Annotated in this window: 54 protein-coding genes (1 of these 54 only partly in view); 27 read left to right on the forward strand and 27 right to left on the reverse strand. The window is 65.0% G+C overall.

The features are described 5' to 3' along the window. Positions 1-66 precede the first annotated feature (66 nt). A complete protein-coding gene (gene secA, locus CT676_RS21415; protein ID WP_135215326.1) occupies positions 67-2907 on the reverse strand; it encodes a preprotein translocase subunit SecA in 2841 nt (946 codons plus the stop codon). Between the two features lie 354 nt (positions 2908-3261). Here secA and CT676_RS21420 point away from each other — a divergent pair, with 354 nt between their 5' ends. The 3 genes from CT676_RS21420 (at position 3262) to CT676_RS21430 (ending at position 5946) form a co-directional block, all read left to right on the forward strand. After that, positions 3262-4182: a peptidylprolyl isomerase gene (locus CT676_RS21420; RefSeq protein ID WP_063980581.1), complete on the forward strand. Its 921-nt coding sequence runs from the start codon at positions 3262-3264 to the stop codon at positions 4180-4182. 100 nt (positions 4183-4282) lie between these two features. Continuing rightward, complete coding sequence (gene argJ, locus CT676_RS21425) at positions 4283-5524, forward strand: bifunctional glutamate N-acetyltransferase/amino-acid acetyltransferase ArgJ (RefSeq protein ID WP_135215327.1); 1242 nt, start codon at positions 4283-4285, stop codon at positions 5522-5524. Between the two features lie 11 nt (positions 5525-5535). After that, on the forward strand, positions 5536-5946 hold the full coding sequence (locus tag CT676_RS21430) for a (deoxy)nucleoside triphosphate pyrophosphohydrolase (protein ID WP_028159577.1): 411 nt from the start codon (positions 5536-5538) through the stop codon (positions 5944-5946). A gap of 139 nt (positions 5947-6085) precedes the next feature. On the opposite strand, the gene CT676_RS21435 is transcribed toward CT676_RS21430, so the two are convergent. Then, the gene (locus CT676_RS21435) at positions 6086-6952 is read right to left on the reverse strand and encodes a methyltransferase domain-containing protein (protein ID WP_135215328.1); all 867 of its coding nucleotides are present in this window, start codon (positions 6950-6952) and stop codon (positions 6086-6088) included. 226 nt (positions 6953-7178) lie between these two features. Between CT676_RS21435 and CT676_RS21440 the strand changes: the two genes are divergently transcribed. From CT676_RS21440 to CT676_RS21455, 4 genes are read left to right on the forward strand one after another with little or no spacing between them, the layout of a single operon-like run. Beyond that, on the forward strand, positions 7179-7988 hold the full coding sequence (locus CT676_RS21440) for a ComF family protein (protein WP_135215329.1): 810 nt from the start codon (positions 7179-7181) through the stop codon (positions 7986-7988). A gap of 35 nt (positions 7989-8023) precedes the next feature. Further along, positions 8024-8299, forward strand: a complete 276-nt coding sequence (grxC, locus tag CT676_RS21445; RefSeq protein ID WP_135215330.1) for a glutaredoxin 3 — start codon at positions 8024-8026, stop codon at positions 8297-8299. Further along, complete coding sequence (locus CT676_RS21450) at positions 8296-9174, forward strand: carbon-nitrogen hydrolase family protein (RefSeq protein WP_135215331.1); 879 nt, start codon at positions 8296-8298, stop codon at positions 9172-9174. The genes grxC and CT676_RS21450 overlap by 4 nt, the downstream gene beginning before the upstream one ends. Then, positions 9171-9653 (forward strand): DUF1178 family protein, encoded by a 483-nt coding sequence (locus tag CT676_RS21455; RefSeq protein WP_071908489.1) that lies wholly within the window; start codon positions 9171-9173, stop codon positions 9651-9653. The genes CT676_RS21450 and CT676_RS21455 overlap by 4 nt, the downstream gene beginning before the upstream one ends. A 13-nt stretch (positions 9654-9666) precedes the next feature. Here CT676_RS21455 and CT676_RS21460 read toward each other — a convergent pair whose 3' ends face one another. The 3 genes from CT676_RS21460 to CT676_RS21470 form a co-directional block, all read right to left on the reverse strand. Next, positions 9667-10566 (reverse strand): EamA family transporter, encoded by a 900-nt coding sequence (locus CT676_RS21460; RefSeq protein WP_135215332.1) that lies wholly within the window; start codon positions 10564-10566, stop codon positions 9667-9669. A 106-nt stretch (positions 10567-10672) separates the two neighbouring features. Beyond that, entirely contained in the window at positions 10673-11446 is a 774-nt protein-coding gene (ubiG, locus tag CT676_RS21465; protein ID WP_085403603.1) for a bifunctional 2-polyprenyl-6-hydroxyphenol methylase/3-demethylubiquinol 3-O-methyltransferase UbiG, read from the reverse strand. A gap of 14 nt (positions 11447-11460) precedes the next feature. After that, on the reverse strand, positions 11461-11928 hold the full coding sequence (locus CT676_RS21470; protein ID WP_135215333.1) for a PH domain-containing protein: 468 nt from the start codon (positions 11926-11928) through the stop codon (positions 11461-11463). 174 nt (positions 11929-12102) lie between these two features. Here CT676_RS21470 and CT676_RS21475 point away from each other — a divergent pair, with 174 nt between their 5' ends. From CT676_RS21475 to prfA, 3 genes are all read left to right on the forward strand, one after another. Then, a complete protein-coding gene (locus tag CT676_RS21475) occupies positions 12103-13359 on the forward strand; it encodes an aspartate kinase (protein ID WP_063980571.1) in 1257 nt (418 codons plus the stop codon). A 288-nt stretch (positions 13360-13647) separates the two neighbouring features. Then, positions 13648-15915: a phosphoenolpyruvate--protein phosphotransferase gene (ptsP, locus tag CT676_RS21480; protein WP_135215334.1), complete on the forward strand. Its 2268-nt coding sequence runs from the start codon at positions 13648-13650 to the stop codon at positions 15913-15915. 57 nt (positions 15916-15972) lie between these two features. Continuing rightward, entirely contained in the window at positions 15973-17058 is a 1086-nt protein-coding gene (prfA, locus tag CT676_RS21485; protein WP_135215335.1) for a peptide chain release factor 1, read from the forward strand. Between the two features lie 8 nt (positions 17059-17066). Here prfA and CT676_RS21490 read toward each other — a convergent pair whose 3' ends face one another. After that, positions 17067-17537, reverse strand: coding sequence for a helix-turn-helix domain-containing protein (locus CT676_RS21490; protein WP_135215336.1), 471 nt, complete (start codon positions 17535-17537; stop codon positions 17067-17069). A 112-nt stretch (positions 17538-17649) separates the two neighbouring features. After that, on the reverse strand, positions 17650-18279 hold the full coding sequence (locus CT676_RS21495; RefSeq protein WP_193560899.1) for a hypothetical protein: 630 nt from the start codon (positions 18277-18279) through the stop codon (positions 17650-17652). A gap of 250 nt (positions 18280-18529) precedes the next feature. On the opposite strand from CT676_RS21495, the gene CT676_RS21500 reads away from it, so the two are divergent. The 5 genes from CT676_RS21500 (at position 18530) to CT676_RS21520 (ending at position 24485) form a co-directional block, all read left to right on the forward strand. Beyond that, on the forward strand, positions 18530-19864 hold the full coding sequence (locus CT676_RS21500; RefSeq protein ID WP_135215337.1) for a substrate-binding protein: 1335 nt from the start codon (positions 18530-18532) through the stop codon (positions 19862-19864). Between the two features lie 98 nt (positions 19865-19962). Continuing rightward, complete coding sequence (locus CT676_RS21505) at positions 19963-20838, forward strand: branched-chain amino acid ABC transporter permease (protein ID WP_014490434.1); 876 nt, start codon at positions 19963-19965, stop codon at positions 20836-20838. Positions 20839-20849: 11 nt separating this feature from the next. After that, positions 20850-22694: a branched-chain amino acid ABC transporter ATP-binding protein/permease gene (locus tag CT676_RS21510; RefSeq protein ID WP_135215338.1), complete on the forward strand. Its 1845-nt coding sequence runs from the start codon at positions 20850-20852 to the stop codon at positions 22692-22694. After that, positions 22691-23389 carry an ABC transporter ATP-binding protein gene (locus CT676_RS21515; RefSeq protein WP_135215339.1) on the forward strand — a complete coding sequence of 233 codons (699 nt, stop codon included), beginning with the start codon at positions 22691-22693 and terminating at the stop codon, positions 23387-23389. The genes CT676_RS21510 and CT676_RS21515 overlap by 4 nt, the downstream gene beginning before the upstream one ends. 154 nt (positions 23390-23543) lie before the next feature. Further along, complete coding sequence (locus tag CT676_RS21520) at positions 23544-24485, forward strand: DUF5996 family protein (RefSeq protein ID WP_135215340.1); 942 nt, start codon at positions 23544-23546, stop codon at positions 24483-24485. A 135-nt stretch (positions 24486-24620) separates the two neighbouring features. Here CT676_RS21520 and CT676_RS21525 read toward each other — a convergent pair whose 3' ends face one another. Next, the gene (locus CT676_RS21525; RefSeq protein WP_135215341.1) at positions 24621-25046 is read right to left on the reverse strand and encodes an HIT family protein; all 426 of its coding nucleotides are present in this window, start codon (positions 25044-25046) and stop codon (positions 24621-24623) included. An 89-nt stretch (positions 25047-25135) separates the two neighbouring features. Between CT676_RS21525 and prmC the strand changes: the two genes are divergently transcribed. Both prmC and CT676_RS21535 read left to right on the forward strand, forming a co-directional pair. Continuing rightward, positions 25136-26032, forward strand: a complete 897-nt coding sequence (prmC, locus tag CT676_RS21530; protein WP_135215342.1) for a peptide chain release factor N(5)-glutamine methyltransferase — start codon at positions 25136-25138, stop codon at positions 26030-26032. Positions 26033-26496: 464 nt separating this feature from the next. Further along, positions 26497-27291: a DUF4167 domain-containing protein gene (locus CT676_RS21535; RefSeq protein WP_085403612.1), complete on the forward strand. Its 795-nt coding sequence runs from the start codon at positions 26497-26499 to the stop codon at positions 27289-27291. Between the two features lie 58 nt (positions 27292-27349). Here the strand turns inward: CT676_RS21535 and CT676_RS21540 are convergent, their stop codons facing one another. Next, entirely contained in the window at positions 27350-28090 is a 741-nt protein-coding gene (locus CT676_RS21540) for a methyltransferase domain-containing protein (RefSeq protein ID WP_014490441.1), read from the reverse strand. A gap of 107 nt (positions 28091-28197) precedes the next feature. Here CT676_RS21540 and gloB point away from each other — a divergent pair, with 107 nt between their 5' ends. After that, complete coding sequence (gene gloB / locus CT676_RS21545) at positions 28198-28965, forward strand: hydroxyacylglutathione hydrolase (RefSeq protein ID WP_085403613.1); 768 nt, start codon at positions 28198-28200, stop codon at positions 28963-28965. Positions 28966-28988: 23 nt separating this feature from the next. Beyond that, complete coding sequence (locus tag CT676_RS21550; protein ID WP_014490443.1) at positions 28989-29411, forward strand: cupin domain-containing protein; 423 nt, start codon at positions 28989-28991, stop codon at positions 29409-29411. Positions 29412-29462: 51 nt separating this feature from the next. Here the strand turns inward: CT676_RS21550 and CT676_RS21555 are convergent, their stop codons facing one another. The 3 genes from CT676_RS21555 to CT676_RS21565 form a co-directional block, all read right to left on the reverse strand. Next, positions 29463-30332: an EamA family transporter gene (locus CT676_RS21555; protein ID WP_085403701.1), complete on the reverse strand. Its 870-nt coding sequence runs from the start codon at positions 30330-30332 to the stop codon at positions 29463-29465. Positions 30333-30432: 100 nt separating this feature from the next. Beyond that, complete coding sequence (phbB, locus tag CT676_RS21560; RefSeq protein WP_085403614.1) at positions 30433-31158, reverse strand: acetoacetyl-CoA reductase; 726 nt, start codon at positions 31156-31158, stop codon at positions 30433-30435. A 246-nt stretch (positions 31159-31404) separates the two neighbouring features. Further along, the gene (locus CT676_RS21565) at positions 31405-32583 is read right to left on the reverse strand and encodes an acetyl-CoA C-acetyltransferase (protein ID WP_063986017.1); all 1179 of its coding nucleotides are present in this window, start codon (positions 32581-32583) and stop codon (positions 31405-31407) included. Positions 32584-32887: 304 nt separating this feature from the next. Between CT676_RS21565 and phaR the strand changes: the two genes are divergently transcribed. After that, positions 32888-33487: a polyhydroxyalkanoate synthesis repressor PhaR gene (phaR, locus tag CT676_RS21570; protein WP_071908507.1), complete on the forward strand. Its 600-nt coding sequence runs from the start codon at positions 32888-32890 to the stop codon at positions 33485-33487. Between the two features lie 103 nt (positions 33488-33590). Beyond that, positions 33591-34208 carry a class I SAM-dependent methyltransferase gene (locus CT676_RS21575; protein WP_085403615.1) on the forward strand — a complete coding sequence of 206 codons (618 nt, stop codon included), beginning with the start codon at positions 33591-33593 and terminating at the stop codon, positions 34206-34208. A gap of 21 nt (positions 34209-34229) precedes the next feature. On the opposite strand, the gene CT676_RS21580 is transcribed toward CT676_RS21575, so the two are convergent. After that, positions 34230-35117: a branched-chain amino acid aminotransferase gene (locus tag CT676_RS21580; protein WP_135215343.1), complete on the reverse strand. Its 888-nt coding sequence runs from the start codon at positions 35115-35117 to the stop codon at positions 34230-34232. Between the two features lie 104 nt (positions 35118-35221). On the opposite strand from CT676_RS21580, the gene CT676_RS21585 reads away from it, so the two are divergent. Next, positions 35222-36157, forward strand: a complete 936-nt coding sequence (locus CT676_RS21585; protein ID WP_135215344.1) for an alpha/beta hydrolase — start codon at positions 35222-35224, stop codon at positions 36155-36157. A 97-nt stretch (positions 36158-36254) separates the two neighbouring features. Here the strand turns inward: CT676_RS21585 and CT676_RS21590 are convergent, their stop codons facing one another. After that, positions 36255-36503: a hypothetical protein gene (locus CT676_RS21590; protein WP_071916977.1), complete on the reverse strand. Its 249-nt coding sequence runs from the start codon at positions 36501-36503 to the stop codon at positions 36255-36257. Between the two features lie 481 nt (positions 36504-36984). Between CT676_RS21590 and CT676_RS44140 the strand changes: the two genes are divergently transcribed. After that, the gene (locus CT676_RS44140) at positions 36985-37185 is read left to right on the forward strand and encodes a diguanylate cyclase (protein WP_094184333.1); all 201 of its coding nucleotides are present in this window, start codon (positions 36985-36987) and stop codon (positions 37183-37185) included. Positions 37186-37201: 16 nt separating this feature from the next. Here CT676_RS44140 and CT676_RS21605 read toward each other — a convergent pair whose 3' ends face one another. The 3 genes from CT676_RS21605 to CT676_RS21615 all read right to left on the reverse strand — a co-directional run bounded on the left by CT676_RS21605 (position 37202) and on the right by CT676_RS21615 (position 39607). Beyond that, on the reverse strand, positions 37202-37762 hold the full coding sequence (locus CT676_RS21605; RefSeq protein WP_028149518.1) for a carboxymuconolactone decarboxylase family protein: 561 nt from the start codon (positions 37760-37762) through the stop codon (positions 37202-37204). A 110-nt stretch (positions 37763-37872) separates the two neighbouring features. Further along, positions 37873-39036, reverse strand: coding sequence for a PLP-dependent cysteine synthase family protein (locus CT676_RS21610; protein ID WP_135215345.1), 1164 nt, complete (start codon positions 39034-39036; stop codon positions 37873-37875). A gap of 106 nt (positions 39037-39142) precedes the next feature. After that, positions 39143-39607 carry an Lrp/AsnC family transcriptional regulator gene (locus tag CT676_RS21615; protein WP_038943290.1) on the reverse strand — a complete coding sequence of 155 codons (465 nt, stop codon included), beginning with the start codon at positions 39605-39607 and terminating at the stop codon, positions 39143-39145. A gap of 163 nt (positions 39608-39770) precedes the next feature. Here CT676_RS21615 and CT676_RS21620 point away from each other — a divergent pair, with 163 nt between their 5' ends. Beyond that, positions 39771-40784, forward strand: coding sequence for a 1-aminocyclopropane-1-carboxylate deaminase (locus CT676_RS21620; RefSeq protein ID WP_028153143.1), 1014 nt, complete (start codon positions 39771-39773; stop codon positions 40782-40784). 188 nt (positions 40785-40972) lie between these two features. Here the strand turns inward: CT676_RS21620 and recQ are convergent, their stop codons facing one another. From recQ to CT676_RS21645, 5 genes are all read right to left on the reverse strand, one after another. Further along, positions 40973-42838, reverse strand: coding sequence for a DNA helicase RecQ (recQ, locus tag CT676_RS21625; RefSeq protein WP_085403620.1), 1866 nt, complete (start codon positions 42836-42838; stop codon positions 40973-40975). A gap of 302 nt (positions 42839-43140) precedes the next feature. Then, positions 43141-43884 (reverse strand): polysaccharide deacetylase family protein, encoded by a 744-nt coding sequence (locus CT676_RS21630; RefSeq protein ID WP_085403621.1) that lies wholly within the window; start codon positions 43882-43884, stop codon positions 43141-43143. Positions 43885-43990: 106 nt separating this feature from the next. Further along, positions 43991-44992: a homoserine O-succinyltransferase gene (locus CT676_RS21635; protein ID WP_085403622.1), complete on the reverse strand. Its 1002-nt coding sequence runs from the start codon at positions 44990-44992 to the stop codon at positions 43991-43993. A 12-nt stretch (positions 44993-45004) separates the two neighbouring features. Further along, positions 45005-46306 carry an O-acetylhomoserine aminocarboxypropyltransferase/cysteine synthase family protein gene (locus tag CT676_RS21640; RefSeq protein ID WP_085403623.1) on the reverse strand — a complete coding sequence of 434 codons (1302 nt, stop codon included), beginning with the start codon at positions 46304-46306 and terminating at the stop codon, positions 45005-45007. 423 nt (positions 46307-46729) lie between these two features. Then, entirely contained in the window at positions 46730-48304 is a 1575-nt protein-coding gene (locus CT676_RS21645) for an amidase family protein (RefSeq protein ID WP_085403624.1), read from the reverse strand. A gap of 264 nt (positions 48305-48568) precedes the next feature. Between CT676_RS21645 and CT676_RS21650 the strand changes: the two genes are divergently transcribed. Both CT676_RS21650 and CT676_RS21655 read left to right on the forward strand, forming a co-directional pair. Next, entirely contained in the window at positions 48569-49387 is an 819-nt protein-coding gene (locus CT676_RS21650; protein ID WP_085403625.1) for a uracil-DNA glycosylase, read from the forward strand. Beyond that, complete coding sequence (locus CT676_RS21655) at positions 49384-50994, forward strand: amidohydrolase family protein (protein WP_135215346.1); 1611 nt, start codon at positions 49384-49386, stop codon at positions 50992-50994. Before CT676_RS21650 ends, CT676_RS21655 begins: the two co-directional genes overlap by 4 nt. A gap of 7 nt (positions 50995-51001) precedes the next feature. On the opposite strand, the gene CT676_RS21660 is transcribed toward CT676_RS21655, so the two are convergent. Both CT676_RS21660 and CT676_RS21665 read right to left on the reverse strand, forming a co-directional pair. Next, positions 51002-52036: an aldo/keto reductase gene (locus CT676_RS21660; RefSeq protein ID WP_085403627.1), complete on the reverse strand. Its 1035-nt coding sequence runs from the start codon at positions 52034-52036 to the stop codon at positions 51002-51004. Positions 52037-52046: 10 nt separating this feature from the next. After that, a complete protein-coding gene (locus tag CT676_RS21665) occupies positions 52047-53228 on the reverse strand; it encodes an MFS transporter (protein WP_085403703.1) in 1182 nt (393 codons plus the stop codon). A 98-nt stretch (positions 53229-53326) separates the two neighbouring features. Here CT676_RS21665 and CT676_RS21670 point away from each other — a divergent pair, with 98 nt between their 5' ends. Further along, complete coding sequence (locus CT676_RS21670) at positions 53327-54277, forward strand: LysR family transcriptional regulator (RefSeq protein WP_135215347.1); 951 nt, start codon at positions 53327-53329, stop codon at positions 54275-54277. 47 nt (positions 54278-54324) lie between these two features. On the opposite strand, the gene CT676_RS21675 is transcribed toward CT676_RS21670, so the two are convergent. The 3 genes from CT676_RS21675 to CT676_RS21685 form a co-directional block, all read right to left on the reverse strand. Beyond that, entirely contained in the window at positions 54325-54759 is a 435-nt protein-coding gene (locus tag CT676_RS21675) for a cupin domain-containing protein (RefSeq protein ID WP_014490468.1), read from the reverse strand. Between the two features lie 186 nt (positions 54760-54945). Continuing rightward, positions 54946-55911, reverse strand: a complete 966-nt coding sequence (locus CT676_RS21680) for a LysR family transcriptional regulator (RefSeq protein WP_161495886.1) — start codon at positions 55909-55911, stop codon at positions 54946-54948. A gap of 226 nt (positions 55912-56137) precedes the next feature. After that, positions 56138-56511: the end of an amidase gene (locus tag CT676_RS21685; protein ID WP_085403630.1), read on the reverse strand. It continues 1036 nt past the right edge of the window; the window shows 374 of its 1410 coding nt (coding positions 1037-1410); its start codon lies off the right edge, out of view; the stop codon is at positions 56138-56140.

Genomic DNA, 56511 nt, shown 5'->3' on the forward strand with positions numbered 1-56511 from the left:
TCAAGAGTTAGACAAAAACGACCGAGTTTTGAACAGTCGAAAAGCCTAACTCATTGATCTCATTGGCTAGGCGTACCGCCCGTGGCAGTGCTTGTACTTCTTGCCTGAGCCGCACGGGCAATCCTCGTTGCGGCCGACCTTGCCCCAGCTTGCGGGGTTCTTCGGATCGCGAAGAGCTGCGTCGGAAGCCTGCGCACCGAGCGTGACGCTGGCGAGCGCCATTTCGTCCTCGCCGGTGTTCGGGTCGAACTTGTGCGCTTCCATCGGCGGCAGCACGGGGGCTTCCTGCTCCGGCGGGACGATCTCGACCCGCATCAGCTGCGCCGTGACGGCCTCGCGCAAGTGAGCGCTCATCTCCTGGAAGAGATTGAAGGCCTCGGTCTTGTACTCCTGCAACGGATCGCGCTGGCCGTAACCACGCAGGCCGATGACCTGGCGCAGATGGTCGAGCATGATCAGATGCTCGCGCCAGAGATGGTCGAGCGTCTGGAGCAGAATGGTCTTCTCGACGTAACGCATCACGTCGGGACCCCATTGCCCGACCTTGGCCGCCATGTGCTCGTCGGCTTTGGTCTCGATGCGCGAGAGCAACTCCTCGTCGGCGATGCCCTCTTCCTTGGCCCAGTCGTCGACCGGCAGGTCGAGATCGAGCACGCGCTTCAGCTCTTCCTTCAGGCCGGCGACGTCCCACTGCTCGGCATAGGCATGCTCGGGCACGTGCTTGGCGACGAGGTCGTCGATGAAGGCGTGGCGCATGTCGGTAACGGTCTCGGCGACGCTGTCGTCCTTCATCAGGTCGACGCGCTGGTCGAAGATCACCTTGCGCTGGTCGTTCTGGACGTTGTCGAACTTGAGCAGGTTCTTGCGGATGTCGAAGTTGCGCGCCTCGACCTTCTGCTGCGCCTTCTCGAGCGCCTTGTTGATCCAGGGATGGATGATCGCCTCGCCTTCCTTCAGGCCGAGACGCTGGAGCATGCTGTCGAGGCGATCCGAGCCGAAGATGCGCATCAGATCGTCTTCCAGCGACAGGAAGAACTTCGAGCGGCCGGGGTCGCCCTGACGGCCGGAACGGCCGCGCAGCTGGTTGTCGATGCGGCGGGATTCGTGACGCTCGGATCCCATGATGTAGAGGCCGCCGGGCTTCTTCACGGTCTTGGCGGGCTTCGAGCCCTTCGCCGGCTCGATCTCGACCTCTTCCTCGGCCTTCAGCACGATCTCGCGGAAGTGCTCGATGTCGGCCTTGATCTGCTCGATCTTCTTCGCCTTCTCCGCCTCGTCCTCGATGCCGGCAGTCTCCTGCTGGATCCGCATCTCGAGCGAGCCGCCGAGCTTGATGTCGGTACCGCGGCCGGCCATGTTGGTGGCGATCGTGATCGCGCCGGGCACGCCGGCTTCCGCGACGATATAGGCTTCCTGCTCGTGGAAGCGCGCGTTCAGCACCGCGAACAGTTTTGCCGGCTTGCCGGCGCGGGCCGCGGCGTACAGCTTCTGCATCGAATTCTCGTTGCCGAAATCGATCTGCCGGTAGCCGTGCTTCTTGAGGTATTCGGCGATCACTTCCGATTTTTCGATCGAGGCGGTGCCGACCAGCACCGGCTGCAGCCGCGCATTGGCGCGCTCGATCTCGGCCAGGATCGCGGCGTATTTCTCGTTCTGGGTACGATAGACCTCGTCGTCCTCGTCGAGGCGGCCGACCGGCACGTTGGTCGGGATCTCCACGACTTCGAGCTTGTAGATGTCGAAGAGTTCGTCGGCTTCGGTCAGCGCCGTGCCGGTCATGCCGGCGAGCTTCTCGTACATCCGGAAATAGTTCTGGAAGGTGATCGAGGCCAGCGTCTGGTTCTCCGGCTGGACCTGGACGTGCTCCTTGGCTTCCAGCGCCTGATGCAGGCCTTCCGAATACCGTCGGCCGGCCATCATGCGTCCCGTGAACTCGTCGATGATGACGACCTCGTCGTCGCGGACGATGTAGTCCTTGTCGCGCGTGAACAGCGTGTGGGCGCGCAGCGCCTGGTTGATGTGGTGCACGACGGAAACGTTCTCGACGTCGTAGAGCGACTCGCCCTTGAGCTGGCCGGCGTCGCGCAGCAACGTCTCGATCTTCTCCATGCCACCTTCGGTCAGCGTCACCGTACGCTGCTTCTCGTCGACCTCGTAATCGGTCTTGTCGAGCTGGGGCAGGAAGCCGTCGATGGTGTTGTAGAAATCGGAACGGTCGTCGAGCGGGCCGGAGATGATCAGCGGCGTGCGCGCTTCGTCGATCAGGATCGAGTCGACTTCGTCGACGATGGCGTAGAAGTGCGGGCGCTGGACCATGTCCTCGAGCCGGTACTTCATGTTGTCGCGCAGATAGTCGAAGCCGTATTCGTTGTTGGTGCCGTAGGTGATGTCGCAGGCATAGGCCGCCTTGCGTTCGGCATCGTCCAGGCCGTGCACGATCACGCCAGTGGTCAGGCCGAGGAAGCCGTAGATCTGGCCCATCCAGCCGGAGTCGCGGCGGGCGAGGTAGTCGTTGACGGTGACGACGTGAATGCCCTTGCCGGCGAGCGCGTTGAGATAGACCGCGAGCGTTGCGACCAGCGTCTTGCCTTCGCCGGTCTTCATCTCGGCGATGTCGCCCTCGTGCAGCACGATGCCGCCGATCAGCTGCACGTCGAAATGACGCTGGCCGAGCGTGCGCTTGGCGGCTTCGCGCACGGTGGCGAAGGCCGGCACCAGCAGATCGTCGAGCGTTTTGCCCTCGGCGAGCTGTTTCTTGAACTCGACGGTGCGGGCCTTCAGTGCCTCGTCGGAGAGTTTCGAAACCTCCGGCTCCAGCGCGTTGATCGCGTTGACGCGGGACTGGTATCCCTTCACCCGCCGGTCGTTGGCGGAGCCGAAAAACTTGCGGGCGAGCGCGCCGATCATGCCTAGTTCCTGTGTTCGCGATTCAACCGCGTTGCAGCCAAGAAGTTGTCACCCCCCTGCCTATCAACTCACCGTGACGCCTGATGGCGACAGAGCCCGGACTGCGGGGGGTCATCCGCCATATGGGTGGGAATTGGGCAAGTCTGGGTTCAACGGCCAAAAACGCAGCAAAATAAACGCCATCGCCATGGTCGCGACCGGGCAGAGATATGGCCCGGTCAGGGCCTTGTCAACGGCGGGCGCATTGCGGCTAATTCATCATTTTGACAGACTTTTCGCGTTGCCAAGCCCCCCTGAATTGGGCGAGTGTCCGCCCCGCTAGAGCAGCCCCCTGCTTCAACAAAAGGATTTTCCATGACCACCTCGTTCCCGGTAACCAAAACCGGCCTGCGCTTCGGCCTCGCCACCGCCCTCGTGGGCTGCCTTGCGTTGGCGCTGATCGCGGGTCCCGGCCGGGCTGCCGACGATCCGGTGCTGGCGAAGGTCAATGGCGCGGAAATCAAGAAGAGCGACGTTGCCATGGCCGAGGAGGAACTCGGGGCGAGCCTCGCCCAGATGGACCCGGCGACCAAGGACGAGAACGTGCTGTCCTTCCTGATCGACATGAAGATCGTCAGCAAGGCTGCCGAGGACAAGAAGGTCGCCGACGGCGACGAGTTCAAGAAGCGCCTGGCGTTCGCCCGGAACCGCCTGCTGATGGACAGCCTGCTCGCCAACGAGGGCAAGGCCGCCACCACCCCCGACGCCATGAAGAAGGTCTATGAGGAGGCCTCCAAGCAGATCACCGGCGAGCAGGAGGTCCGCGCCCGCCACATCCTGGTCGAGACCGAGGACGAGGCCAAGGCGGTGAAGGCCGAGCTCGACAAGGGCGCCGATTTCGCCGAACTCGCCAAGAAGAAGTCCAAGGATCCGGGCTCCGCCGATGGCGGCGACCTCGGCTTCTTCACCAAGGAGCAGATGGTGCCGGAGTTCTCGGCCGTGGCCTTCACGCTGGAGCCGGGCAAGATCTCCGATCCCGTGAAGTCGCAGTTCGGCTGGCACATCATCAAGGTCGAGGAAAAGCGCAACCGCAAGGCGCCTGATTTCGAGCAGGTCAAGGCCCAGATCGAGCAGTACGTCACCCGCAAGGCCCAGGCCGACTACGTCGCCAAGCTCCGCGCGGAAGCCAAGGTCGAGCGGACGGACCAGCCGGCAGCGGATGCCAAACCGGATGCCAAGCCGGCCGACCCTGCCAAGCCGTCCGACAGCAAGATGGCGCCCCCCGCGAAGAAGTAAGAATTCGCTGTCACTTCGCGGACGCCAATAGTATCTAACGTCGCAATGGCCGGGCAAATGCCCGGCCATCTGCATATCCAGACCTGACCAAGGCGCCCCGATGTCCTCCTCCGTCTCCCCGCTCGCCCCCAAAACTGTCCCCGACATGCCCGTGATCGCGGGCGTCCGCCTTGCGACGGCCGAAGCCGGCATCCGCTACAAGAACCGCACCGACGTGCTGCTGGCGGTAATGGACAAGGGCACCGCGGTCGCGGGCGTCTTCACCAAGTCGAAATGCCCCTCCGCGCCGGTGGAATGGTGCCGCGCCAAGCTGAAGGGCGGCAAGGCGCGCGCGCTGGTGGTGAATTCCGGCAACGCCAATGCCTTCACCGGCAAGACCGGACGCAGCTCCACCGCGCTGACCGCGAAGATCGCGGCCAAGGCGGTCGGATGCAGCGAGGGTGAGATCTTCCTGGCCTCGACCGGCGTGATCGGCGAGCCGCTGGACGCGACCAAGTTCGACGGTGTGCTCGGCCGGCTGGCCGAGACGGCCGAGCCCGGCGACTATCTCGCCGCGGCCAAGGCGATCATGACCACCGATACCTTCCCCAAGGTCGCGACCGCGACCGTCAAGCTCGGCAAGGCCAAGGTCACCATCAACGGCATGGCCAAGGGCGCCGGCATGATCGCCCCCGACATGGCGACGATGCTGTCCTTCATCTTCACCGACGCGCCGATCGCGCCCGGTGCACTGCAAGCCCTGCTCAAGAGCGGCGTCGAGGACACCTTCAACGCGGTGACGATCGACGGCGACACCTCGACCTCGGACACGCTGCTGGCCTTCGCCACCGGCGCCGCCGCCGAGCACGGCGCGCCGAAGATCAGCCGCGCGAGCGACCCCCGCCTGAAGGCCTTCGTGAAAGCCTTCAACCAGGTGCTCGCCAATCTCTCCGAGCAGGTCGCCCGCGACGGCGAGGGCGCGCGCAAGCTGGTCGAGATCACCGTGGAAGGCGCCAAGACCAAGGCGTCGGCTCGCAAGATCGCGATGTCGATTGCGAACTCGCCGCTGGTCAAGACCGCAATCGCCGGCGAGGACGCCAATTGGGGCCGCGTGGTGATGGCGGTCGGCAAGGCCGGCGAGCCGGCCGATCGCGACAAGCTCTCGATCTCCTTCAACGGCATCCGCGTCGCCAAGAGCGGCGCGCGCGATCCGTCCTATGACGAGGCGCAGGTGTCGGAAGCGATGAAGGCCCCGGAAATCGCCATCAAGGTCTCGCTCGGCCTCGGCAAGGGTCGCGACCGCGTGCTGACCTGCGACCTGACGAAGGAGTATGTCGCGATCAACGGGGATTACAGATCTTAAACCGAACGCCGATGGCCGATCTCAAACTGACATTGGTGGTGGCCTGCGCGCTCGTCGACGCCGACAAGCGCGTCCTGATCGCGCAGCGCCCGGAGGGCAAGACGCTTGCGGGCCTCTGGGAATTCCCCGGCGGCAAGTGTGAGCCCGGCGAGCGGCCGGAGCAGAGCCTGATCCGCGAGCTGCACGAAGAGCTCGGCATCACCGTCGCCGAACCGTGCCTGGCGCCGCTGACCTTTGCGAGCTACGGCTACGAGACCTTTCACCTGCTGATGCCGCTTTACATCTGCCGGCGCTGGGAGGGGCTGGTCACCCCGCGCGAAGGCCAGACCCTGGCCTGGGTCCGCGCCAACAAGCTGCGCGACTACCCGATGCCGCCCGCCGACATCCCGCTGATCCCGCATCTGATCGACTTGCTGATGTGAGTACGGACCTCATCCCGAGGAGCGCGGCACGCGCGTCTCGAAGGATGGCCACACGGCAAGAGCGGGGCCTGCATGGTTCTCGCGGCGATGCGAAGCATCGTCCGCTAAGCGCGCCTTACGCGCCTCCTCACCATGAGGATCACTCCTTCCCCGCCTTCTTCACCGCCTCCGCCAGGCTCGCTTTCGCCGACCCCGGCTTCAGCGGCTGCTGCTGGCTTGCATGCGGGGCCCAGCCGGAGAGCCAGATGATGTCGAATGTCGCACGGATGCGGCCGTCGGCATCCGCAAAGCGTTCGGCGTAGATTTCGGCCATGCGCAGCAGCGTCGCGCGGGGCGTCGGCGTGCGCCGCCGCTCGATCAGCACATTGGCCGCGCCCATGCGGCGGAGATCCTGCATCAGCGCAAACGCATTGGCGTAGCGCACCACGACACGGTCGACATCGGTCACCGGAAGCGCAAAGCCCGCCCGCTGCAATAGCGCGCCGATGTCGCGCAAATCCGCGAACGGGGCCACACGCGGCGACACGCCACCCTCGCATTCGGCTTCCGCCGCCGCAAAGGCCTGCCGCAGCTCGGTCAGGCTGTCGCCGCCGATCATCGCTGCGAGCAGCAATCCGTCCGGCTTCAGCGCACGCCGCACCTGCATGAGCACCCCCGGCAGGTCGTTGACGAATTGCAGCGCCAGCGCCGAGACGACGAGGTCGAGACTTTCCGGGGCAAAGGGCAGTTTTTCCGCACCCGCTTCGTCGATCGCGATCCGCTGAAGTGGTGGCGGCCCCGTGAGCCCCTCTCCGGGCGTCCAGAGATCGGCCGCAGCGTGAAACTCCCGCATCACGGCGGCCAGGCGGTCGGTCATGTCCTCTGCAACACGATCGAGCAGGAATGTCACCTCGCCCTGCGCATGTGCGCGCCGCTGCCGCGCATGCAGCAATGCGCGATCGAACAGAGCGGGCGGCGTTTGCGGGGTCTGGGCCATGCCGCTGGTTACGCCGATCACGACCGCCATGGCAATCTCCTCTCTCGTGTCCCGGACGCGCTGCGGCGCTCTTAGCGCTGCTGCGCAGAGCCGGGACCCAGAAGGCACCTCCGCACGATGCGGCGAGATGGGCCCCGGCTCTGCAGCGCACCGCACCGGACGATGCTTCGCATCGCCGGGAGCGCTGCGCTGCGTCCGGGGCACGAGACCGATTCAGTCGCTTGAGCGGCTCTTCCCATAACGCTAGCCTCCCCTCATGGAAGCCGACGCCGCCCCCACCCGCTCCATCGCCGCGCCGTTGCGTGCCGCATGGACGGCCGGCCGCCACGTGCTGTCGCGTGCCGCACGGCTCGCGCTCGACATTGCGCTGCCAACATTGTGCGTGTCCTGCCGGGAGCCGGTCGATGGCGAAGGCGTCTGCGCGGCCTGCTGGGCGCGGCTGTCGTTCATCGAACGACCCTATTGCCCGCGCCTCGGCATTCCCTTCGTCTATGATCCCGGCCCCGACATGCTGTCGATGGAGGCGATCGCGAGCCCGCCGGCCTACCAGCGTGCACGCGCGGCGGTGCGCTATGACGACGTCGCGCGCACGCTGGTGCATGCGCTGAAATACCAGGACCGTACCGATCTGGCGCCGGCCATGGGTCGCTGGATGGCGCGCGCGGGCGCCGAACTGCTCACCGGAGCCGACATGCTGGTGCCGGTGCCCCTGCATTGGCGCCGGGCGTGGCGGCGCCGCTACAACCAGTCCGGGGCGCTGGCGCGCATCATCGCGCGGCAGAGCGGTGTCAGGGTGCGCGGTGAAGTGCTGCGCCGGGTGCGCGCGACCGAGCAGCAGATCGGCCTGTCGCGGACCCAGCGCGCCACCAATGTGCAGGGCGCATTCCAGGTATCCCCCGACCGCCAGGCGGAAATCCAGGGCCGCCGCATCGTCCTGATCGGCGATGTCCTGACCTCGGGGGCGACGCTGGATGCCTGTGCGCGGGCCCTGCTCCGCGCCAAGGCGGCCCAGGTGGACGTGCTGGTGTTCGCCCGGGTTGTCGAGAGCGGCCCCCGTCCCATATAATTCAATGACTTCATGACATGAGAGCGCCACACGACATGACCGACGCTGTCGAAATCTACACCAGGCCGGGCTGTGGCTATTGTTCCGCCGCCAAATCGCTGCTGACCCGCAAGAAGGCAACCTTCACGGAGTTCGACATCGCCAGGAACCCGTCCTGGCGCGAAGAGATGTACGACCGCGCCGGCGGGGGCTCGACTTTCCCGCAGATCTGGATCGGCAGAACCCATGTCGGCGGTTGCGACGAGCTGTATGCGCTCGACCGCGAGGGCAAGCTCGACGGCCTGCTCGAAAGCGTAAAGGCGGTGTCATGAGCGAGGATCGCACCTTCACCGCCGCGATGATCCAGATGCGCACCGGCCTGATGCCCGAGCCGAGCCTCGCGCAGGCCACCAGGCTGATCCGGCAGGCTGCGGCCGATGGCGCCGACTACGTGCAGACGCCCGAAGTCAGCAACATGATGCAGCTCAACCGAAAGGCGTTGTTCGAGCACCTCCAGAGCGAAGAGGACGACACCTCGCTGAAGGCCTATCGCGCGCTCGCGGCCGAGCTGAAGATCCACATCCATGTCGGATCGCTGGCGCTGCGCTTCTCGCCGGAGAAGGCGGTCAATCGGTCCTTCCTGATTGGCCCCGAGGGCAATGTGCTCGCGAGCTACGACAAGATCCACATGTTCGACATCGAATTGCCGGACGGCGAGAGCTATCGCGAATCCGCCAATTACCAGCCGGGCGAGACCGCCGTGATCTCCGACCTGCCCTGGGGCCGCGTCGGGCTGACGATCTGCTACGACGTGCGCTTCCCGGCGCTCTACCGCGCGCTGGCCGAGAGCGGCGCGTATTTCATCACCGTGCCCTCGGCCTTCACCCGCAAGACCGGTGAGGCGCATTGGCACATCCTGCTGCGCTCGCGCGCGATCGAGACCGGCTGCTTCATCTTCGCGGCGGCGCAGGCCGGCCTGCACGAGAACAAGCGCGAGACCTATGGCCACTCGCTGATCATCGATCCCTGGGGCGAGATCCTCGCCGAGGGCGATGTCGAGCCCGGCATCATCATGGCCAAGATCGACCCGGCCAAGGTCGAGACCGCCCGCCGCGCGATCCCCTCGCTTCAGCACGGCCGCCGCTTCGGCGTCGCCGATCCCAAGGCCGGGCCGGACCATCTTCACCTCGTGCGGGGATCGGCATGATCCGCTACGCGCTCCACTGCGACCAAAGCCACGCATTCGAAAGCTGGTTCCAGAGCTCGTCGGCTTATGATTCGCAGGTGAAGCGCAAGCTCGTGACTTGCCCGATCTGCGGCTCGGCCAAGGTCGAGAAGGCGATCATGGCCCCACGGATCATCGGCAAGAAGGGCCGCGGACGGGCGACGCCGCCGCCGGAGCCGGCCTCAACGCCTGCGCCCGAGGCTGCGCCGTCGGGACCGACCTCGCTGATGATGGCGCAGGAGCGCGAGTTGCGCGCCAAGCTCAAGGAGCTGCGCGATCACATCGTCAAGCACGCCGACAATGTCGGCGAGCGCTTTGCGAACGAAGCCCGCGCGATGCATTACGGCGACAAGGAGCACCGCCCGATCTATGGCGAGGCTTCGCCCGACGAGGCCAAGTCGCTGATCGACGAAGGCATCGAGGTGTCGCCGCTGCCGACGCTCCCGGAAGATAGGAACTGATGCGCGAAGCGCGTCAGACTCCCACCAGCAACGCGACTCCGACCACGATCAGCGCGATACCAAAAATCTCGCGCGGCGCGATCGGCTGCTTGAACGAGTAATACGCCACGCCTTGCGCGAACAGCACCTCGATCAAAGCGAGCGTGCGGACATTGGCGGCGGCCGTCAGCGCGAATGCCAGGAACCAGAATTGCGAGGCGAAGGCGCCCATGAAGCCGGCGAGCAGCGACGGCTTCCACAATCCCAGGATCGACTGGAGCACCTTTGGCGCGCGCCAGAGCAGATAGATGGTCAGGATCAGCGTCTGCACGAACAGGCCGAGCACCAGCGTGAACGACGCTGCCGTCACGAAGGAGACGTCAGGCACGTTGATGATGGCACCGCGGAAGCCAACGGCTGAGAGCGCGAACGCCGCGGCCGCAACGAGGCCCGTGATGGTCGGCCTCAATTCCGCAAAGCTTTTGTCGCCGCCGGGCCGCAGCGCCGTGATGACGACGCCGACGGTCGCGATCACAATCGCCAGCACCTTCAGCCAGGTCAGATGATCGCCGAGGAAGACGAAGCCGAAAATCGCGGTCTGGATCGCCTCGGTCTTCAGGTACGCCGTCGTCACCACGAAGGAACGATCGTTCATCGCGAGCAGCATCAGCCCGGTCGCAACGATCTGGCTGAGCGCCCCGAGCAGCAGCCAGGGCCAGAACACTGTCGGCGGCATCCCGAGATGGTCGCCGGTTGCGACCAGCACCACGCCCAGAAACAGCAGCGAGAACGGGAAGCCGAACAGGAAGCGGATATTGGTCGCGCCCCAGGTCCCCAGCGGCTTCGTCAGCGACCGCTGCATTGCGTTGCGCGCGACCTGGCCGAGCGCAGCAATGACGGTGAAGGGAATCCAGAGGCTGGCGATGGTGAGCATGCGGGTGGAGCGGTAGGAGGGGAAGCCGTGGCCAACCTGCCGCTAGCGGCGAAGCAGGTCAATCACGCCCACGTCATGGGTGCGATGCTCGCGCCTCGCGTACCCCTCACACCATCCCTTCCGCCACGACCATGTAGTTCACGTCCATGTCGGAGGAGAGGGTCCATCTGTCGGCGAAGGGTGAGTAGACGACGCCGGTCTGCTCGGTGATGACGAGACGGTTATCCAAAAGATACTTCGTCAGCTCGTCGGGGGTGACGAACTTGTTCCATTCGTGGGTGCCGCGCGGCAGCCAGCGCAGGACGTATTCGGCGCCGACGATGGCGAGCGCGAAGCTCTTCCAGTTCCGGTTCAGCGTCGAGACCACCATCAGCCCGTTCGGCTTCAGCAGCGCCGCGCAGCGCTTGAGGAAAACGCCGACATCGACGACGTGCTCGACCACTTCCATCGCCAGCACGATGTCGAAGCGCTCGCGCGGGTCGATCTCCTCGACCGTGGTGCAGCGGTAATCAATCGACAGATGGCTCTTGTCGGCATGCAGCTTCGCGGCGGCGATGTTGCTGACCGAGGGATCGACGCCGATGACCTGGGCGCCGAGGCGCGACAGCGGCTCGCACAACAGGCCGGCACCGCAGCCGATGTCGAGCACGCGCAGGCCGCCGAGGCAGTTGAGGCTGCGCACGTTGCGCTCGAACTTGCGGCAGGCGGCATCGCGGATATAGCCGAGCCGCAGCGGGTTGATCCGGTGCAGCGGGGCCATCTTGCCGTTGGGGTCCCACCACTCGGCCGAAAGTTTCGAGAATTTCGCGATCTCGGCGGCGTCGACGGTCGAGCCCGGCTGGGCGGTGGCGGTTGCGGAAGTATTTTGCTGCATGCTCATGGTTAGGCGCGGTCCTACCGCGTGGTGATCGAACTACGGAAGGCGAGCGGCGAGTCGACGGTCGTGATCTTTTCGATCCCCTCGCCAACGCCGCGAATCGTCACGTCGCCGTAGTTGAGAATACGTCCAAGAATCGACTGGTCGACGTCGACACTCTCGACCTTGTCCAGCGCCATTTCAAAGGTCCGGCGCTTGATGAACCCAGTCTTGTGCACAACCCGCAAGTTGGTGACGTCGGTCTCGGTCGTGAAGCGATGGAACCAGCCCTTGATGGTCCAGTAAAGGGCGGCCAGAGCCACGACGCCAGCGGCTATGAGGCACAGCACCCAGAGGCCATCGGCCGTGGCCTGCGGCATCAGGACGAGAAAGGCGAGAGCCGCGATCCAGGCCACGATGGCCGGAAAATAGAAGATCCAGTGCGCATTGGTCGAATACAGCACCCGCTCGCCCGGTTGCAGGATCTCGTCGATATAACGCGCCATGATCTCGGTTAACCCATACCCCCAAGCCAGACCTTAGGCCGGACCTTACCCTGCCCCCGCAGGAACCCGCTTGCCCCCGGCCCCGCCGCTATGTATACGCGCGGTCGGTGTCCGCCGGCACCCGTCCGGTGCGGGTCACCATACTGATCCTTATGAGGGAATGCACGCGTCGTCATGAGCCGCCTCGTGATGAAATTCGGCGGCACGTCCGTCGCTAATATCGAACGTATCCGCAACGTCGCACGCCATGTGAAGCGTGAGGTCGACGCCGGCCACGAAGTGGCCGTGGTCGTCTCGGCGATGTCCGGCAAAACCAACGAGCTGGTGGCCTGGTGCACCGAGGCCTCGCCGATGCACGACGCGCGCGAATACGACGCCGTTGTCGCCTCCGGCGAACAGGTGACGTCGGGCCTGCTCGCCATCGTGCTTCAGGGCATGGGCATCCAGGCCCGCTCCTGGCAGGGCTGGCAGATCCCGATCAAGACCAGCGACGCCCATGCCTCGGCCCGAATCGAGGACATCGACGGCAGCGAGATCATCAAGCGCTTCCGGGAGCGCAAGGAGGTCGCGGTCATCGCCGGCTTCCAGGGCATCAATCCCGAGACCAATCGCATCACCACGCTCGGCCGCGGCGGCTCCGACACCTCGGCCGTGGCGATCGCCGCCGCCGTCAAGGCCGACCGCTGCGACATCTACACCGATGTCGACGGCGTCTACACCACCGACCCGCGAATCGTGCCGAAGGCCCGCCGCCTCGACAAGATCGCGTTCGAAGACATGCTGGAACTGGCCTCCCAGGGCGCAAAAGTGCTCCAGGTCCGCTCGGTGGAACTCGGCATGGTCCACAACATGCCGATCTTCGTCCGCTCGAGCTTCGATAAGCCCGAGGATATCGACCCGCATGCCAACCAGCCGCCCGGCACGCTGATCTGCAGCGAGGAGGAGATCATGGAAAGCCACGTCGTCACCGGCATCGCCTTTTCGAAGGACGAGGCCCAGATCTCGGTACGCCAGATCGAGGACAAGCCCGGCGTGGCAGCGTCGATCTTCGGCCCGCTGGCGGATGCCAACATCAACGTCGACATGATCGTGCAGAACGTCTCCGAGGACGGCAAGACCACCGATCTCACCTTCACGGTGCCGGCGGCCGACTACACCCGTGCCAAGGACACGATCACGGCCGCCAAAGGCAAGATCGGCTATGCCCGGCTCGATACCGCCACCGACGTCGCCAAGATATCGGTAATCGGCAGCGGCATGCGCAGCCATGCCGGCGTCGCCGCCCAGGCGTTTTCGGCCCTCGCCGGACGGAATATCAACATCCGGGCCATCACAACCTCCGAGATCAAATTCTCGGTTTTGATCGACACCGCCTATACCGAGCTTGCGGTGCGCACCCTGCACACGCTCTACGGTCTCGATCAGGCCTAGACGAATTTTCTCTTAGCGGTCGCAGCAAACGCGAAGGTGTACACACCTTCGCGTTTGGCAGGCGTTTTGCTTGGCAAAACAAGCCTTAATTCGCTATACGGCGAACAGGGTGGGCTGCCGCAGACTGTGTCCCAGTTCAGGCGGCGCTGATTCGGTGCAAGCGCTAAATCTTGAGTAGATTTGTGTTTGTGCCTGCGCCGGACGAACAATTTGGTTGTTTTTCTGGAATTTTGGGCCAGCCGCCGGCCGATACCGCCGGGCCAGGCAGACGGAGGAGATTGACGGTTCATGCGGAGCGCGTCGGGAGGTCCCCGCGTCTTATTGAGACGGCTCCGCGAAACCATGGCGGAGCAGGTCTCGGCCCAGGAGCGGCTGGACAAGATCGTGGTGCTGATCGCCGCCAATATGGTGGCCGAGGTGTGCTCGGTCTATGTGCTGCGCATCGACAACACGCTCGAGCTCTATGCCACCGAAGGCCTCAACCGCGAGGCGGTGCACCACACCGTGCTGAGCGCCCATGAGGGCCTGGTCGGCCTCGTCGCCAGCGAGGCGACCCCGCTCAACCTCAGCGACGCGCAAAGCCACCCGGCCTTCTCGTTCCGCCCGGAGACCGGCGAAGAAATCTACCACTCCTTCCTCGGCGTGCCGATCCTGCGCGCCGGCAACACGCTCGGCGTGCTGGTGGTGCAGAACCGCGCCAAGCGCAATTATGTCGAGGAGGAGCTCGAGGCGCTCCAGACCACCGCGATGGTGCTGGCGGAGCTGATCGCCTCCGGCGAATTGTCGGCGCTGGCCCAGCCGGGCCAGGAGCCGGCCGCGCGCCATTCGGCGCAGAAGGTCGGCGCCATCCTCTCGGAGGGCATTGCGCTCGGCCATGTCGTGCTGCACGAGCCGCGCGTCGTCATCAAGGACTACATCGCCGAGGATCTGCCGAAGGAGATCAAGCGGCTCGACACCGCGCTCGCCAAGCTGCGCGCCGATCTCGACCGCATGCTGGAGCGTGGCGACGTTGCCGAGGGCGGCGAGCACCGCGAGGTGCTGGAAGCCTACCGCATGTTCGCCAACGACCAGGGCTGGTCGCACAAGCTGCATGAGGCGGTCGCCACCGGCCTCACGGCGGAAGCCGCCGTCGAACGCGTGCAGTCCGACACCCGCGCGCGCATGCTGCGCTCCACCGATCCCTATTTGCGTGACCGGCTTCACGATCTCGAGGATCTCGGCTACCGCCTGATGCGGCAGCTGGTCGGCCAGGACCACGCGCCGTCGCGCGAGCAATTGCCCGACAATGCCATCGTCATCGCGCGCGCGATGGGCCCGGCGGCGCTGCTCGACTACGATCGCAAGCGCCTGCGCGGCATCGTGCTGGAGGAAGGCACCGCCAACTCCCACGTCTCGATCGTGGCCCGCGCGCTCGGCATCCCCGCGGTCGGCGAGGTCCCGAACGCGCCGGGCATCGCCGATCCCGGCGACGCCATCATCGTCGACGGCACCTCCGGCTCGATCTATGTGCGCCCGTCGCAGGAGGTTGAAGCCGCCTTTGCCGAGCGCGTGCGCTTCCGCGCCCGCCGCCAGGCGCAATACCTTGCGCTGCGCGACCGTCCCTGCGTCACCAAGGACGGGCAGAAGGTCGAGCTGATGATCAACGCAGGTCTAGCGATCGACCTGCCGCATATCGAGGACACCGGCAGCGCCGGCATCGGCCTGTTCCGCACCGAGCTGCAATTCATGGTGGGGCAGAGCCTGCCGCGCACCAGCGACCAGCTCGCGCTCTATCGCACGGTGCTGGATGCCGCAGGCACCAAGCCCGTCACCTTCCGCACCCTCGACATCGGCGGCGACAAGGCACTGCCCTATATGGAAGCGGTGATCGAGGAGAATCCCGCACTCGGCTGGCGCGCGATCCGGCTCGGCCTCGATCGCCCCGGCCTGCTGCGCGGCCAGATCCGCGCGCTGCTGCGCGCCGGCGGCGGCCGCGCGCTGCGCATCATGTTCCCGATGATCTCGGAGGTCGCCGAATTCGACTCGGCAAAGGCGCTGGTCGAGCGCGAGCTGACCTATCTGCGCCAGCACGGCCACATCCTGCCGGAGCGCATCGACATCGGCACCATGGTCGAGGTGCCCGCCCTGCTCTACCAGCTCGACGAGCTCCTGAAGAAGGTCGACTTCATCTCGGTCGGCTCCAACGATCTGTTCCAGTTCCTGTTCGCGGTCGATCGCGGCAATGCGAAAGTCTCCGAGCGCTTCGACACGATGTCGGCGCCGATCCTGCGCGTGCTGCGCGAGATCGCGCGGAAGTCGAATGATGCGAAGAAGTCGTTATCGCTGTGTGGCGAGATGGCCTCCAAGCCGATCGGCGCGCTGGCGCTGATCGCGATGGGCTATCGTTCGCTGTCGCTCTCGGCGACCGCGCTCGGCCCGGTCAAGGCGATGGTGATCGACCTCGATGCCAAGAAGGCCGAAGCGATGCTCAGCCCGCTGCTGGACGCGCCCTCCGGCAGCGTCTCGATCCGGCAGAAGCTGACGGAATTTGCCGAGGCCGAAGGCCTGGCGTTGTAGCGGGCCTGTCGCCCCCTCCCGCCGCCTCGCCCTCTTCCGCCATTTGAGACTGAACCGATGTCGTCACTCCCCGAAGCCAAACTGGACGTCCTGCTCGCGCATCACGCCTCGCTCGAGGCCGAATCGCTCGGCCAGCTCGCCTCCGAACGCTACGTGCAGATCACCCGCGAGCTCGCCGAGCTCACCCCGCTGATCGAGGCGGTGAAGGCTTATCGCTCCGCCGTGAAAGAGCTCGCCGACACCGAAGCGCTGATCGCCGATCCCGCGACGGATGCCGAGATGCGCGGCATGGCTGAAGCCGAGCGCGACGAGCTGACGCCCAAGATCGAAGAGCTGGTCCAGAAGATTCGCGTCGCGCTGCTGCCCAAGGACGCCATGGACGACCGCAACGTGGTGCTGGAAATCCGCGCCGGCACCGGCGGCGACGAGGCCTCGCTGTTCGCCGGCGATCTGTTCCGGATGTACGAGCGCTTCGCGGCCTTGCAGGGCTGGAAGGTCGAGGTGATCTCGGCCAGCGAAGGCACGGTCGGCGGCTACAAGGAAATCATCGCGGAGGTCCAGGGCCGCGGCGCGTTCTCGAAACTCAAGTTCGAATCCGGCGTGCATCGCGTGCAGCGCGTGCCCGACACCGAGACGCAGGGACGCATCCACACCTCCGCGGCGACGGTCGCCGTGCTGCCGGAGGTCGAGGAGGTCGACGTCGATATCAAGAACGACGATCTGCGGATCGAGACCATGCGGGCGCAGGGCGCCGGCGGCCAGCACGTCAACAAGACCGAATCGGCGATCCGCATCACCCACATCCCGACCGGTATCGTGGTGATGATGCAGGACAGCCGCTCGCAGCACAAGAACCGCGCCTCCGCCATGAACATCCTGCGCTCGCGCATCTACGATGCCGAGCGCCAGCGCGTCGATGCGGCGCGCTCGGCCGAGCGCAAGGAGAAGGTCGGCTCCGGCGACCGCAGCGAGCGCATCCGCACCTATAATTTCCCGCAAGGACGCGTCACCGACCATCGCATCAACCTGACGCTCTACAAGCTGCCGCAGGTGATCGCCGGCGAAGCGCTCGGCGAATTGACCGACGCGCTGACCACCGAGCATCAGGCCGCTCAGCTCGCCGCGCAAGGCGCAGCCGCCTGAACCGCGCCTCAGCGCGCTTTGGCCCGGAACGATCGCAGGATCCTGGCCAGGGCGGGCGCGGCGGCACCCAGCTCGTCCAGGTGAATGCGCGAGAGCGATCGCAGCTTCTGCTCGCCCTTGGCCGTCAGCCTGACCAGGACGCGTCTTGCGTCCTGCGGATCGGCTTCCCGTCCGATCAGCTTCAGCTTCGCCATGCGATCCACCAGCTCCACCGCGGTATGATGCCGGATCAGAAGGAAACGCGCGATGTCGCCGACGCTTGCGCCGTCAGGGGCGGCCAGCCCCTTGATCGCCAGCAGCGCCTGATGCTGCTGCGGCGTCAACCCGGCACTCTGGGCCGCGGCTTCGCTGAACGCCAGGAAGGTCCGGAGCTGATAGCGGAACTGTGCGAGCGCCGCATAGTCGGCCTCGCGCATCGCGCCGCCCTTTAAGGGCGCCGCGGAGGAGGGGCGCGTCGTCTTCCGCTTCGATTGAGTCATTCCTGCCTGCGACGTCGAGCCCGCCGGTGAAGCGGGCGGTCACTGCCGAGACTAGCAAGGAAGGACCGGCGGAACCAACCGAGCGGCGCCGCGGATGCACAAATATCGGGGCCTATTCGAAACTGGAGAGCAGGATCTTCACCAGGATGACCTGAAACGCGATCGGGATGCGAACGCTCTTCCGCCTGATCGAGCGCTGCAGCGCGCTGGCGATCTCGGCGCTGGTCAGGCTGCCTGCCGACGCATTGGCAATCAACTCCGCCCACATCTGCGACAGCGAGCCGCCGGGCGGGATCACCGGCTTGATGGTCACGCCGCAGCCCTGGGCCCAATCCACGATCTCCCGCATCGTGTGAGGTCCGCAGTTGCGCGCGGTCGCAAGGCGCTCGGCCGTCAGCGCGAGCAGCAACTCGCGCGATGGCAGCCAATTCCCCTTCGGCGGCTGTTCGCCGGTGAGCTCCACCGCAAGCTCCTTCAGAACATTCTGTGCACGCACGCTCAGCTTCTGCATCGGGCCGGGCGCGCGCTTGGCCTGGACCTTGGCCTGGACGGAGCCGACGACGGGTCCGCGCCGGCCGGCTGACCGGCTGCGCGGCTCGGACACGCGGGAGGCATCGCCCGACTGCGGCGCCGCGCGCTGGTCGCTGCCCTCCCCCGCGGGCCACGCGGCCTCCGGCCGCTCCGCCTCCCGCGGCCAGGATCGTCGCTTCCGGGCACCCGCCACTGTCGTCTGCCGCGCCATTTCTCTCGCCGAACCCGCCAGCCTCGTACTCACAAAGACTAATATATATCGTGATCCGATATGTTTTCACGTGATAATTTTCGTCGTTCGACCAAAGACGAAATTGACAGAAGGGCTTCACAAGCAATGCTTAGGGCCAAGAGCTACACGCGGATGTGACGTGCCCGGCGCAGCAGGCCAGCGAGGTCGGCTGGCGCCGGACAGGTCGTGCTTGCGCCCGCAAACAAGAACGATGTTCGGAGGAACGACCATGACTGACGATCTCATCCGCCGCGGCCTCTCGCGCCGTGGCCTGCTCCAGACCACAGCTAGCCTCATCGGCGGCTCGATGCTGCCCGCGATGCCGGCCTTTGCCGAGGACAAGCCGGCGATCGGCTCGTATCCCGCCGGCGTTTCGGGTTCCACCGCCTTCATCGGAATCTCGGTCCCGCGCACCGGCACCTACGCCGTGCAGGGCGAGGACGAGCTCAAGGGCTACCAGCTCGCGATCGAGCACATCAACAGCGGCCATGACCTGATCAAGAAGATCTCGCCGAAGACCAGCAAGGGCGTACTCGGCAAGGAGCTGAAGTTCGGCGTCGCGGATTCCGCGGCCAAGCCGAACGAGGCGGTGCAGGCGCAGCAGCGCTTCATCAGCGAGAACAAGGCGATCATGATCACCGGCGGCACGTCGAGCGCCGTTGCGGTCGCGCTCAACAAGCTCGCGCAGCGCGAACACGTGCTGTTCGTGTGCGGCATTTCCGGCTCGAACGACACCACCGGCAAGGACTGCGTTCGCTACGGCTTCCGCCAGAACTTCTTCGGCCAGACCGCCGCCGCGGCGATCGGCCCGGTGATGGTGAGAGAGTTCGGCAAGAACAAGAAGGCCGCCTACCTGACGCCTGATTACACCTACGGCCACACCGTCACCAAGTCGATGCAGGACTTCCTCGCGACCGCGGGCTGGACGACGGTGACCAACCAGGTCGCACCGCTCGGCGCGCCCGACTACTCCTCATATCTGCTGAACGTCGCGAATTCCGGCGCCGACGTGCTCATCAACGTCAACTGGGGCCACGACGCGGTACTGTCGACCCAGCAGGCCAAGCAGTTCGGCGTGCTCGACAAGATGAAGCTGGTCGTTCCCTACCAGGTGCCCTTCATCGCGCGCGAGACCGGCGGCCTGATGCAGGGCGTCTACGCCGCCACCGACTATTGGTGGACGATCGAGGACAAGTTCCCGCTCGCCAAGATGTTCAACGAGGCCTTCGAGAACAAGTACGGCTACAAGCCCGAATGGGGCGCCGAGAACGCCTATGTCAGCTTCGCGCACTGGGCCCACATGTGCGAGCAGGCCGGCAGCTTCAATCCGCCCGACGTGATCAAGGCCTACGAGAAGGGCGAGACGATCCCCTCCCTGGTCGGCGACGTGCACTACCGCCCCGAGGATCACCAATGCGTCCGCCCGGTGATCATCGTGAAGGGCAAGCAGCAGAAGGACATGAAGAACAAGGAAGACTGGTACGACGTCGTCGAGATCGTCCCCGGTGAAGGCCTGATGCAGAAGCCCGACGCGTTCGGCTGCCATCCCGGCGATTACAGCTGAGCCCGCGCTAACCCCTGTGACGCCGCGGGCTCACTCTGGTCCTGCGGCGTCACCTTTTTCTGACGCGCACCATGGCGCGCCACAACGGCGATTGTCGCATGATCAGTTGGCCCAACCTCGTTTCGCAGCTTTTCAACGGGCTCGCGCTCGGCGCCCTGCTCGCGCTGATCAGCTCCGGCCTGACCATCATCTACGGCACGCTCGGCGTGCTCAACCTCGCGCATGGCGCGATGTTCATGATCGGCGGCTATGCCGGTTTCGTCGCCTACCAGTACACGGAGTCCTTCATCATCGCCGTCATCGCGGGCTCGCTGTTCGTAATGCTGCTCGGCGTCGCGATGGAACGCGTCATCATCCGCCATTTCTATCATCGCCCGCACGAGGATCAGCTGCTGGTGACCTTCGGGCTAGGCATCTGTTTCGTGGAGCTGGTGCGCCTGATCTTCTCGAGCCAGTCGCAGCTGGTGCCGCCGCCGGCGCTGTTCCAGGGCATCACCAATCTCGGCTTCATGTTCTATCCGACCTACCGCCTCGCCGTCGTCGGCATCGTCGCGGTCGCGCTCGGCGCGCTGTTCATCGTCCTCTACCGGACCCGGCTCGGCATGATCGTGCGCGCCGGCATCGAGGATTCGGTGATGGTCGATTCGCTCGGCATCAACGTCTACCGCGTCTTCATGGTCGTGTTCGGCATCGGCGCGATGGCCGCCGGATTTGCCGGCATCGTCAACGCGCCGGTGGTGTCGCTGACACCTGGCATCGGCGACGACATCCTGGTCCAGACCTTCGTCGTGGTGGTGATCGGCGGTGTCGGCTCGTTTCCAGGCGCGATCCTCGGCGGCCTGATCGCAGGCGAGATCATCAGCGTCACCTCCATGTTCAACCCCGGCTACGCCTATGTGATGCTGTTTGCGGCGATGACGCTCGTGCTCGTGGTGCGACCGCATGGCCTGCTCGGCGTCCAGGGCCGCGAGTAAGCGATTTCCTGATGCTCAAGCAACGCCCGTTCCTGATCGAAACCCTGACCGCGATCGGTTTGATCGCAGCCCCGTTCGTGCTGCCTCATCTCGGCTTCGCCCCGAACACCGTGAACCGGATCCTGGTCTGGGGCCTGTTCGGGCTCGGCTTCGACATCCTGTTCGGATTCACCGGCCTGCTGTCGTTCGGCCAGTCCGCCTTCTACGGCACCGGCGGCTTCGTCGCGGCCTACCTCCTGACCCGTGCGGGCTTCGGCAACGTGCTGGGCGCACTGATCATCGGCATGATCGCGGCGGCGGCGACCGGCTATTTGATCGGCCTGATCGCGCTGCGCCGCACCGGCATCTATTTCGCCATGATCACCGTGGCGATCGCGGAGGTGTTCTTCTTCGTCGAGTTCAATCCGCTCTCGGATTTCACCGGCGGCGAGAACGGCCTGCCGGGCGTACCGACGCCGAGCTTCAATCTCGGCTTCACCACCATCCACTTCACCAATGGCTGGTCGCTCTATCAGTTCATCGCGCTGTGCTACTTCATCGGCGTCATCATCGCGCTCAGGATCGTCCGCTCGCCTGTCGGCGCCATCTTCAGCGCGATCCGCGACAATCCGCTGCGCGCCACCGCCGTCGGCCACAACATCCACGGCTACAAGTTGACCGCCTTCGTGATCGCTGCGGCCTATGCGGGCTTCGCCGGCGGCCTGCTCGGCGTGTTGCAGGCCTTCATGCCGCCCGACGCCTTCACCTTCGACACCTCGGGCCAGCTCGTGATGCAGACCGCCATTGGCGGCCGCGGCACGTTGTTCGGACCGCTGGTCGGCGCAACAGTTTGGCTCTTCCTTCAGGATTTCCTCCAGTCCGCGCTGGGCCTCGGGGCGGCCTGGAAGCTGGTGCTCGGCGTCGTGTTCGTGGTGCTGGTCTGCTTCCTGCGCGGCGGCATTGTGGGCGGCCTCGTCGATCTCTACGGCCTCGCGTCCGGCAAGCGAGCGCGGAAGGCTGCGGAGACGGAGGAGGAGGCCGAGATCGAGACGCCACAGCAAGCTCCGCCGGCGCCGATGCGGGCCAAGGAGGTCGCGCATCCCGCCTATTCCGGGCCGATCCTGAAAGCCACCGGTCTGACCAAGCGCTATGGCGGTCTCGTCGCCAACAGCGACATCGATTTCAGCGTCAATCAGGGCGAGCTGCGCGGCATCATCGGCCCCAACGGCGCCGGCAAATCGACCTTCTTCAAGATGCTGACCTGCGAGATCGCGCCGACCTCCGGCCAGATCGTGTTCGAGGGCCGCGACATCACGGGATTGAAGGTCACCGAGGTTTGCCAGCTCGGGCTCACCAAGAGCTACCAGGTCAACCAGCTCTTCACTGGCCTCACCGTGCGGCAGAACCTGACGATCGCAGCACTCGCCGAGCTGCGCGGCAAATTCCGGCTCGACCTGTTCCGCAAGCTCTCGGGCGTGAAGGGCCTGACGGAGCAGGTGGCGCACACGCTTGCCCTGGTCAATTTGACCCGCCGCGCCGACACGCCGGTATCCGAGCTCGCCTATGGCGAGAAGCGCCGGCTGGAGATCGGGCTTGCGCTCGCCACCTCGCCGCGCCTGCTGCTGCTCGACGAGCCGCTCGCGGGCATGAGCCCGCGCGAGCGGGTCGAGACCGTCAAGCTGCTCAAATCGATCGCGCGCGGGCGCACCATGATCATCATCGACCACGACATGGATTCGCTGTTCGAGCTGGTCGAGCGCGTGACGGTGCTCCAGGAGGGCAAGGTGTTGCTGGACGGCACGCCGGAGGAAATCAGGACCAACGCTGCGGTGCAGGAAGCCTATCTCGGCGGCGTTCACGGAGAGATCGCCGCATGAGCCTGATCGAGGTCAATGGCCTGAACAGCTATTACGGGGACTCCCACATCCTGTTCGACGTCGCCATGCGCGTCGAGCGGCACGAGGTGGTGGCACTGCTCGGGCGGAACGGCGCCGGCAAGAGCACGACGCTCAAGAGCCTGATGGGCGTCGTGACGCCCCGCAGCGGCAGCGTGAAGTTCGACGGCATCGATATCGCCGGACGCAAGAGCCACAGAATCGCGCAGGCCGGCATGCAGCTCGTGCACGAGGAGCGCCGGATCTTCGGCAGCTTGTCGGTGGAGGAGAACATCGTCCTCGCCGGGATCACCGCACCGGAGCGCTGGCCGCTTGAGCGCATCTACGAGATGTTTCCGCGGCTGAAGGAGCGGCGCAACAACCGCGGCACCGAGCTCTCCGGCGGCGAACAGCAGATGCTCGCGATCGCCCGGGCGCTGGTGCGCGATCCCAAGATCGTGCTGCTGGACGAGCCGTTCGAGGGGCTCGCGCCCGTCATCGTCCACGATCTCGTCAAGGCCTGCCGCGAGCTCGCAGCCGCCGGCCAGACCATCGTGCTGGTCGAGCAGAATCTGGCGGCGACGCTGGCGCTGGCGACACGGATCTATATCATCAACAACGGCCACATCGTGCACGAGGGGCCGGCGCAGGAGCTCAAGGCCCAGCCGGAGCTGCTGCAGCGATACCTTGGCGTCTAGGTCGAGTCCCCCTAAACTCCGGGGTATCTGCTTTCGAAGGCGCAGCATGCGGCCTCGCCCCGGAATGTCGCCTTGGGCCCAAAGCGGACACAGGGTCGCCTTTAGCCGAGGTGAGGTCTTGCCAAGCCGAACCGAACCTGAGGGAGGAGATGCTATGAGCGCGATCTGGCCGGAGATCCCCTTCGAGGCATGGCGCGAAACCTGTTCCGCGCTTCATCTGTATTGCCAGATTGTCGGCAAGTATCGGCTCGCGAGAACGCCATGGGTCAACCATTCCTGGCACGCGACCTTCTACGTGAATGCACGCGGGCTCACGACTTCGCTGATTCCAGACGCATCAGGTATCGAGATCGTCTTCGATCTCTCCCGTCACGTCCTGATCGGAGAAGCAACTGATGGGTGCAGGGCGGAAATGCCGCTCGGGCGAATGTCCGTCGCCGAATTTCACGCCCGGTTCTGTGATTTGGTAGGACATCTCGGCGGAACACCAGAATTTGACGGTCGGCCCAGTGAGGTCCCGGATCCGATCCCGTTCACGCAGGACCGCCAAATCAGGCCTTATGACGCAGACGCCGTGACGCGGTTCTTCCGCGCCCTCGTCGCAATCAGCGGAGTGTTTTATCGGTTTCGGACGGGGTTCACCGGGAAGGTCAGTCCGGTCCATCTCTTCTGGGGCAGCTTCGATCTCGCGGTGACGCGCTTCTCTGGGCGTTCCGCTCCGCTTCACCCGGGTGGCGTCCCGGGTTTGCCGGACGTCGTGACACGCGAGGCCTATAGCGATGAGGTCTCGTCCGCCGGCTTTTGGCCGGGCGGAGGTGGTACAGACTTTGCGGCCTTCTACTCCTATGCCTACCCCACGCCGAATGGCTTTGCTGACGGACAGGTCATGCCGGCGGGCGCATACTTCGATCGGAAGCTCGGCGAATATCTCCTGCCCTACGACCTTGTGCGAAAATCCAGCGAGCCAGAGGCCACGCTCATGGCGTTTCTGCAAACCACCTATCAGGCAGCAGCTGATGTCGGACGCTGGGATCGTGCCGCGCTCGAATGTCCGATTGGCTCTCCCCTTCGACCCCGCCCGCTGAACAGGAACTGATGAAGGTTCGATGAAAGATCGCTGGCTCGCAGTTTCGGTGGAGCGAAGCTGCGCCAGTCGATTTCGAGATTGTCTCGATGATGGATTTCGCAACAGCTCTACCCGTCCTACGGTCTTGCTGCAGCGCTATCTCGATCAACTGCCAAGTGCGGCAATCATCCGCTTGGCGTGATCGGCGAGCACGGCCATGTCTTCCTTGCGCGTCTGCGCCGGCAGCAGCTCGATTCCGGCCCTGACCGGCATGACGTGCATGTGCAGGTGGAAGACCACCTGCCCGCTCGCCGGTTCGCTGAACTGCTGCAGGATGATACCCTCGGCGTCGAACGCCTTCATCGCCGCAATCGCGATCCGTTTGCCGGTTCGGGCGACCGCGGCGAGATCGTCATCCGCGATGTCGAGGATGCCACGCGCCGGCGCCCGGGGGATGACCAGCGTGTGTCCGGGCGAGCGCGGCATGATGTCGAGGAAGGCGAGGCTGCGGTCGTCGCTGAAAACCTCGAAGCAGGGGATTTCGCCGCGCAGGATCTTTGCGAAGACGTTCTGATCGTCGTAAGCCGCCATGGATCCCTCCTCGCTGCGAGGTGCGATCAGACGCGCTCCTTTCCGTTGACGCAAGCAATGCCGCCGATCTATCCACGATGCCAGGCAGGATGGCTCCATTGGCGACAGGTTTCGATTCCGGACACAGCATCGAGAGCGCGCGGCGCGCGCTTGCGGCGCGACTGCAATCGGCCGGCATCGAAGAGCCCGGCCTCGACGCGCGCCTGCTCGTCGGAGCCGCGCTGAGGCTTGATTTGACCGGCATCGTCACGCAGGCGGCGCGCCAGCTCACGCCCGAAGAGGCTGCGCGACTCGAAGCCTATGCGCAACGCCGTCTCGCGCATGAGCCGGTCGCCCGCATTCTCGGCGCGCGCGAATTCTGGGGCCTGCCGTTCCAACTGTCCGAGGCGACGCTGGTGCCGCGGCCGGACACCGAGACCGTGGTCGAACTGGCACTGGAGATCTTTCGGGAGGCCACGATATCGGGGCCGCGCCCGCGAATCGCGGATATCGGCACCGGATCCGGCGCGATCCTGCTCGCGCTGCTGCACGAAATTCCCGATGCCTTCGGTGTCGGAACCGATCTCAGCCTCTCCGCGCTCGCCACCGCGCGGAGCAATGCCGCAGCTCTGGACCTCGCCGGCCGCTCCGGCTTCGTCGCCTGCTCCTATGCGGCGGCGCTGCGCGGCCCGTTCGATCTCATCGTGTCGAATCCGCCCTATATTCCCTCAGGGGAAATTCCGAAATTGAGCCTCGATGTGCGCGAGCACGATCCGCATCTGGCGCTCGACGGCGGCAATGACGGCTATGACGCCTACCGCGCCCTGATCCCGCAGGCGGCCGAGCGGCTCGCCCCCGGCGGGGCGTTGATCGTCGAGGCGGGGCAAGGGCAGGCCCGCGATATTGAAACCTTGATGACGGCTGCCGCGTTGTCTGTGGACAGGCCGCCCAAGGCCGATTTGGCGGGCATCCCGCGGGCGGTTTCGGCCCGAAAAATGCCCCCATAAAAGCCGGATTGGGTTGCAAAAAACCTCTTGGAATATCCCTTGGGAACGACTACGTTCCGGTCAACACATCGGTGCCGGCCCCGTAGACCTACGGGTAAAAGCCGGGCTCTCGGGCGAGAGCTTTACTGATTTAAAGGTTCCAAGCCGCAGGTCCTGTTGAGCGCGATGGCCATTGGAGCTGCGCTGCTCTCCGACCGCAAAGTGAACGAAAGCCTGATATTGCGCTTGAAGACTTACGCAACAAAGCTGGGCTTGTTTCGGCAGGCGATATGAATGGGTTCGCTGGCAATGGATGCTAGCGGGTGGGGAACGCGTCTTTGTTGAACGCGACGGTCGACGGACATCGGCAGGGTTCAAGCCGCTCTTGCGCGCGGTGCGCATGAGAGATGTGAACCGCTGTCATCAGGTCACTCCGAGCAATCAGTAATGCGTGCAACCTTTAGGGCTGGAATTAAAGGCAGGACATGAGAAACGGTCAGAACAAGCAGCGGATGCGCAACCGCAATAACAATAATAATAACAACAACAACAACCGGCGCGGCCAGAACCCGATGACCCGGGTTTACGAATCGAACGGACCCGACATCAAGATCCGCGGCACGGCTTCGCACATCGCCGAAAAATATCTTCAGCTCGCGCGCGATGCGCGCTCTTCCGGCGACCCGGTCGCCGCCGAGAACTACTACCAGCACGCCGAGCATTATTTCCGCCTGATCGCGGCAGCCCAGGAACAGTTCCGCCAGAACCAGCAGCCGCGCGGCGACGAGCCCGTCAGCAACAGCGGCGACGACAGCGAGGACGACGGCGAGAATTTCTCGAATTTCGGCCAGGAGCCGGGCTTCGTCCCGCAGCCGCCGCAGCAGCAACAGCCCTTCATGCGCGACCGCGACGGCCAGCGCGATCACCAGCGTGATCATCAGCCGCGTGACGGCCAGCAGCCCTATCAGCGCGACAACCAGCAGCCCCGCGAACATCGCGAACGCGACCATCGTGCGCAGCCGCAATATCAGCCGCAGCCGCTGCCGCTGAACCAGCCGCAGCCCGTCGTTGCCGACGCCGGCAGCGTCGATCGCCTGCCCTCCTTCATCACCGGCGCACAGCCGCAAGCGAATAGTGCCGCGAATGGCGGTCAGGGCGGCCTGGAAGGCGGCGGTGGCGGCGAACGCTTTCCGCGGCGGCGCCGCCGGCCGCATGGCCCGCGCCCCGAGCGCGAGGCGGCTCCGGCCGGCTCCAGCGACGAAGTCGCCTCCGGCGAGTAAGCTTGTTCCGATATTCTAATCTGCAATCGTCCCGGCCTCGCGTCGGGACGATTTGTTTTCAAGTGCGCGTCACCGTCGAGGACGGCACCAGCACCGGCTTCAACGAGGGAATCAGCCGCGCGCGCTCGCGCTTGGCGGGGATCGCGCGATAGACCTGCTTGGTCGCCTCGACAATGTGCACGCCGGCAAAGGGCAGCGACAGCGCCGCGCCCGCGCGCTCCCACACCTGCGCCGATTTCAGCACCCAGCCGCCGGCATAGGGCGGCATGAACAGCGCCTCGCCCCAGGCGGTTGGCGTGAACCAGGTCTGGCGCAACAGGTCGGTGATCTGCGAGCGCGAATAGGGCCGGCCGTGACCGAACGGCGTGCTGTCGGTACGGGTCCATACCCCGCGCCGGTTCGGGATCACCGCGATCACGCGGCCGGAGGGCGACAGCACCCGCCACACCTCGCGCAAGAGCGCGGCCGGATCGTCCGACATCTCCAGCGCATGAATCAGCAGGATCCGGTCGACCGCGGCGTCAGGAAGCGGCAGCGAGAATTCATCGACCAGCGAGGCCAGCGCCGGCCGGCCCGTCGGCCATTTCAAGACACCCTGCGCCGACGGCATGAAGGCGATGCAGCGCTCCGCGTCCTCGCGGAACAGGCCGAGATAGGGCGTGGGATAGCCGATGCCGAGCACACGCTGGCCCGCGGCGGTCGGCCAGCGCTCCCTGATGCCGCGATTGATCATTTGCCGCGCCACAATCCCGAGGCGACGGGAGTAGAACTCGCGGAGGTCGACGACATCAATGGTCATGACGGCAATGTAACATGCACGAGGCGGCTCCCGCGCCCGGAATATTGCATTGCCTGCGCAACGTTAACGCCATATTTGTCTGCGGGGCTGAGCGCGATGGAGATGACATGGCCGCCGAAATTCGTACTTTCACCTGTTTAAACGACAATTTCGGTTATCTGATCCACGATGTGGAAACCAAGGCGACGGCGTCGATCGACGCGCCGGAGGCCGGCCCCATCCTGAAGGCGCTTGAGCGCGAGGGCTGGCAGCTCACCGACATCCTGATCACCCATCATCATGGCGATCATGTCGGCGGGGTCGCAGAACTCAAGCAGAAATACAATTGCCGCGTCGTCGCGCCGCATGACAAGACGACTGAGATCGCCAACGTCGACCTGCGCGTCGCCAATGCAGACATCGTCAAGGTCGGCAGCTTGCTGGGGCGCGTACTGGAGACGCCCGGCCACACGCTCGACCACATCTCCTACGTGTTCGACAATGAGAAGACGCTGTTCGCGGCCGACACGCTGTTCTCGATCGGCTGCGGCCGCGTGTTCGAAGGCGACTACCCGATGATGTGGGACTCGCTTCTGAAACTGCGGGCGCTGCCTGACGACTTCAAGCTCTATTGCGGGCACGAATACACCGCGTCCAACGTCAAGTTCGCACTCACCATCGACCCCGACAATGTGGCGCTCCAGGCACGCGCGGCGGAAGTGGCGAAGCTGCGGGCCGAGAACAAGCCGACCATTCCTTCACTACTTGGTGACGAGAAGCGAGCAAACGTGTTCCTGCGTGCTGATGAACCGTCGGTCGCAACCAGGCTACACATGAAGGGCGCGGACGCTGCCGCGGTGTTTGGCGAACTGCGCGAGCGCAAGAACAAGTCCTGAAGAAGAAATCCTGACGGGGATCGATGCCGACCGCAGCCGAGATCATCGCACGCCTCGAACTCCGCCCGCATCCCGAAGGCGGCCACTACCGCGAGACGTTTCGCGATCAGACCACTGATACCAACGGCCGGTCGCGCTCGACCCTCATTTATTTCCTGCTCGCGCGCGGCGAACGCTCGCATTGGCATCGCATCGACGCCGTGGAGATCTGGCACTACTACGCCGGCAGCCCGCTGACGCTGCGCATCGCGCATGAAGGCTGCTCGCAACACGAGGTGCGGCTCGGCACGGACCTTGTGAGCGGCGAGCGGCCGCAGGGGATCGTGCCGGCGAATGCCTGGCAGATGGCGGAGAGCATGGGAGAGTGGACGCTGGTCGGTTGCACCGTAGCGCCCGCATTCGAGTTCGCAAAATTCGAGCTCGCGCCGAAGGGCTGGGAGCCGTAAGGCGCACTGTCATTCCCTGGCGCCGCGTGGCGGCGAACCCGGCAACAACTGTCACCGCTTCCGCAGCACCATATCCTTCGCCGCGATCAGGCCGCCGCCGGCGATCAGGATCGCGGCGATGGCGATGTTGGCGCTGGCTTTTGCAAAACCGGCGGCGATGAGGAATCCGGTCGAGAGCAGCGGCGTCGCATAGGATGCGGCGCCGAGCACGCGGATGTCGCCGCGCTTCATGCCGATGTCCCAGGCGTAGAACGCGGCGCCGACGGGGCCGATGCCGAGAGCGGCCACGGAGAGCCATTGCAGCGGCGTCTCCGGCCACACCGTGGTTTCAAGCAGACCATGCATCAGCGCGGCAAGCGCCGCGGTGGCAAGGCAGAAGCCCGCGACCGCATCGGTCGGCACCGCCTTCAATCGCCGCGACAGCACCGAATAGGTCGCCCAGACGAACGCCGCGATGAACGCCGCGATCAATCCCGGCAGCTGGCCCGGCGCGAAGCCGGAGGTGCTCCCGGCGAACAGCAGCACGGTGCCGACCAGGCCGAGCACGGCGCCAATGATGTGATGCACCGCAAGCCGCTCGCCCGGCAGGAACGACGAGAACAGCACGATCAGGAGCGGCCACATGTAATTCAAAAGACCGGCTTCGGCCGGCGGCGCAAAGCGCAGCGCCAGGAAATACAGTGCGTGATAGCCGAACAGGCCACCGACGCCGACGACCCATACGACCAGCGGCTGACGCAAGCTCCTCGCCGCATCGCCGCGGCCGACCCAGGTGAGGAGGCCGACGAGACCGCCGATCGCGAACGTCATGGCGGCGAGCTGGAACGCCGGAATCTTTCCGGTCGCCACCGTCATCACGGAAAGCAGCGACCACATCAGGATCGCGGTCAATCCGATCAGTGTGGCTGTGCGCGGGGTCATCAATCGAAAGGCCCTGAGGACGATGATGCCCGGCACGAGGCCGGGCATTTCGTCTTCACTATCGCCTTGTCGCGCCTGAATCTACAGGCTTGACGCCCTATCAGGCGTGATACTGGCCGCCATTGATGGTCAGCGTCGAGCCGGTGATGAAGCCGGCCTCGTCGGCGGCGAGGAACACCACGGCGCGCGCGATCTCCTCGGGTTCGCCGAGACGATTGACCGGGATCTGCGGGATCACGTTCTTTTCCAGCACGTCCTTCGGCACCGCCTGCACCATCTCGGTGTTGATGTAGCCCGGTGCGATCGCGTTGACGGTAATGCCGCCCTTGGCGTTCTCGATCGCGAGCGCCTTGGTGAAGCCGATGTCGCCGGCCTTTGCTGCGGAATAGTTGACCTGGCCGAATTGCCCCTTCTGGCCGTTGATCGACGAGATCGAGATGACGCGGCCGAACTTGCGCGCACGCATGCCTTCGATCACCTGGCGCGTCATGTTGAACAGCGAGCCGAGATTGGTGTTGATCACGGCGTTCCACTGCTCGAGCGTCATCTTGTGGAAGGCGGTGTCCCGGGTGATGCCGGCATTGTTGACGAGCACGTCGACGGGGCCGAGCTCGGCCTCGACCTTCTTCACGCCTTCGGCGCAAGCATCGAAATTGCTGACGTCCCATTTGTAGACGGCGATGCCGGTCTCGGCCTTGAACTTCTCCGCCGCCACATCGTTGCCGGCATAGCTTGCCGCGACCTTGTAGCCGGCCGCCTTCAGCGCCTTGCTGATCGCAGCTCCGATGCCCCGCGTACCACCCGTCACCAGTGCAACACGTGCCATATCGTATTCCTTCCCTTGGACTCTGCGGACGTTTCTGAGTGATCGTTTTAGATGCGGATTATGCGGTTGGTTTGACGGACATCAAGAACAAAACGCCCGGCATCGAGCCGGGCGTTTGTATTTAGTCGAGGCTGGCGCTGTTGCGAAGAATATTTGATTTGCAACCGCCGCCTTTTTAGTCGCGTGCGATGCACTCATCTATGTGTGCAGCGCACGCGCAAGTGACACGTAAGCTAGATGTCAGCTTCAGTCGCGCGCCAGGCACATCGCGATACCCATGCCGCCGCCGATGCACAGCGTGGCGAGGCCCTTCTTCGAATCGCGCTTCTGCATTTCGTGCAGCAGCGTCACCAGCACGCGTGCGCCGGAAGCGCCGACCGGATGGCCGATCGCGATCGCACCGCCGTTGACGTTGACCTTCGAGGTGTCCCAGCCGAGATCCTTGTTGACGGCACAGGCCTGCGCCGCGAAAGCCTCGTTGGCCTCGATCAGGTCGAGATCGCCGACGCTCCAGCCGGCCTTCTTCAGCGCGGCGCGCGAGGCCGGGATCGGGCCCGAGCCCATGATCTTCGGATCGACGCCGGCCTGCGCCCAGGACACGATGCGCGCGATCGGCTTCTTGCCTTCCTTGGCGGCCTGCTTCGCCGTCATCAGCACAACGGCAGCGGCGCCGTCGTTGATGCCGGAGGCCGAACCCGCGGTGACCGTGCCTTCCTTCTCGAAGGCGGGCTTGAGCTTCGCCATCCCGTCGAGCGTTGCGCCATGACGCGGATATTCGTCGGCGCTGACGACGATGTCGCCCTTGCGGGTCTTGATGGTGACGGGAACGATCTCGTCGTTGAACTTGCCGGCCTTCTGCGCCGCCTCGGCCTTCTGCTGCGAGTGGACCGCGAACTCGTCCTGCTGGGCGCGGGTAATCTGCCACTGGCGCGCGACGTTCTCGGCCGTATTCCCCATGTGATAGCCGTTGAAGGCATCCCACAGGCCGTCCTTGATCATGGTGTCGACGAACTCGACCGGGCCCATCTTGACGCCGCCGCGCAGATACTGGGCGTGCGGAGCCATGCTCATGGATTCCTGGCCGCCGGCGACCACGATCTCGGAATCGCCGTTGAGCAGCGCCTGGTAGCCCAACGCGACGGTGCGCAGGCCCGAGCCGCAAAGCTGGTTGACGCCCCAGGCCGGGCTCTCCACCGGAATGCCGGCGGCAATCGAGGCCTGGCGGGCCGGGTTCTGACCCTGAGCCGCGGTCAGGATCTGACCCATGATGACTTCGGAGACCCGGCCAGGCTCGATGCCACCACGCTCCAGCGCGGCCTTGATGGCGATGGCGCCGAGGTCATGGGCGGGAAGGGTCGCGAACGCTCCGTTGAAGCTTCCGACCGGGGTGCGGGCGGCGCTGACGATGACGACATCGTCTGACATGGGCATCTCCTGGTGTTGAAAGGGGGCAGGCGGGGCTGGGGAAACGGCTCGCCAGTCTCGAATGGCATCCTGTTAACGTCGTTGAGGCATGTCAATCGGCCGGCGACCGAATTCATGCCGCAACGCATTCAAAATAGCGTTCTTGGCGCTTTCGCAAGCACGTTTTTGCTGCCCGATTAACCGTGGCGCACAAAACGGTAGCGTGACCCCTTTGAAAATGCTTATTTTGTTGCGTTGCGTACTCTTCCCGCCCTGCGGCATTATCCGCCGGGTTCCCGTTCTCCGCGCTTGCAAGTGAGAGCCCATGGCGAAATCAGACCAACCCACCACCATCAAGAAATACGCGAACCGCCGGCTCTATAACACCGGAACGAGCACCTACGTGACGCTCGAAGACCTCGCCGCCATGGTCAAGGACGGAGAGGATTTCCTGGTCTACGACGCCAAGACCGGCGACGACATCACCCGCTCCGTGCTCGCCCAGATCATCTTCGAGCAGGAGAACAAGGCCGGCCAGAACCTGCTGCCGACCACCTTCCTGCGCCAGCTCATCCGCTTCTACGGCGACAGCATGCAGATGGTGGTGCCGAAATATCTGGAGCAGTCGATCGCGACGCTGACCCAGGAGCAGGAGAAGTTCCGCAAGCAGATCGCCAACTCGCTCTCCGGCACTCCTTTTGCTCCGTTGGAAGAACAGGTCCGCCGCAACATGGAGCTGTTCCAGCAGACCTTCTCGATGTTCAAGCCGTTTGCCCCCAACGCGGGCCGTCCGGCGACCAGCCCCGAACCGGAGGCCGACGCAAGCGCTGCGGCGCCGACGGACACCAGCAACATCGACGACCTGCGTCAGCAGATGAAGGACATGCAGGAACGCCTCGAGCGGATGTCGAAGAAGGACGAGTAGGGATTTCGTTCGCGCCGGCGCGTCCACCTGCGGCGGGCGCGCGGGCCGCCGGTTCATAGCAGCGCGACTTGCGCGCTGTCGTCCCGGCTAGGCCGGAGCCGCCATGTCCGACCGCAGCACCCACTGGGACAACGTCTACGCCACCAAGGGCGAGGCCGAGGTAAGCTGGTTTCAGGACAGCCCGGCGATCTCGCTCGAGATGATCCGTTCGGCCTGTCCTGACCATGGCGCCGCCATCATCGACATCGGCGGCGGTGCTTCGCGGCTGGTGGACGCTCTCCTGCGGGACGGATACCGCGACCTCGCCGTGCTGGATCTCTCCGCCAACGCGCTTGAAGCGGCGAAGAAACGAATCGGCGGGGCGGCCTCAGCAGTCGACTGGATCGTTGCCGACGCCACGACATGGCGGCCGGGGCACAGCTACAACCTCTGGCACGATCGCGCGGCATTTCACTTCCTGACCGATCCGCGCGACAGGGCCGCTTACGTCGAGCGCCTGCGGTCGGCGATTACGCCCGGCGGCCACGTCATCATCGCGACATTTGCGCCTGATGGCCCGGAGAAATGCAGCGGCCTGCCGGTGCAGCGGCACGATAGCGCGAGCCTTGCTGCGGAGCTTGGGCCGGAGTTCGAGCTGATCGAGACGCGGAGCGAGACGCATCACACGCCGTGGAAGTCGACCCAGGCGTTTCAGTTCAGCCGGTTTAAGCGACGCGGCTAGGACGAAGGAAAGTGCGGCGCCCTACGCCGCCAGCTTCACCGCATGCGCAAAGTCCCAATAGAGCTTGCGCGCTTTAGTGTAGAGCGGGCCCGGCTTCAGCTCGCGATCGTCGATGCGGATGACGGGGGCGACCTTGGCGAAATTGCCGGTCGAGAAAATCTCGTCGGCAGCGAGGAAGTCGGCATAGCGCAGCGTCTTCTCGACCACGGTAACGCCGTCGCCGCGCAGCAGGCTGATGACGCGCTGGCGCGTGATGCCGTTCAGGAACGTGCCGTTCGGGACCGGCGTGTAGACCACGCCGTCCTTGGCCATGAACACGTTGGAATTGCCGAACTCCGCGACATTGCCGAGCATGTCGAGCATCAGCGCGTTCTGGAAGCCGCGCCCGGCGGCTTCCGCGAGCGCGCGCGAATTGTTCGGATAGAGACAGGCGGCCTTGGCCTCGACCGGCGCGCATTCGGCGGTGGGCCTGCGGAACGGCGACAGCGTGATAGCGTTGCCGACGGGTTTCGGCATCGGCGCCTCGTAGATGCACAGGCACCAATTGGTCGTCTCGGGGTCGAACAGCACGCCGCCGCCCGAACCGTTCTGCGCCCAGTACATCGGGCGGACGTACAGCTCAGCATTCGCGGCGAAGCGCGCGATGCCTTCGTGTGCGAGCGAAAGCCAGGTGCCGGTGTCGACCACCGGCTTCAGGCCAAAATTGATCGCGGATTGGTTGGCGCGGGCGACGTGACGGTCGAGGTCGGGCGCGACGCCCTCGAACGCGCGCGCACCGTCGAACACGACCGAGCTGAGCCAGGCGGCATGCGTGCGCGGGCCCATGATCTGCACGTTGCCGTCGTGCCACTTGCCCTCGAAGAAGGTCCAGCTCGGCGAATATTCGATCGGTTTCTTGATCTCGGCCATGACCGGCCTCCCTTGGACATACCCGGGCACTATTGTCCCAATGTCTAAATGATTCCCTGCTGGGATATGGTGCGTTACCCTCTCCGACGAGGGGAGAAGGATCCATGCCGCTTGATCCGCTTGCAAGGCGTTTGTTGACCATGATGGCTGCGGCCGCCCCGCAGGGGCGGAGCCGGCCGAGCGTGGAGGCACGGCGGCAGTCGCTGGCCAAGCTGATGCAGTTTGCGCGCACTGATGCGCCGGATGTGACCACCGCCGACGGCACGCTTCCGGGTCCCGGCGGAGAGCTGCCCTATCGCCTTTATTCGCCCGCATCAGCCGGCGACCACGCGCCGGGCTTCGTGTTCTTTCATGGCGGCGGGCTCGTGGCCGGCAGCATTGCGACGCATGACCGCATCGCGGCGGCGCTGGCGCATGTAACCGGCTGTCGCCTCGTCTCGGTCGATTACCGGCTCGCGCCTGAGTACAAATTTCCTGCCGCCGTCATTGATGCGATCGCGGCCACGGAGTGGGTCGCGCGGCAAGCTTCGTCGCTGGGCATCGACGCCGAACGGCTGGTGGTCGGCGGCGATTCCGCCGGCGCCACGCTCGCTGCGATCGTGTGCCAGGAAGCGATGCAGACCACCGGCCTCTCGATCGTCGCGCAATGCCTGATCTGCCCGGTGCTGGATTTCGAGGAGACCTCGCCTTCGCGCGAGGCATTCGCCGAAGGCCATCTGATCGATCGCGCCACCATCGAAGCCGATCTCGCGGATTATCTGCCTGATGGCATCGACACCGCCGACCCCCGTATCTCGCCCTTGCGCGCGACGCGGCTTGCAGGCCTGCCGACCGCGATCATCCACACCGCCGAATTCGATCCGATGCGCGATGAGGGCAATGCCTATGCGCGCAAGCTGCTCGCCGCGGGCGTCGCGGTCGAGCACGTCTGCCATGATGGCATGGTCCACAATTTCCATGCCATGGGCGCGATCCTGCCGCAGGCGCAGCTCGTGCTGTCGCAGATCGGCGAACAGGTTCGGCGGGCGGTGGAGAAATGAGGCGCTTTCTTACCCTCTCCCCCTGTGGGAGAGGGTGGATCGCCGCGTAGCGGCGCTTCGCGCCACCTTCTCCACAAGGGGAGAAGGGAAGAAGGCATCACGCGCGCGCGCCGAGCACGGCCCGCGCCGCCACGACGTATTCCAGCCAATGCGCATCCGCATAGCGTTCGGCCTGCCGTGCGCAGGTGACGTCAGGGGCATGGGCGGCGGCAATCGTGCGCGCGAATCGCTCTTCGGCGACCGTCACGTCACCGGGCTCGGCCGACGGTACGCTAGCCGCCGCCGCGGTCGGAGCGACAGCGAGGCCCGCCAGACCAGTGAGCAGGATGCGGCGTGACGTGTTCATGGCTGTGTCCTTCCAATGTCCGGCCCGCACTCCGGCCGGCGCGTGTGTCAGTGCGATCACGGCAGGGTAGCCGCGCACATCCGTGCCGTCCATCGCTTACGGATACCGCTTGACCCCACGAGCGATCACGTTCCATCCAACAACGGTTCCGTCATCAAATCGCCACGCGTCGGATTGTCACGTGTCCCATCACGGCCCATCGCATCGCCAGGCTTCGCGCGCGCTGTCGCGATGGGACTGCTTTGTCTGGCGATCTCGGCAGGCACTGCCTTCGCTGCCGACGATGAGGACGACGCGCCGGCAAAGCCCGATGTCCCCAACATCTACCTCGATCTTCGCACGATCTATGCGACGATCCACCCGCCGGCACGCTCGGGCTCGGCTTCGGCAACACATCATTGTCGGCCGCATTCGAAGCGCTGGCGGTACGCAGAGGCACGACGCTGCCGAGCGGCTTGCCGGCGGCATCCGCAAGCGCGTGATGAGCGCGCAGGTCTTTGCCGACAAGGTTCAGTTCGGCCTCACCGTGAGCATCGGCATGGCGGAAGCCACCGTCAGCATTTCCGGCATCGACGCGCTGATGGGCGCGGCCGATCATGCGCTCTACCAGGCCAAGGCCGAAGGCCGCAATCGCTGCATCGCCTGGGCGCCCCCGCCGCCTGCAGGCAAGGCGGCGGAGTGATCGAAGGACGCAGCGTCTACTCCGGCACCGGCACGTCGAACGTGTTGAGGGTGACCGAGACCATGCAGTAGACGCCGACGAGATAGGACAGTTCGGCCGCGCCGTGCTCGCCGAACTCCTTCACCGCGGCGCGCCAGGTCAATTCCGGCAGCACGCCGCCGCTGACCAATGCGGACGCCACGTCGTAGGCGACGGCCTCCTGCTTGGTGAGATCGACCGGCCGCTGGCCCGCGACGATGGTCGCGAGCTTCTCGTCGGAGAGGCCGCGCTGCTCGGCAACGAGCACATGAGCATAGAGCTCGTAACCGGAGCGGAAATGCGAACCGGTGACGAGGATCGCGACCTCGCGCACCGGGGCCGGCAGCAGCGGGTTCGATGCGATTGCCTTGACCAGCTCCCACACCGGCTTGCCGAAACGCGGCTCGCGGATCCAGGGATTCCACGGCCCCAGCAGCGCGCCGTCGTCGCGCATGTTCACGAAGCCCTTGAAGTGGTCCTTGATGCCGGCTCGCATGTCGTCATAGAGGGGCTTCTGTTCGTCGGTCAGATCTTTCGGATCGAGAATGGGAAGGCGCACGGCGGGGATCTCCTCGTTGAGAAGAGGCGAAGCTCACCCGCGTGTGCGTGCAAGGCAAGTGAAGTTGCCGTGACGGTCGTGCCATTTTGGAAGTGGCAGGGAAACGTCGGCTAGGATGCCTCGGGGCTTGGTACGATCTGCGGATTTGCGACGTCGTCGACATCGAGCGTCAGTGGCTCGCCCGTCGTGAGGAACGACGACAGGGCCGCCTCGAACGGCGCAGGATCGAGGCCGCGCCCCTTCAGCCATTCGGGCTCGTAATAGGTCTGCCGGTAGCGCTCGCCGGAATCGCAGATCAGCGTCACCAGCGACCCTGATACGTTCGCCTGTCGCATCTCCGAGGCGAGGCGGCACAGTGCCAGGAAGTTGGTGCCGGTGGAGCCGCCGACCGCGCGGCGCAGCCGGCGCGACAGCACGTTCATCGCCGCGATCGTTGCCGCATCCGGGATCTTCATCATGCGGTCGACCACGCCGGGGACGAAGGAGGGTTCGCAGCGTGGCCGGCCGACGCCCTCGATCAACGATGGGCGTTCGCAAACGTGAGAGCGGTCCTGCGTGCGGAAGCAATCGAAGAAGGCGGAATGCTCGACATCGGCGACGCACAGCCGTGTCGGATACTGGCGATAGCGCAAGTACCGCCCGATGGTGGCCGAGGTGCCGGCGGTGCCGGCGCCCATCACGATCCAGTCCGGGATCGGCCGCGGCTCGCCCGCCAATTGCGTGAAGATCGATTCGGCGATGTTGTTGTTGCCACGCCAGTCGGTGGCGCGCTCGGCGAAGGTGAACTGGTCCATGTAGTGGCCGTTCAGCCGCGTAGCGAGCGCGGCGGCTTCCGCGTAGAGCGCGCGGCCGTCGTCGATCAGGTGGCAGTTGCCGCCATAATGCTCGATCGCGGCGATCTTCTCCGCCGAGGTCGTGCGCGGCATCACGGTGTAGAAGGGCACGCCGATCATCTGCGCGAAATAGGCTTCCGACACCGCCGTCGATCCCGACGAGGCCTCGACCACGGGCGTGCCTTCGCGGATGTGGCCGTTGCAGAGCGCGTAGAGGAACAGCGAGCGCGCAAGGCGGTGCTTCAGGCTGCCGGTCGGATGCGTGGACTCATCCTTCAGATAGATATCGATGCCTGATAGCGCCGGCACGATCAGCCGGATCAGATGCGTGTCCGCCGTGCGGCACTGGTCGGCCTCGATCGCGGCGACGGCCTCGTCCACCCAACCGCGCCGATAGGCCGGCCCGGCCGGATTGAGGTGGCGGAAGGGAAATGTCTGCATCGCCTGAACCTCCCATGATGCGGATCGCGCATCAAGTGCACTGGATTTTGTTTTGACGCGTTTTATGACGCGAACCGGTTTCCACTTCGCTGGAAAACGCTATGGCTCAAAACTCCAGCGGTGCGTTGTCGACGACCTCCTTCATCACGAAGAAGGTGCGGGTCTGGCGCACGCCGGGCAGTGCGATCAGCTGTTCGCCGTGGATGCGGTTGAAATCCTCCATGTCGCCGACGCGGATCTTGAGGAAATAGTCGAAGTCGCCGGCGACGAGGTGGCAGTCGAGCACGCATTTCAGCCTGGTGATCGCCTGCTCGAAGGTGGCAAAACTCTCCGGGGTCGAGCGGTCGAGCACGACGCCGACCATCACCAGCGTGCCCTTCGCCACCTTCTTCGGCGCGACCATGGCGCGGACCGCGGCGATGAAGCCGTCCTCGAACAGGCGCTGGGTGCGGCGATGGCAGGTGGCGGGGCTGATGGCGACGGTTTCGGCCAGCTCGGCGTTACTCAGCCGGCCGTTATTTTGCAGCAATCTCAACATCTTGAGGTCAGTGCGGTCGAGTCGGGCGGCCATGGAAGAAGCTCTCGGTCTTTGGCTCTAATCTGGAAGAAAGTAGATCTATTGGACGCTAGGCTGCAAGCTTTGCGACAGTTGCTGCGCAATATTTGAAAGCACATTTGCCCACGGCAGTGCTAGGCGCTTTAGCCAATTCAACGCCAATCGGGATGACCCAATGATGCTGGACAAATTCGCGCGCTATCCGCTGACCTTCGGCCCGACGCCCATCGAGAAGCTGGAGCGGCTGTCGAAGCATCTCGGCGGCAATGTCGAGATCTATGCCAAGCGCGAGGACTGCAATTCCGGCCTCGCCTATGGCGGCAACAAGCTGCGCAAGCTCGAATACATCATCCCGGACGCGATCGCCTCGAACGCGGACACGCTGGTCTCGATCGGTGGCGTGCAGTCCAACCACACCCGCATGATCGCCGCCGTCGCCGCCAAGATCGGCATGAAGTGCCGCCTGGTGCAGGAAGCCTGGGTCCCGCACGAGGACGCCGTCTACGACCGCGTCGGCAACATCATGCTGTCGCGCATCATGGGCGCCGACGTGCGCCTGGTGGACGACGGCTTCGACATCGGCATCCGCAAGAGCTGGGAGCAGGCGATCGAGGAGGTGAAGGCGGCGGGCGGCAAGCCCTACGCGATTCCCGCCGGCGCATCCGTGCACAAATTCGGCGGGCTCGGCTATGTCGGCTTCGCCGAGGAAGTGCGCAAGCAGGAAGCCGAGCTCGGCTTCAAGTTCGACTACATCGTGGTCTGCACCGTCACCGGCTCGACCCATGCCGGCATGCTGGTCGGCTTTGCGGCGGATGGCCGTGCGCGAAAGGTGATCGGCATCGACGCGTCGTTCACGCCGGCGCAGACGAAAGCGCAGGTGCTCTCGATCGCGCAGAACACCGCAAAGCTCGTCGAGCTCGGCAAGGACATCGTCGAAGACGACGTCGTGCTGATCGAGGACTACGCCTATCCCGCCTATGGCGTGCCGTCGGAAGAGACCAAGGAAGCGATCCGCCTCACCGCACGGTTAGAGGCGATGATCACCGACCCTGTCTATGAGGGCAAATCGATGCAAGGCCTGATCGACCTGACCCAAAAGGGCCATTTCGAGAAGGGCGCAAAGATTCTCTACGCCCATCTCGGCGGCGCGCCGGCGCTCAACGGCTACGGTTACGCATTCCGGAACGGCTGAGGCAGCGCCGTACCTCGCGCCTCCACTCGCTGTCGTCCCGGGCAAGCGTAAGCGCAGACCCGGGACCCATAACCCCAGGGAGATGTTTGGCGAAGAACGTCTCCCCACGTGCCCCAAGATAAATCACGCGGTATGGATCCCGGATCTGCGCTCCGCTTCGCTGCGCTTGTCCGGGATGACGAGAAGCCCTACCGCGCCTTGACGATCTGGAGCAGCTCGTCGCCGTAATGCTCGAGCTTCTTGTCGCCGATGCCGGGCACGTTGCGGAGCTCGTCCAGCGTCGTCGGCCACGCCCGGACGATGCCGTCGATAGTGGCATCGTGCAGCACGACATAGGCCGGCACGCCGCGTTCGCGCGCGATGTCCGAACGCCAGGACCTCAGCCGCGCCCGCAATTCGGGATCGACATCACCCTGCGGCGCGTTGGCCGCAGGCGCGAGGTCACCACGGCGGGATTTTGTCCGGCTCGCGCGAACACGCGTGCCTGGCGCTTCCTCGCGCAGCCAGACTTCGGTCTCGCCGCGTAGCACACCGCGCGCGCTCTCCGTCAGCTTCAGCGCGCCGAACGCCTCGCTGTCGCTGTACAAATGCCCCATCGCCACCAGCTGCCGCAGCACAGTGCGCCACTGCTTCTCGTTCAGCTCGCGCCCGATGCCGAACACGGACAATTTGTCGTGGCCGAACTGCGTCACCTTTTCGGTGAGGCGGCCAATCAGGACGTCGATCAGCTGCATCGCACCGAAACGCTGCCCGGTGCGATAGGCGCAGGACAGCAGCTTCTGCGCCAGCACCTTGCCGTCGCGCATCTTGGGCGGCGTCAGGCAGTTGTCGCAATTGCCGCAATTGTTCGCCGACTCGGCCTCGCCGAAATAGGCGAGCAGCCGCTTGCGCCGGCACTGCGCAGTCTCGGCGAGGCCGACCAGTGCGTCGAGCTTGCCGATCGACACCCGCTTGAAATCGTCAGAACCGCTGGACTCGTCGATCATGCGGCGCTGCTGCACGATGTCGGAGAGACCATAGGCCATCCAGGCCGCCGACGGCTTGCCGTCGCGACCGGCGCGCCCCGTCTCCTGATAATAGGCCTCGATGCTCTTCGGCAGATCGAGATGGGCGACGAAGCGGACGTCGGGCTTGTCGATGCCCATGCCGAAGGCGATGGTCGCGACGATGACGATGCCGTCCTCGTTGAGGAACCGGTCCTGGTTGCGCGAGCGTATGCTGCTGTCGAGCCCGGCGTGATAGGGCAGCGCCGCAATGCTGGCGTCGTCGAGCGCGGCGGCAACCTCCTCGACGCGATTGCGCGACAAGCAATAGACCACGCCGGCGTCGCCCGCATGCCGCTCCCGGATGAATTCTTTCAGCTGCGACACTGCGTTGCGCTTGTCGACGATCTCGTAGCGGATATTCGGGCGGTCGAAGCTGGAGACGAATTGCGGGCTGTCGGCGAGCCGGAGGCGCTCGACGATCTCCTTGCGCGTCAGATCGTCGGCGGTCGCGGTCAGCGCGATGCGCGGAACGTTCGGAAAACGTTCGGCGATGATGGAGAGGCCGACATATTCGGGGCGGAAGTCATGGCCCCATTGCGAGACGCAATGCGCCTCGTCGATCGCGAACAGCGCGACCTTCGCCTGCGCCAGCAGCGCCAGGCAGCGCGGCGTCACCAGGCGTTCCGGCGCGACATAGAGCAGGTCGAGATCGCCCGCGATCAGGCGGCGCTCGATGTCGGAAGCTTCCTGCAGCGTCAGCGACGAGTTCAGCGCCGCGGCGTTGACCCCGGCCTCGAGCAGGCCGGCGACCTGGTCGCGCATCAGCGCGATCAGCGGCGACACCACGATACCGCAACCTTCGCGCAGCAGTGACGGCAGTTGATAGCACAGCGACTTGCCGCCGCCGGTCGGCATCAAGACCAGGCAATTGCCGCCATCCGTGACGTGCCGGATGATCTCGCCCTGCGCGCCGCGGAACCCCGGCAAGCCGAACACCGAATGCAGCACCGACAGCGCGTCGCGGCCGTTGGCCGGCGCAGGCAGCGGGGCGGTGGAGGGAGCGGACATGGGTGTGTCGGTGCAAGGCCGTAGGATTCGTCACAAGGCCAGTCGCATGACCGCGCGGGCATGGCAAGACTGTTTGGATGGCAGGCAGGACTCTTCCCCTCTCCCCTTGCGGGAGAGGGTGGATCGCCGCGTAGCGGCGAGACGGGTGAGGGGTATCTATCCACGGATTCGGTAAAGCTTGCTCGGTGGAGACATACCCCTCATCCGGCGCCATAGCCGAAGCTTTGCTTCGGCGTTCCTAGGAACGGCGGCCGAAGGCCGCCTATGCCACCTTCTCCCACAAGGGGAGAAGGAAGAAGAAGCTACGCCCCGATCCGTCGCAGCGCTTCCGCGACCGTCACGATCGGCATGTCGCGCTTCCCGGCCGCCTCCAGCGCATGGCGCATCAGGTGCGGCGTGCAGCCGTAGGGGCTTGGCGCGTCGGCGACGTCGTGGCCGTAGAAGATCAGCCATCCGCCGCTTGTCACCGCCTCGTCGAAATAGCGATCGACGCCCGCAAGATCGATCTCGCGATCGACCAGAGGCGAGGCGCGCAGGAACTGGAGGTCGATGACGTCGCGATTGACGCCGGGAAGGATGCCACGCGCGGAGCGAAAGGCCTTTGCAAGCTGCGGCTTGCGCCAGACCGAGGCGATTCCATAGGGGTAGGCGAAGTTCTCCAGCACGATCGAGGAATCGATGCCGTGGAAATGGCTGCGGTTACGCTCGATCTCGCGCGCCATGGCGGCCTCGTCGAGATCGGCCGAGCTCTGGTGCGAAAAGGTATGGCAGGCAATCTCGTGACCGGCCAGGTGAAGCCGCACGATCGCGTCGTTCGACAGGCCGTGCCAATGATCCGACGGACGATCGATCAGGCTGCCGGCGAGGTAATAGGTGCCGCGGCCGCCATGCCCCTCGAGAAGCTCGGCGCCCTCGCCTGCAGCGCTATCGGGCGCGTCGTCAAACGTAAAGCTCACCATCGGCGCATGCGCAGGCAGCCGGTGCGGCGCGGCACGAAAATGCCGGGCCAGCCGATTGCTCACGCGTCCCTGGAGTGCCGACCACACGACTGCGTTTCCTGCGATTCCCTTGTTTCTCTACTGAAACATTCGTGCACTGGTAGAGGCAAGCCTAACGCCCGGGTAATCCTAATGCGGAACCAACGCCCTTCGTCTAGCGTGCCAGGACCGAAATATCGGCTTCCGCACCGAGATATTGCAGCCAGTTGCGGAAAAGCGCCGCCGCGGCGCTGCCAGCGGCGATATCGGCGCGCAGATTCAGCGCAGGCAGTTCGTTGGTGAGCGCGGGGTGGCGCTGTTGGGTCGCCTTCTTCTCGAAGCGGGCGAGCTTCTCTTCGGTCGCTGCGTCAAAATAACTCACGGGCAGGTGCGGATAAGCCTCGCGCTCGCGCGCGAGATAGCGGCCGATATCGCGCAGATATTCGCGCTGAAGCGATAGCGCATCGTATTCCGGGTGGCCCTGGAAGAACACGAAGCGGCTGGCATATTGCCTGACGAAGATATCGACGCCGGCCTTTGCCGAACGCGTCAGCACCTGGTAGCCGGCCTGCGTGAGGTCGCTCTCGGCGATCTCGTTCAGGCGGGAATGCGAGACCTTGAGGGGCGCAGGCGCAGCGCGCGTCAGCGCATCGTTCGTCGCAGCTTCGCAGTCGAAAATGCCGTGACATTTGGCCGGGAGCCGCCGCCTCACGATGCCGTCGAGATGCAGCACCGCCGCATGCGCGGCGAGGCACGACCAGATCGTCGAGCGCGTGTTGACCTTGGCCCAGTCGATCAGCTCGGTGAGGTCGCGCCAATACGGCTCCTGGTCGAGCTCGGGCGCGACCGGCTCGGCGCCGGTCACGATCAGCCCGTCGAACTTGTGGCGCCTGAGCTCGCTGAGTTCCGAATATTCGCTCTCGACATGCCACTTCGCCTCGGGCGACCGCTTCACCGAGGGCAGCGAGAAACAATGGAAACGGATGCGGCGCGGACCTGCGGCCGCCTGGAGCAGCCGCATGAACTGCCGCTCGGTCGCCTTCAGCGCCGGATCCGGCATGTTGTTGATCAGACCGATCGTGAGATCGGCGAAACCTTGGTCGCGCGCGAAATCGCCTTCGGCCGGCACCAGCGCCGGGCTCGATATACCTTGATCCCTGTCGATCAAGATCGTCATCGGCGCCGTCGCCTACTCCGCGGCCTGGAGGCGTGCCGACGGGCAGGCCTTCTCGAGCGCCTGGTCGATGTCCTCGATGATATCTGCGGAATGCTCGATGCCGATCGAGAGGCGGATCGTCTCCGGCAGCACGCCGGCGACGCGCTGCTGCTCCGCCGACATCTGCCGGTGGGTGGTCGAGGCCGGATGGCACGCCAGCGACTTGGCATCGCCGATATTGACCAGGCGCGTGATCAGCTTCAGCGCATCGTAGAAGGTCTTGCCTGCTTCCATGCCGCCCTTGATGCCGAAGGTGAACAGCGAGGAGGCGTTACCGTCCAGATATTTCTGCACCAGCGGATAGTACGGGCTGTCCGGAAAGCCGGTGTAGTTGACCCAGGCAACGCGCGAGTCCTTGCGCAGGAATTCGGCGACCTTGCGGGCGTTCTCGACATGGCGCTCCATGCGCAGCGCGACGGTCTCGATGCCCTGGAGCAGCAGGAAGGCGTTGAACGGCGACAGCACCGAGCCCATGGTGCGCTGATAGATACTCCGCGCGCGCTCGATATAGGCGGTCTTGCCGAAGCGCTCGGCATAGACGAGGCCGTGATAGGAGGCGTCAGGCTTGTTGTAGCCGGGGAAGCGGTCGGCGTGCTTCGCCCAGGGGAAGTTTCCGGAATCGACGATGGCCCCGCCCAGCGTGGTGCCGTGGCCGCCCAGAAACTTGGTCAGCGAATGCACGGCGATGTCGGCGCCGTAGTCGAACGGCTTGAGCAGGATCGGGGTCGCGACGGTGTTGTCCACGATCAGCGGCACGCCGTGCGCATGCGCGATCTTGGCGAGAGCCTCGATGTCGCAGACATTGCCGGCGGGATTGCCGATGGTCTCGGCGAACACGGCGCGCGTGTTCTCGTCGATCAGTTTTGCGATCGCATCCGGCTTGTCGCTCTCGGCGAAGCGGCCGGTGATGCCCTGCCGCGGCAGGATGTGCGAGAGCAGCGTGTGCGTGGTGCCGTAGAGCTGCGGCACGGAAACGATGTTGCCGCCGTGATCGGCGACGTTGACGAAGGCGAAATGCAGCGCAGCCTGGCCGGTCGCGACCGCGAGCGCGCCGACGCCGCCTTCGAGCTGGGCGATACGCTTCTCCAGCACCGCGCTGGTCGGATTGGCGATGCGGCTGTAGCGAAAACCTTCGGCCTCGAGATTGAAGAGCGCGGCGCCGTGATCGGCGCTGTCGAAGGCATAGGCGGCGGTCTGGTAGATCGGCACCGCAACTGCGTGCGTGGTGGCTTCGGGCTCGTAGCCGGCGTGAATAGCGATCGTCTCGTTGCGCATCGTGCCACCTCCGCGTGGAGCGGGCCGCACTTATTGGCCTGTATGAGGCATGTGCGTTGTCCGCCGCTCCTCTGTTAGAGGTGGGTGGTAAAGCGGACAATAATTCGCCTAGAGATCGAGGAAGTAACCCTAACGATTGTTGGTGAATTGGCTAAAACTTGAATCGAATTGGATTAATGAATTGCTGCGAGTCAACGCGGCAGTGACGGTGCTTCCCTTCTCCCCTTGCGGGAGAAGGTGGCGCGAAGCGCCGGATGAGGGGTATCTATCCATACGGCTAAATGCTCGCCTGTGGGGAGAGACCCCTCACCCGTCTCGCCGCTTTGCCATAGCCGATGCAAAGCATCGGCGTTCTAAGGACGGCGGCCGAAGGCCGCCTATGCCACCCTCTCCCACAAGAAGGGGAGAGGGTGAGAGTACTCCCTACTCCATCGTCTCCCAGAGCCGGTGAGCGAGCACACCGGCACGCTTCTCGATCGCGGCCGCCGCATCGAGCGCGAGGTCCTCGCGATAGCGGCCGGCGATCAGCTGCACGCCGATCGGCTTGCCGTCATGCAAGGTCACCGGCACCACCGCGCCGGGCAAGCCCAGCACGTTGATGGCGGAGATGAAGCGGATCTCGCCCCAGAAGATTTCCTTCACGCGATCGGCGCTGACGGTGTCGTCGCGCGGTCCCGGCGTCGGCTTCACCGTGGTCGGCGCCAGCACGACCGGATACTCTTCGAAGAACAATTGCCAGGCGCGGATATGGCCGTTGCGTGCGGCCGTCGCCTGCATCCAGGCCTTGAGATCGAGCACATTGGCCTTGGTCTTCATGCCGCCCCAGGCCTTGTGGAAGTCCTCGGACGTCACCTTCAACATACCGGCCTCCTGCATCACCACGGTCTCGTTGGTGATGATGTCGCACCAGGTCTGCCAGACCCCGTCGATGTCGGGGACATCGACCTCGGTCACGCGATAGCCGGAACGCTCCAGGTGATCGGCGGCCTGACGCAGCGCCGCGCGGACGGATGGATCGACGTCCATATCCTCCGGAATCCTGGCCAGTGCGACCTTGATCGGTCCCTTCGGCTTCGGCCCGGCCAGCGGCGCCGGCACCCACCAGGGATCGCGCGGATCGCGCTGGCTCATCACATCGAGCGCGAGGCGGACGTCGCCGACGTGACGGGCGAGCGGGCCCTGCGCCGACATCAGATGCGCCAGCATCGGCCGCTCGGCCGTGGCGCTTCCGTTGAAGGCGGGGATGCGCCCCTGCGTCGGCTTGATGGTGGCGACGCCATTGCAATGCGCCGGCCAGCGCAGCGAGCCGCCGATGTCGTTGCCATGGGCGATGGTGCCGATGCCGGCGGCGACCGCCGAGCCCGCTCCGCCCGAGGAACCGCCGCAGGTGATGTTCGGATCCCAGGGGTTCAGCGTCAGCCCGTGTAGCGGATTGTCGGTGAAGCCGCGGAAGGAGAATTCCGGCGTGTTGGTGAGGCCGATGACGATCGCGCCGGCTTTCTTGAGATTGCGCACCACGGGCGAGTCCGACGGCGCGACAAAATCCTTGTTGGCGGGCACGCCGTTGAAATTCGGCCGGCCTTCGTAGTCGACATTCTCCTTGATCGTGATGGGCACGCCGTGCAGCAGGCCGAGCGCGCCGCCCCTGGCGCGCTGCTTGTCGGCCGCATGCGCAGCCTTCAGCGCTTCCTCGCTGAGATCGACGACAACCGCGTTCAGCCGCGGATTGACGGCGCGCATCCGTTCGAGATGCACTTCGACGGTCTCGACCGCGGAGATCGCGCCGTTGCGGATCGCGGCTGCGGTGTCGACCGCGGACCATTGCCAGACCGGACCTTTCGGACGGCGTGCCGTGGCCGCCTTACGCGGTGCCGGCTTCTTGACCGTCTTCTTGACCGCCTTCGCAACGGCCATCTTGCGGGCGGTGCTCGTCTTGACCGAGGTCTTCGTTACTTTCCTTGCAACACTTTTCTTCTTCGTCGCCGTCTTCTTCGCCACGCCGCATCTCCAAAAAATTGCGCGGCGGAGGTTATGGAGATCACGCGAGCGTGTACAGGCGCGTTTCTGCATGGCGCGTCGCCGCGACGCTCTGCCACGGGCCGGCGCGAGAGACGCGCATGAACCTTTGGCCCCGCTCTCCTGACCCATATACTGGTTGAATGGTGGAACAAACCACCGCTAAGATTGTGCCATCAAGATTGTGCCATGGCGATTAGGTTTTTGACCTAGCTATTCTGACAGCGACGCATCGGAGCATTTGCCATGCTCGTGGAATTCGACAGCGGATACGATCAGCAACCCTTCCGCGATCTGTGCGCCGACTATCCGGCCGCTGAAACCTACGATCCCGACGATTTCCGGATTGAATGGGGGCCGATCTTTCACCGCGGCCGGCTCGACGGATCGGCGCGTGTGCTCGTCGTCGGTCAGGATCCCGCCCAGCACGAGACGATCGTGCGCAGAATTCTGGTCGGCACTGCGGGCCGCCGGACGCAAGGTTTCCTGGCGAAGCTCGGCATCACGCGGAGCTACGTGATGGTGAACACCTTCCTGTACAGCGTCTACGGGCAGAGCGGCGGCAACAAGCACAAGAACGAGCCGGGGATCGTCGAGTATCGCAACAAATGGTTCAAGGCCGTACTCGCGCCGGGCAATATCGAAGCCGTCGTCTCACTCGGCGGCCTCGCCGACGAGGCGTGGAAGGCCTGGCTCAAGACGTCCGACGGCGAGGCCTACAAGACCCTCGCCTATCAGCATATAACGCACCCGACCTGGCCGGAAAGCTCGGCCCACGATAACGCGACGCGGGCCGCGAACACCAAGATCATGCTGACCAAGTGGAATGCCGCGCTCGCGGCTCTCGCGCCTGGGCTCCAGCATCCCGACGTGCCGACGACGCTCGTGCCGTATGGGGACGCCTTCAAGCCGACCGAGCTCTTCGACATCATCGCAATGGATCTTCCCGCCGGACTGCCGGCGTGGATGCGCGGAGACACGCCATGGGCCGTGCGCCAGGGCGCCGACGCGGCCACCAAGCGGCGCACGATCACGATCACCATCCCCGACGGAGTGATCCCATGAGCCCGGCTGCCAACCCGAAACGATGGGCCCTGAGCGGGCGGATCGTGACGATGACCGCCGAGGGCGACGTCATCAAGAGCGGGACGATCTTCATCGAGGACAATCGCATCGCGGCGATCGTACCCAAGGGACAGCCGGCCCCGGCAGGCTTCGAGGCCGTCGTTGCAGTGGCGACCGGCGGCACCATCTATCCTGGCCTGATCGAGCTGCATAATCACCTGAGCTACAACATCCTGCCGCTCTGGCGCGTGCCGCAGCCCTACGGCAATCGCGACCAATGGCAGAACGCCAAATCGTACAAGACGTCGGTGACCGGCCCGATGAGCGCGATCGCGCTGGCCGACGACGGCTCGCTGCTGCCGGCCCTGGTCCGCTATGTCGAAGCCAAGTGCATGGTCGCCGGCACCACGACGAGCCAGGGGATCACGCTGTCGAACTGGAGCGGCACGATCCATAAATATTACAAAGGCGCGTTGCGCGCCGCCGAGATCGGCAGCCCGCCCGATCTGCCGCGGGCACACTCGAAGATTCCCGACATCGATGCCGAGGATTGGGCGAAGTTCGACAACGAGTTGAAATCGTCATCGTGCTTCCTGCTGCATCTCAGCGAAGGCATCGATACCAAGGCGCATAGCCACTTCCTCGCCTTGCGCAATTCCGAGGGAGATTGGGCGATCGAGCCGTCACTCGCCGGCATTCATTGCACGGCACTCGATGCGACCGACTTCGGAACGATGGCCGAAAACCATGCCAAGGTCGTCTGGTCGCCCCTGAGCAATCTCCTGCTCTACGGAAAGACGACCAATGTCGTTGCCGCGCGCACGGCCGGCCTCACCATTGCGCTCGGTTCTGACTGGTCGCCGTCCGGCAGCAAGAACCTGCTCGGCGAGCTGAAGGCGGCCAAGGTCGTGTCCGCGCATTTCAATCTCGGCTTCAGCGACTACGACATCGTCTCGATGGCGACGCGCAATCCGGCCGCGATCCTCAAGTGGGATACGAAGCTGGGAACGATTGCCAATGGCAAGTTCGCCGACCTTCTGGTCGTGAAAGGAGTCACCGGCGATCCGTACGCTCATCTGATCAAATCGCGCGAGCAGGACATCGTTCTGGTCACCATCGGCGGACGAGCCCGTTATGGGACGAAGACGGTCATGCAGAAGGCGGGCGGAATCGGCGAGGCGCTCAAGATCGGCAGCAGCGCGCGGGTGATCGACTTCACCTCGCCCGACCAGGATCCCGGGATCGAGAGGATCACGCTGGCGGAGGCGACGAGCCGCCTCCGTGCCGCGCTCGGCAATCTCGGCACCTTGCAGCCGCACAGCCTCGCCATGAGCGATGCGATCGCCCGCGGAGCGGTGTCACGCACTGGATGGCGCCTCGCGCTCGACGAGCAGTTCGGCAACAATGTCCAGCTCCGCCCGCGGCTGGAATATAACGGCGTCAGGACCGGTCCGGATTTGGCGGCGGTGGCGGCAGCGGCCGAGCCGCTGCACCCGATCAAGCTGGATGGCCTCACGGTATCAGGCGATCCCGCGTTTCTGGACACGCTGAAGAACGAGCCGAATCTTCCAGCGGGAATCGCGACGGCGATCGCGGCTTTTTACTAGTCGTTCGTCACACCAGCGGCGGATTGAGGCGCGTAAAGCCTTCCTGGATGCGATAGGGGTAGTAGGGATAAGGCGGCATCACGGCGCTGACCTCGTCGAGACGCGTGATCTGCGCAGCGCTCAGCGACCAGCCAACCGCGCCGAGATTGTCGCGCAATTGCGCTTCGTCGCGGGCACCGATGATCACCGAGGATACGGTCGGACGCGACAGCAGCCAGGCAATCGCGATTTGCGGCACGGTGCGGCCGGTCTCCGCGGCGATCGTATCAAGCACGTCGACGATGGCATAGAGACGCTCATCATCCACGGGCGGGCCGAACTGCGCGGTGGCGTGCAGACGGCTGTTCGCAGGGAGCGGCTCGCCGCGCCGGATCTTGCCGGTGAGCCGGCCCCAGCCGAGCGGGCTCCAGACCAGCGCGCCGACGCCCTGGTCGCGAGCGAGCGGCATCAGTTCCCATTCATAGTCGCGGCCGAGCAGCGAATAATAGACCTGATGCGCGACATGGCGCGGCCAGCCGTGCCGTTCGGCAATTGAGAGCGACTTCATCAGCTGCCAGCCGGCGAAATTGGAAACACCGACATAGCGCAGCTTGCCGGCACGTACGAGCGTATCGAGCGTGGACAGCACCTCCTCGATCGGCGTGAACGCATCGAAGGCATGGAGCTGGAGCAGATCGAGGTAATCGGTGCCGAGCCGCCGCAGCGCTGCTTCGACCGAGGCGACCAGACGATATCGCGAAGAGCCGGCATCGAGCGGACCGTCGCCCATCGGCAGGCTCATCTTAGTGGAGATCAGCACCTTGTCGCGGCGTCCCCTGATCGCGGCGCCGAGGATTTCCTCTGACGCGCCGTTCGAATAGACATCGGCGCTGTCGAACAGATTGACGCCGGCCTCGAGGCAGATATCGACCAGCCTGCGCGCTTCGTCAGCGCCGCTGCGGCCCCAGGCCGAGAACAGCGGGCCTTCGCCGCCAAACGTGCCCGTGCCGAAGCTGAGGACGGGTACCCTGAGGCCGGAAGCGCCGAGATTGCGATATTCCATGATCATTCTCCTATTCCGCCGGGCACGCCGCGACTGCGGACTGCGTTCGATCGAGCTGAAGGCTCCATAGCGCAAGCACGAGACCGACGGCCGTGATGCCGGCCGCGACCAGCGGCAGCGCGGAGAGACCGAGCCCGCGGTCGATGGTGACGCCGCCCGCCCAGGCGCCGAGCGCGTTGCCGAGATTGAAGGCGGCGATGTTGAGGCTGGACGCGAGCGTACGGCCGCTGGGGCCGGCGGCTTCCAGCACGCGAAGCTGGAGCGGCGCGACGGTCGCAAAGGCCGCGATGCCGAGCAGCAGGATCAGGGCGATGGCTGCGATCTTGACCGACAGCATGGCGGCAAGGCCAAGCAGCACGATGGCGAGCGCAGCGAGCGTGCCGATCAGGGCACGCGCGAGGCCACGATCGGCGAGCTTGCCGCCGGCGACGTTGCCGATCGCGAGACCTGCACCGAACACCAGCAGGATCGGCGACACCGCGGCTTCCGAGAAACCGGCGAAGCGCGTCAGGATCGGCTGGATATAGGTGAAAACGACGAACAGGCCGGCAAAGCCGAACACGGTCATGGCAAGGCCGAGCAGCACCTGCGGCCGGCCGAGCACCGCGATCTCCTCGGAGAGCGAGATCGGCTTGTCGCCATTGCCGACATGGCCGGGCACGAATGTGGCCACCACTGCGAAGGCGATCACGCCGATCACCGTCACCGCCCAGAATGCCGCGCGCCAGCCGAGCATCAGGCCGAACCAGGCGCCGAAGGGCACGCCCAGGAGCGTCGCGACCGTCAGGCCGATGAACATGGTCGCAATCGCCGACGCGCGCTTGTCCTCCGCGACGAGGCTGGTGGCGACCACCGAGCCGACGCCGAAGAAGGTGCCGTGGGCGAGCGAGGTCAGCACCCGCGCCGCCATCAGCCATTCGTAGTTCGGCGCCAGCGCGCAAGCCGCGTTGCCGAGCGTGAAGATCGCCATCAGGGCGAGAAGGACGGTTTTCCGCGGCATCCGCCGCGTCGCCAGCGTCAGCACAGGCGCGCCGACGAAGACGCCGAGCGCATAGCCGGAGATCAGCAGCCCCGCGACCGGCACGGAGACATGCATGTCCGCGGCGACCTGGAGCAACAGGCCCATAATGATGAACTCGGTGGTGCCGATGCCGAAGGCACCGGCGGTGAGGGCGAGGACGGCGGGAGGCATGCGTGGCTCCAATGCGAGGGACGAGCCACGCAGATAGCCGCAGCGCAGCAAAACCATTAGGATGTCCGCAATCCAATCATTTGTGACGTGAATTCAATATGGCCCGTTTCGACACCAACCGCTCCGCCGAGATGGAGGTTTTCGTCCGCGTCGTCGATCTCGGCGGATTCACCCAGGCCGCGCGAAAACTGCGCCTGACGCCGTCGGGCGTCAGCAAGCTGATCTCGCGGCTGGAGACGCGCCTCGGCTCGCGGCTGATCAACCGCACCACGCGCAAGCTGACGCTCACGGAGGAGGGCCAGGCCTTCTACCAGCGCGCCGTGCGCATTCTCGGAGAGATGGAAGAGGCCGAGCGCGAGGCGGCTTCAGGTGCTGCGCCGCGCGGCCGCCTCACGGTCAACTGCAACATTCCCTTCGGCATGCTGCACGTCCTACCGCTGATTCCCCGCTTCCTCGAACGCCATCCCGAGGTCACACTCGACCTCGTGCTGACCGACACGCTGATCGACCTGATGCAGGAACGGGCCGATATTGCCATCCGCGTCGGGCCGCTGAAAGCTTCACGCCTGGTCGCGCGAAAGCTCGGCACCAGCCGCATGGTCGTCGTCGGCACCCCAAACTATCTGGCGCGCTTCGGCACGCCGAAGACGCCGGCGGATCTCACTGAGCACCGCGGCATCGGCTGGACCTTTCCGCGCATCCGCGACGGCTGGCCATTCCGGCGCGGCGACCGCACCGAGGAAGCCATGCCGCCTCCGGCCGCGCGCGCCAGCGACGGCGAGATCGCCCGCCGCCTCGCCCTCGGCGGCGTCGGCCTCGCCCGCCTCGCCCTCTTCCACATCGGCCCCGACATCGAATCGGGCCGCCTCGTCCCGGTGCTGCAAAGCTACAATCCCGGCGACCGCGAAGACATCCACGCCGTCTATGTCGGCCACACCGCGCCCCTGCCCGCGCGCGTGCGCGCGTTCATCGATTTCCTGGCCGAGCATGTGCGGGTGAGCGACCCCGCGCTGAAGCGCGCGGGGGACGGGAGGTGGAGGGTGGCCTAGGGACGTCGAAATCGCGGCGATACGCGCGTTCGGTGCTGCCCATCGTGTCATGGGAGCGGACCAACTATCCGTTGGCCGTTGCGCGCTGCGATCGTCGGCAGCATGTCCATGTGCTGCTCGCGCGGCTCGGGGATCCTGTGCAGATCGCGGAAGAATTCCTCGTGACGACGCGGCGTGGAGACGAGGATGTGTCTCGCGTCGGCCGGCCCCTCATTGGTGAAGCCGTGAACAACTCCTCTCGGCACGAGAATCCGCGAACCGGGTCCAGCGACCTCGGTCTGGTCTCCCACGAGGTATTTCACCTGGCCCTCCAGGAGGACAAACAGCTTGTCCTCCTCCTCGGAGATGTGGGCGGGTGCCCCGAAGCCCGGCTTGATGGTCATGTCCAGCACCGTGAACGGGCTTTCCTGCGGATTGATAATTTTCGTCGTGAGACCGGCAAATTCGGTCGTTTCGAACTTCGTCGTGATGACGCTCTGCATGGGCCAAGGCTCCATTGACTTCGGAGCTCAGTAGATTGCATGCGGGAGGGCTGCGGATTAGTCCCCTTCCGCAAGCCACAGCGGCTGTAGTTCTGGCCAATTGGCATCGGAGTTTCCCGAAGACCAGTTCTGCTGCCCGAACGGTCCACCTCAAACTGTCGGCATGAACAACGACAACTACGGAAATCACCGCCCCGCAGCTGCAAGCTGTCGCTCGAACACACGGGTAAAATCCGCGACCTTGGCGCTCAGATCGGCCCGCGACGGATATGTGAGATGCAGGCGGATCGTCCCGGAGAACTGCTCTGGCAAAACCGGCACGACGAGCCCCGATGCATATTCCACTCTGCAGAGGGCTTCCGGAAGCAGACCAATCCCCTGGTGATTCAGCACAAGCTCACGAGCAAGAGCGAAGGAGTCGACCGCGACATGAAAGGCGGGCCACGTCGCCCCGCCCGGCAAGGAGCGGGATAGAAGGCGCAGCAATTCCGGCCTCGATGGCCCGATCAAGGTCGACGCGTCGCGAATATCGACGGGGATCCCGTGACTGCTCACATAGTCTGCGCTCGCATAAAGACCAAACTTCATGTCGATTGCGCCCTTGATCAGGGCTTCCTGAGGATTGGCCGCTCCGATGCGGAGCGCAATATCAATATCCCGGGAGATGAGATCGAGCACGTCGTTAGTGAGCGACACCTCAAAGCGCACATTGGGGTGATCGTTTCTGAAATCCCCGATCGCGGCTGCCACGATCCTGACCGGAAAGTCGGCCGGCAGCGTGATGCGGATTTCGCCGGCATATGGGTCGTCAGCACCGCTTACCCCCCGGATCGCGTTGACAAGCAGGGCAAGCGCGCCAGCCGAACGCTGGTAGAGTTCTCGTCCTGCGGCCGTGAGGGCAAAAGCGCGCGTGGACCTCTTGAAGAGCCGCGCACCGAGCGCCGCCTCCAGGCTGCGGATGCGCAAGCTGACGGACGACCTCGGCGTGTTGGTTTCGCGGGCTGCCGCCGCAAATCCGCCGGCGCGCACGACAGCGACGAATGTCTGCAGGGAATTCAGGTCGATCGGCTGCGCGTCGGTGTGAGCGAGACTTGAATGTTCATTCTGATCATCCTTCTCGGCCTCTTCGAGAGCGCTGCTGTGTGCCTTCATGACGTCCTGCTTCCGGTGATGGTCCGGCGCGCGCGGGAACTTCATAAGGGAAGGGAGCGGCAACCGATAGCGAACCTATGGACGGCAACAATGACCGGAGCTCATCAGGATTTGCGACGCAATTGAACGTGACCGTCGGTTGATTGAGCAAGCCGCGATATCGTCAGCTCATCCTTCATGGTGGATGCTCTCAGGGGAGGGCGGGATGAATCCCGCCCTCTCATCGTCAGATAGTCGGATGAAGGTCGCGAACGGGGCTAACCTCCTCGAGGAGCGAGGCGATCTTGAGCGTCGTCGATTCCGCCAACCAGGAGGAGACGATTTGCACGCCGATCGGAAGGCCATCATGGCTCGTTCTAAACCGCATTGATAGCGCGGGCATTCCCGTCAGGCTAAACGGTGATGTCGCGCTCATCACGTGGAAGGGCGAAACCGTCACGCCATCGACCACGAGGTCCTTGAGACCGTGTTTGGTCGCCGGGAACGGGGTCACCGGACATAGCAGCACATCGTACCGCTGGAAGTATTCGGCGAAGCTGTCGCGAAGGCGCTCTATGGCCTGCTCGGCGGCGACGAAGTCGACGATCGGCGTATCAGGTG

Origin of the sequence: Bradyrhizobium sp. MOS001, from assembly GCF_004634465.1 — a bacterium.
GTDB classification, from domain to species: Bacteria; Pseudomonadota; Alphaproteobacteria; order Rhizobiales; family Xanthobacteraceae; genus Bradyrhizobium; species Bradyrhizobium barranii.

Coding starts and splice junctions, on each gene's coding strand:
- secA (WP_135215326.1), bottom strand. CDS start 2,907: ATGATCGGCGCGCTCGCCCGCAAGTTTTTCGGCTCCGCCAACGACCGG.
- CT676_RS21420 (WP_063980581.1), top strand. CDS start 3,262: ATGACCACCTCGTTCCCGGTAACCAAAACCGGCCTGCGCTTCGGCCTC.
- argJ (WP_135215327.1), top strand. CDS start 4,283: ATGTCCTCCTCCGTCTCCCCGCTCGCCCCCAAAACTGTCCCCGACATG.
- CT676_RS21430 (WP_028159577.1), top strand. CDS start 5,536: ATGGCCGATCTCAAACTGACATTGGTGGTGGCCTGCGCGCTCGTCGAC.
- CT676_RS21435 (WP_135215328.1), bottom strand. CDS start 6,952: ATGGCGGTCGTGATCGGCGTAACCAGCGGCATGGCCCAGACCCCGCAA.
- CT676_RS21440 (WP_135215329.1), top strand. CDS start 7,179: ATGGAAGCCGACGCCGCCCCCACCCGCTCCATCGCCGCGCCGTTGCGT.
- grxC (WP_135215330.1), top strand. CDS start 8,024: ATGACCGACGCTGTCGAAATCTACACCAGGCCGGGCTGTGGCTATTGT.
- CT676_RS21450 (WP_135215331.1), top strand. CDS start 8,296: ATGAGCGAGGATCGCACCTTCACCGCCGCGATGATCCAGATGCGCACC.
- CT676_RS21455 (WP_071908489.1), top strand. CDS start 9,171: ATGATCCGCTACGCGCTCCACTGCGACCAAAGCCACGCATTCGAAAGC.
- CT676_RS21460 (WP_135215332.1), bottom strand. CDS start 10,566: ATGCTCACCATCGCCAGCCTCTGGATTCCCTTCACCGTCATTGCTGCG.
- ubiG (WP_085403603.1), bottom strand. CDS start 11,446: ATGAGCATGCAGCAAAATACTTCCGCAACCGCCACCGCCCAGCCGGGC.
- CT676_RS21470 (WP_135215333.1), bottom strand. CDS start 11,928: ATGGCGCGTTATATCGACGAGATCCTGCAACCGGGCGAGCGGGTGCTG.
- CT676_RS21475 (WP_063980571.1), top strand. CDS start 12,103: ATGAGCCGCCTCGTGATGAAATTCGGCGGCACGTCCGTCGCTAATATC.
- ptsP (WP_135215334.1), top strand. CDS start 13,648: ATGCGGAGCGCGTCGGGAGGTCCCCGCGTCTTATTGAGACGGCTCCGC.
- prfA (WP_135215335.1), top strand. CDS start 15,973: ATGTCGTCACTCCCCGAAGCCAAACTGGACGTCCTGCTCGCGCATCAC.
- CT676_RS21490 (WP_135215336.1), bottom strand. CDS start 17,537: ATGACTCAATCGAAGCGGAAGACGACGCGCCCCTCCTCCGCGGCGCCC.
- CT676_RS21495 (WP_193560899.1), bottom strand. CDS start 18,279: ATGGCGCGGCAGACGACAGTGGCGGGTGCCCGGAAGCGACGATCCTGG.
- CT676_RS21500 (WP_135215337.1), top strand. CDS start 18,530: ATGACTGACGATCTCATCCGCCGCGGCCTCTCGCGCCGTGGCCTGCTC.
- CT676_RS21505 (WP_014490434.1), top strand. CDS start 19,963: ATGATCAGTTGGCCCAACCTCGTTTCGCAGCTTTTCAACGGGCTCGCG.
- CT676_RS21510 (WP_135215338.1), top strand. CDS start 20,850: ATGCTCAAGCAACGCCCGTTCCTGATCGAAACCCTGACCGCGATCGGT.
- CT676_RS21515 (WP_135215339.1), top strand. CDS start 22,691: ATGAGCCTGATCGAGGTCAATGGCCTGAACAGCTATTACGGGGACTCC.
- CT676_RS21520 (WP_135215340.1), top strand. CDS start 23,544: ATGAGCGCGATCTGGCCGGAGATCCCCTTCGAGGCATGGCGCGAAACC.
- CT676_RS21525 (WP_135215341.1), bottom strand. CDS start 25,046: ATGGCGGCTTACGACGATCAGAACGTCTTCGCAAAGATCCTGCGCGGC.
- prmC (WP_135215342.1), top strand. CDS start 25,136: ATGGCTCCATTGGCGACAGGTTTCGATTCCGGACACAGCATCGAGAGC.
- CT676_RS21535 (WP_085403612.1), top strand. CDS start 26,497: ATGAGAAACGGTCAGAACAAGCAGCGGATGCGCAACCGCAATAACAAT.
- CT676_RS21540 (WP_014490441.1), bottom strand. CDS start 28,090: ATGACCATTGATGTCGTCGACCTCCGCGAGTTCTACTCCCGTCGCCTC.
- gloB (WP_085403613.1), top strand. CDS start 28,198: ATGGCCGCCGAAATTCGTACTTTCACCTGTTTAAACGACAATTTCGGT.
- CT676_RS21550 (WP_014490443.1), top strand. CDS start 28,989: ATGCCGACCGCAGCCGAGATCATCGCACGCCTCGAACTCCGCCCGCAT.
- CT676_RS21555 (WP_085403701.1), bottom strand. CDS start 30,332: ATGACCCCGCGCACAGCCACACTGATCGGATTGACCGCGATCCTGATG.
- phbB (WP_085403614.1), bottom strand. CDS start 31,158: ATGGCACGTGTTGCACTGGTGACGGGTGGTACGCGGGGCATCGGAGCT.
- CT676_RS21565 (WP_063986017.1), bottom strand. CDS start 32,583: ATGTCAGACGATGTCGTCATCGTCAGCGCCGCCCGCACCCCGGTCGGA.
- phaR (WP_071908507.1), top strand. CDS start 32,888: ATGGCGAAATCAGACCAACCCACCACCATCAAGAAATACGCGAACCGC.
- CT676_RS21575 (WP_085403615.1), top strand. CDS start 33,591: ATGTCCGACCGCAGCACCCACTGGGACAACGTCTACGCCACCAAGGGC.
- CT676_RS21580 (WP_135215343.1), bottom strand. CDS start 35,117: ATGGCCGAGATCAAGAAACCGATCGAATATTCGCCGAGCTGGACCTTC.
- CT676_RS21585 (WP_135215344.1), top strand. CDS start 35,222: ATGCCGCTTGATCCGCTTGCAAGGCGTTTGTTGACCATGATGGCTGCG.
- CT676_RS21590 (WP_071916977.1), bottom strand. CDS start 36,503: ATGAACACGTCACGCCGCATCCTGCTCACTGGTCTGGCGGGCCTCGCT.
- CT676_RS44140 (WP_094184333.1), top strand. CDS start 36,985: ATGAGCGCGCAGGTCTTTGCCGACAAGGTTCAGTTCGGCCTCACCGTG.
- CT676_RS21610 (WP_135215345.1), bottom strand. CDS start 39,036: ATGCAGACATTTCCCTTCCGCCACCTCAATCCGGCCGGGCCGGCCTAT.
- CT676_RS21615 (WP_038943290.1), bottom strand. CDS start 39,607: ATGGCCGCCCGACTCGACCGCACTGACCTCAAGATGTTGAGATTGCTG.
- CT676_RS21620 (WP_028153143.1), top strand. CDS start 39,771: ATGCTGGACAAATTCGCGCGCTATCCGCTGACCTTCGGCCCGACGCCC.
- recQ (WP_085403620.1), bottom strand. CDS start 42,838: ATGTCCGCTCCCTCCACCGCCCCGCTGCCTGCGCCGGCCAACGGCCGC.
- CT676_RS21635 (WP_085403622.1), bottom strand. CDS start 44,992: ATGACGATCTTGATCGACAGGGATCAAGGTATATCGAGCCCGGCGCTG.
- CT676_RS21640 (WP_085403623.1), bottom strand. CDS start 46,306: ATGCGCAACGAGACGATCGCTATTCACGCCGGCTACGAGCCCGAAGCC.
- CT676_RS21650 (WP_085403625.1), top strand. CDS start 48,569: ATGCTCGTGGAATTCGACAGCGGATACGATCAGCAACCCTTCCGCGAT.
- CT676_RS21655 (WP_135215346.1), top strand. CDS start 49,384: ATGAGCCCGGCTGCCAACCCGAAACGATGGGCCCTGAGCGGGCGGATC.
- CT676_RS21660 (WP_085403627.1), bottom strand. CDS start 52,036: ATGGAATATCGCAATCTCGGCGCTTCCGGCCTCAGGGTACCCGTCCTC.
- CT676_RS21665 (WP_085403703.1), bottom strand. CDS start 53,228: ATGCCTCCCGCCGTCCTCGCCCTCACCGCCGGTGCCTTCGGCATCGGC.
- CT676_RS21670 (WP_135215347.1), top strand. CDS start 53,327: ATGGCCCGTTTCGACACCAACCGCTCCGCCGAGATGGAGGTTTTCGTC.
- CT676_RS21675 (WP_014490468.1), bottom strand. CDS start 54,759: ATGCAGAGCGTCATCACGACGAAGTTCGAAACGACCGAATTTGCCGGT.
- CT676_RS21680 (WP_161495886.1), bottom strand. CDS start 55,911: ATGAAGGCACACAGCAGCGCTCTCGAAGAGGCCGAGAAGGATGATCAG.